This is a genomic window from Pseudomonas sp. DW-iso3, assembly GCF_058725305.1.
Genome location: NZ_JBZXDZ010000010.1, coordinates 114154 through 170735 on the forward strand (window position 1 = coordinate 114154; position 56582 = coordinate 170735).

Here is a 56582-nt window from a genome sequence, read left to right on the forward strand (position 1 = left end):
TGGGCGAGTCGCTGGCCAGTAGTTGCACGATTTCCTTGCCTTCGGCGCCGACGGTATCCATGAGGGTTTTGCCGACTATCTCCGGCTGACCGCTGGAGGCGGCAATCAGACCGGTGCTGGAAAGAATGTCCAGGTGCGCCGCGCCATTGAACAGTTCTTTTTGCGCCGCGTCCGTCACGGCTTGCAGGGTGTTGAGGGCGATGTCGATACCGACCACGCCGATGACGTTGCCGTCCACCATCAGCGGCAGGGAGATGGTGGTCATCAGCATCTGCTTGCCAGCCACTTCATCGGCGTAGGGGTCTAGCAGGCACACTTTGCGCGTGTCCCGTGGGCAGGTGTACCAAATGTTGTAGGGCGTGCCGCTGAGGTTGGGGGTGGTCTTGGTCAGGTCATCTTCGACCATGATGGTGTTCAGGCCTTCGCCGCCGGCGCGGCTCCAGTAGCTGGAGAAACGGCCTTTCTCGTTGGACACGCGAGCCTTGTCGTCGACGAACTCGCTGTCCTTGCCATCCAGTCCGTTGGGTTCGAACGAGAGCCAGATACCCAGCACTTTGCTGTTGCGCTCGAACGTGGTCTTGAGGCTCTGGTTGAGTTCTTCACGCAAGGCGCCGGGTTCCAGCGCGCGCTTGGCCGCGAGGGCGCGCAGGTCCTTGACCTGATCGGCAAGGGCGGTCACTACCAACAGGTTTTCGCCAAAGGTTTTCTGCAACAGTACGGCCTGTTCGCCGGCTTTGGATTGCAGCAGGCTCTGCACACTGCTGGTGAGCATTCGCGAGCTCGAATCGCTGATCAACTGATCGTTCTGATTGGTTTCGTAGAGGTTGATGCTGATGATCAGCGCGATCACCCCCAAGAGGCAAAGGCCCGACAGCAGCACTATTTTCAAGCGGATGGAGAGGGTGTCGAACATAGGTTCACTCGCGAATGGACGGGCTGGAAGGCACGTAGTGCAGGCCAAGTCCATTCAGCGCTATGTCTGAAACATCGGCGTCACACATCAATTCATGAGAAACAGGCGATGAGCGGTAGGATAAACCCTACACGCAGCGTTATACGGGCGCCGCAAGCCGTTCCGGTCGAGACCAGATCCACAGATTGCCCAGGCTCATCCCGGCAATGGCCAGGTAGATCGGCCAGCCGTGGTCGAGCATCACCAGCATCAGAATCGCGCAGAGCAGCATGCTCGCGGTGGCACTGACTTTGGCCCGGCGGGCGATGATCTTGCCGTTGCGCCAGTTGAACAGGATCGGCCCGAACAGCCGGTGGTTTTCCAGCCAGGCGCTGAGGCGCGGTGAGCTTTTGGTGGCGGCCCAGGCGGCGAGCAGAATGAATTCGGTGGTAGGCAAGCCCGGCACGACAATCGCCACCAGCCCGATGCCCAGGCTGACGTAGGCCAGCAAGCCGAAGAGGATCCGGGCGATTTTCGAGGTGGATTGGGTTTTGCCGGTCATGGGAGCATGCAGAGTCGATAAAAAATCAGCTTGGAATGGGGTTTAAATGTGGGAGCGGGCTTGCTCGCGAATGCGGTGCGTCAGTCCAGTATCAGGTGACTGATACTCCGCATTCGCGAGCAAGCCCGCTCCCACAGTGCTACCGCATTCCAATCGTGGGTATCAGGCCAGTTCAGGGGCGCTAGCGTACGCCTGTTCCAGCAATACGGTGAAGCGTACGAAGGCGTCAATCGCACCTTTTTCCACCGCGGCTTCTTCTTCGGCGCTGAATTCCAGCGCGTCCAGGGTGCGGGTGAAGCGCTTCCAACCCTCGGCACGGCCACCGGCTGGCTCACCCAGGTGACGGGCACCGAAGGTTTCGCTCAGGCCCAGGCCTACGGCGCGCTTGATCAGGAACGCGGCGCCCAGCTTGGAGCCTTCGGAAACGAACAGCCAGCCCAGCGCTTCAGCCTTGCTCGGGTTGTTCACCGCGCCGGCAACCGGGGCTGGCACTTCGGTGTCCAGGTCACCCAGGTCCAGCTTGGCCGCTTCGGCGCGGCAGCGTTCGGGCAGGTCCGGCACGATCTTGATCAGCTCGGCATCGTTGTACAGCGCCACCAGTTCCGACTGGAACAGGTACTGCGCCACCACGAAGCGCGCGAAGTTGGCCTGGGTTTCAAACGGCGCGTGGGCTTTGACCAGGGCGTCGAGCTTGGCGTGCGGCGAGTGGGTAATCTGGTTCAGGCGCTGGGAGCGTAGGCTTGGGCGTTCAGCGGTAGGAGAAGCGGTCATGAAAAAGTCCTTGAGAAGAAGAGCGCCTGGGTGCTCTAAAGAGAGCCGTTATCAACTAGACGAACAAGAAGACGCGGCACAGTAAAAAATCCTCACCTCGTCGGTAAAATTTCGACGAGGTGAGTGGGGCCTCGGTTAAAGGTCGTGATCAGATGTCCCAGATCACGTTGATCGCAACGTTGCGACCCGGCTGGGTCAGGCGGTCGAGGTTGGCCGGGGAGGTCACACCGGCTTCGCCGACGCCGTCGTAGCTGCGCACGTCATCCCAGTTCCAGTACTTCTTGTCGGTGAGGTTGTAGAGGCCGCCGTTGACGGTCACGTCGTTGGTGACCTTGTAGAAGGCGGTCAGGTCGAGGACGCCGAAGCCTGGGGTCTTGAAGGGGGCCGTGGTGCTGCCATCAGGCGCGTGGAAGGTGGTGCTGTCGACGCGATCCTGCTTTTTCACCAGGGTCCAGCTCAGCAGGCCACCGTAGTTGTCCTGGTCGTAGCCCAGGCCGAATACGCCCTTGAGCGGGTTGACACTGTTGAGCGGCTCGCCATTGTCGTCGTTGCGACCGTAGGTGTAGCCAACCGAACCCTGGGTGTACAGGCCTTGGGGGGCGCCGAACGCGTCGAGGTTCAGGCGCCCTTTGGCTTCGATCCCCTTGATGGTGGCGTGCTTGATGTTGTTGGCTTCGAATTGCTGTGCGGTACCGCCGGCGACGGAAGCGTCCTCGTCGATGAAGTTGCGGTATTTGTTGTAGAACACGGCGATATCAAACGAACCGGAGTCGAAGTGGCCGCGAATCCCGGTTTCCACGCCCTTGCTGCTTTCCGGCTTGAGGTCCGGGTTGGGTTCGACGGTGTAGCCCTGCTGCAGGTTTTCAAAGCGGCCGTACAAGGCTTTGGCCGATGGTGTGCGGAAGCCTTCGGCGTATTGGCCGAACCAAGTGTACTGGTCGGTCAGCGCATAGGTCAGACCGAATTTCGGCGTGACGCGGTGCCAGGTTTTTTCCTTGTCACTGTGGGCATAGATCCGTGTCGGGTCGACGGTGTTGAGGAACTCTTCAGTCAACTTGGGTTTGAGTTGGGTGTAGTCGTAGCGAACGGCGGGCAGGAAGGTCCACTTGTCCCAGGTGATTTGGTCCTGCGCGAACAGCGAGTAGGTGTTGATGGTCGGGTCCGGGAAATCACTGGCCTTCTTCACGCTGTCGCTGGCTGTCGGGCTGGGTGCGCCGATGGCTGTGCAACCGCCGCCGACCGCCAGGCAGGTGGCGGCGCCTTCGCGGGAGCCGGTGACTTTCTGTTGTTTGAGGGTGGTGCCGTAGGTGACCTGGTGATCGGTGTCGCCCCAGCTGAAAGCCTTGTCCAGCTGTGCGTCGAACACCCACTGCTTTTCTTCGTAGAGGGTTTCGCGGGTGCGCAATACGCGGCGGGACGGCTGGTAGATTTCGGCGGTGGACTGGTCGGTCTTGGCGATCTGATAGTTGAGGCTGGTCTTGATCTGATCGACAATCGGCGAGTCCAGGGCGAAGCGGTTTTCGATAGCGAAACGCTCACGGGTGATGGTGTCGTTGCCCGACCGTGCACGGTAGAAGTTGAAGCCGCGCCCGCCGGTGAACGGTCCGCCCACGGCGTTTTTCAAGTTGACGTCGCGATCATCCTTGTATTTCTCGTAGGTCAGGCCCAGTCGATTGTCATCGCCATAGTTCCAGCCCAGCTTGGCCAGCACGTTGGTGGTGCGTGCATCCTCGGGGTTGGCGCCGGTGCGCGCCAGGCCCGTGGCGTTGTTGCCATCGTAGGACTCCATTTCATGGCCGTTGCGCTGGCTCAGGTGCAACAAGCCGTCGACATCCTGCACACGGCCGGCAACGGTGCCGGAGGTCAGCCAGCTTTCGTCGGCGGAGCTGTAGCCGGTCTTCAGGCGAGCGCCGACGTCCTGGCCGGGCTTGATGATGTCATCCGGGTCGAGGGTGAAGTAGCTCACGGCGCCGCCAATCGCGCTGCTGCCGTACAGGGCCGAGGCCGGGCCGCGCAGGATCTCCACGCGCTTGACGATTTCCGGGTCGACATAGTTGCGGCGGGTCTTGGCGTAGGGACCGTTGAAGAAGTTGTCCGGCACTTCGACGCCATCGACTTGGGTGAGGATGCGGTCGCCGTCGATGCCGCGAATGTTGTAGCCCGAATTGCTTGAGCGGCCACCGGCACCGCCGACCGAGACGTTGGGTTCGTAACGCACCAGTTCACGAATGGTATTCACGTTCTGGCGGTCCAGCGCCTCGCGTTCCTGCACGGTCACGGTGCTCGGTACGCTGCTGATGTTCTGCTCGTTACGCGTGGCGCTGATGGTCACCTGTTGCAGGTTGAGGGCGCCGCCCGGCGCGCGCTTTTCCAGCACGATGTTGTTATTGCCCAGTTTGCGGTAGCTCAGGTTGGTCCCCACCAACAGCCGGTCCAGGGCTTTTTCCGGCGACAACGGGCCGCGTACGCCTGGGGACGACACGCCCTGGCCCAGTTCGGCCGGTAGGCCGACTTGCCAGCCGGTCACGGCGGTAAAGGCGTTGAGTGCCGAGACCAGCGGTTGCTGCTCAATGCTGAAGCTGTAGTTGCCGTGGCTACGCGCAGCAGGTTCGGCGGCGGTGGCGGTCATCACCGGCGCAGCGGCCAGCAGGATGGCCGCGGTCAGCAAGGACAGGGCGGGCGAAGAGGACCGGCGGTTGAAACGAGAGGACATCGAGAGCGCTCCGGAGTACGAATCTTATAGTTGCGAACTGAGACAAATAGGAATCAGTTGCATTGGCTAAGACGAGACGTACCACCCTCAGCTATCGAGTAAAAATAATTCTCATTTAGTTCAAAATCACCAGCGATGGGTATTCCGACAGCTTGGCCGAGGTGATGTGAGCCAGGGAGCGCACCACGTCCAAGGGCTGGTCGAGGCGGTAATTGCCGGTGACGGCGACGCTGGCCAGTTGGTCGTTGGTGTTGACGATCCAGCCCGGGTAATAGCGGCGCAGCTCGGCGAGCACTTCGCTCATCGGGCAGTTTTCGAAGATCAGCCGACCTTGCACCCAGGCCAGGTCCTTGTTGGCATCCAGCTTGGCCGGTTGGCCGAACCCCTTGGGCCCGATGCGGATACTTTCACCGGCACTCAGGCGCACGCGGGCATCGTCGAAGGTGTTGCTCAGGTCGACATCGCCACGCTGCACCTGCACCTGGGCTTCGCCATTGAGGTAACGCACGGCGAAGGCGGTGTCGCGCACGCTGGCGCGTACGGGGCCGGCGTCGATTTCCAAGGGCAAGCCGTGACTGGGCACGATGTCGAAAAACGCCTCGCCCTGATACAGGCGAGCGATGCGCTGGTGGTCCTTGATGCTGCTGGAAAACGCCGAGTTGGTGTTCAGCAATACCTTGGAGCCGTCGTCCAGTTGCAGGCGCTGGCGTTCGCCTACCACGGTGAGGTGGTCGGCCTGCAGGCGTACCGGCAGGTTGCTGAAACTGAACAGGCCGATCAGCAGCACGGCGGCGGTGGCCAGCGGTTTCCAATGTGGCTTGAGCCGGCGCCAGGCGCTCGGCTTGCGCGGCGCGGCCAGTGCGACGGCAGCACTGTGTACCGGCGCGCCGCCCCACGCGGCCTGGGCCTTGGCGAAGGCGTGGACGTGGGCGGGATCGCTGGCCAACCAGGTTTCGAATTCGGCCTGCTGTCCGGCTTGCGGGCACTGCAAGGCGATCAGCCAGTCGAGGGCTTGATCCATAGCCGTGTCTTGCAACACCTCATGAGCCAGCTCATGGGGGCGCAGTTTATTCGGGTCCGTCACGGTGTTCCTCGGGTCTTCGCCACGTTCTATTCAACTTTCCTACAGCTTGGGTCGACGCTTCTGTCGGATGGAGCTTAAGGCCGATCCAATCGTTCGGCCACACCTACGCAGATAGCCATGATCAATTTGAGTTCCTTTTGCACGGTGCTCAAGGACACGCCCAACTGATCGGCGATCTCCTGGTAACTGCAACCATGCAAGCGGCTGAGGATGAAAATCCGCTGTTGGCGGGCGCTCAACTGGCCCAGGCTGACGCTCAGGGCTTCAAGCATTTGCTCGGCCTGGGTGGCATCTTCGGGTGTGCTGATGGGGGCGGCGACGCTTTGCAGGACATCCAGCGGGACGTTTTCCTGCAGTGTGCGGGCCTGGATCCTGCGCGCACGCAGGTGATCCAACGCCAGGTTGCGCGCCGTCTGATAGACGAAAGGTTCAAGGTGATCGATCGGTCGCTCGCTCAGGGCCCGGGTGACGCGCAGGTAGGTTTCCTGCAACAGGTCCTCGGCGGTGCTGTGGTTATTCACCATCCGCTGCAAGGTGCGAAGCAGCATTACCCGTTGGGTGAGAAAGACGTGGTTGAAGCGAGATTGGCTCACAGTGATACCAGACCGATTTGCAGTTAATGATAATGCTTATCATCAACTCAAATGGCAAGGAACACTTTCTGCGGGTTTGCGCAGGCCAAATGTGGGAGCGGGCTTGCTCGCGAACGCATCACCTCGTTATTCAGACGAACCGAGGTGCTTGCATTCGCGAGCAAGCCCGCTCCCACACAAGCCCACTCTATGTGGATTACTCGGCGTTGCAGAGCGCCAGGCAGTTATCCAGCATACGGTTGGAGAAGCCCCACTCGTTGTCATACCAAGCCAAAACTTTCAGCAACTTACCGCTGACCTTGGTGTGATTGGCATCGAAGATCGACGACAGCGGGTTGTGGTTGAAGTCACTGGAAACCAGCGGCAGGGTGTTATAGCCGAGGATCTTCGAGTGCTGGCTGGCTTCCTTGAGGAGTGCGTTGACTTCCTCCGCCGTGGCGTCTTTTTTCAACTGCACGGTGAGGTCCACCAGCGACACGTTGATCACCGGCACACGCACCGCCATGCCGGTCAGCTTGCCCGCCAGTTCCGGCAGCACCAGGCCGACGGCTTCAGCGGCACCGGTCTTGCTCGGGATCATGTTCTGGGTAGCCGAACGCGCGCGGTACGGGTCGGTGTGGTAGACGTCGGTCAGGTTCTGGTCGTTGGTGTAGGCGTGAATCGTGGTCATCAGGCCGCTTTCGATACCCAGTTCGCGATGCAGCACTTGGGCGACCGGCGCCAGGCAGTTGGTGGTGCACGACGCGTTGGAGATGATCTGGTGGGATTGACGCAGAATGTCATGGTTTACACCGTAGACCACGGTAGCGTCCGCCCCTTTGGCCGGTGCCGAGATGATCACCTTGCGCGCGCCGGCGGTAATATGGGCGGCAGCCTTGTCACGGTCGGTGAACAGGCCGGTGCATTCGAACACGACGTCAATCTTGTGCGCGGCCCACGGCAGGTCGGCCGGGTTGCGAATGGCGCTGACGGCAATCCGGTCGCCATTGACGGTCAGGCTTTCCTGATCGTGGGCGACCTCTGCTTCGAAAGTGCCATGTACGGTGTCGTATTTGAGCAGGTGGGCATTGATCGAACTGTCGCCCAGATCGTTGATGGCGACGATCTGCAAATCCTGGCGGTAGCCTTGGGTATACAGTGCGCGCAGGACATTACGGCCGATACGGCCAAAACCATTGATTGCGATACGAAGAGTCATTGGAAAGTGCCTGTCGTCGATTTGTTGTAAGAATTACAAGATTATTCGCATAAAAATAGAAAACAAGCCTTTTTAGTGGCAATATTTTGTTCAATCTACAACGAGTGACCTGAATCAACTGGTCCGATGATCCAAACGACTCCCTGCCATCCCATGAGCTGTGGGCGTTTGATCAGCATAGACACTCAGGTCGCCACATCCGTTAGCCTGGAGTTCTACACATGCATCCCCGCGTTCTTGAGGTCACCGAACGGCTTATCGCCCGCAGCCGCGCCACCCGCGAGGCCTACCTTGCGCTCATTCGCGGTGCAGCCATCGACGGTCCGATGCGCGGCAAGCTGCAATGCGCCAATTTCGCCCACGGCGTGGCCGGTTGCGGCACTGAAGATAAAAATAGTCTGCGCATGATGAATGCCGCCAACGTGGCAATTGTTTCGTCATATAACGACATGCTCTCGGCACACCAGCCGTACGAACATTTCCCTGAACAGATCAAGAAGGCCCTGCGCGAAGTCGGCTCGGTCGGGCAGTTCGCCGGCGGCACCCCTGCGATGTGCGACGGCGTGACCCAGGGCGAGCCGGGCATGGAACTGAGCCTGCTCAGTCGTGAAGTCATTGCCATGTCCACGGCGGTAGCGCTGTCCCACAACATGTTCGATGCCGCGCTGATGTTGGGCATCTGCGACAAAATCGTCCCCGGCCTGATGATGGGCGCGCTGCGCTACGGCCACTTGCCGATGATCTTCGTGCCGGGCGGCCCGATGCCGTCGGGCATCTCCAACAAGCAGAAAGCCGACGTGCGCCAGCGCTACGCCGAAGGCAAGGCCACGCGCGAAGAGCTGCTGGAATCGGAGATGAAGTCCTATCACAGCCCCGGCACCTGCACCTTCTACGGCACCGCCAACACCAACCAGTTGCTGATGGAAGTGATGGGCCTGCACTTGCCGGGCGCCTCGTTCGTCAACCCCTACACCCCGCTGCGCGATGCGTTGACCCGCGAAGCCGCACACCAGGTCACCCGTCTGACCAAGGCCAACGGCAGCTTCATGCCGATCGGCGAGATCGTCGACGAGAAATCCATCGTCAACTCGATCATTGCCCTCAATGCCACCGGCGGGTCCACCAACCACACCCTGCACATGCCCGCCATCGCCATGTCGGCGGGCATCATCCTCACCTGGGACGACATGGCCGACCTCTCCGAGGTGGTGCCGACCCTGTCCCACGTGTATCCAAACGGCAAGGCCGACATCAACCACTTCCAGGCGGCGGGCGGGATGTCGTTCCTGATCCGCGAACTGCTGGAAGCCGGCCTGCTCCACGAAGACGTCAACACCGTGGCCGGCAAGGGCTTGAGCCGCTACACCCAGGAACCCTTCCTGGTCGACGGCGAGCTGATCTGGCGCGAAGGCCCTATCGAAAGCCTCGACGAAACCATCCTGCGCCCCGTGGCCCGCGCGTTCTCGCCGGAAGGCGGCTTGCGCGTGATGGAAGGCAACCTCGGTCGTGGTGTGATGAAAGTGTCTGCCGTAGCACCTGAACATCAGATTGTTGAAGCGCCGGCGGTGGTGTTCCAGGACCAGCAAGACCTGGCCGATGCGTTCAAGGCCGGCCAGCTGGAAAAAGACTTCGTCGCCGTCATGCGTTTCCAGGGCCCGCGCTCCAATGGCATGCCCGAATTGCACAAGATGACGCCGTTCCTCGGTGTGTTGCAGGACCGTGGCTTCAAGGTCGCACTGGTAACAGACGGGCGTATGTCCGGCGCGTCGGGTAAGATCCCCGCCGCGATTCACGTCAACCCCGAAGCCCAGAGCGGCGGGCCACTGGCGCGGGTGCGCGATGGCGATATCATTCGCGTGGATGGCGTGAAGGGCACCCTGGAGCTTAAGGTGGACGCCGAAGAATTTGCAGCGCGCGCGCCTGCCACGGGTCTGTTGGGCAATAACGTGGGGGCCGGTCGTGAGCTGTTTGCATTTATGCGCTTGGCCGCAAGCTCCGCAGAGCAGGGCGCCAGCGCCTTTACCTCTGCCTTGGAGACGCTTAAGTGAAACTTGCGCTGGTCGGTGATATCGGGGGCACCAACGCCCGTTTCGCGTTGTGGCGCGATCAGGAGCTGCATTCGATCCGCGTGCATGCCACGGCGGATCACTCCAGCCCTGAAGACGCGATCAAGGTTTACCTCAAAGAGGAAGGCCTGGAAATCGGTGACATCGGTGCGGTGTGCCTGTCGGTCGCCGGGCCTGTGAGCGGGGATGAATTTAAATTCACCAACAATCACTGGCGCCTGAGCAAGACTGCCTTCTGCAAAACCTTGCAGGTGGATGAACTGTTGCTGGTCAATGATTTTTCGGCCATGGCCCTGGGCATGACCCGGCTCAAGCCCGACGAATTCCGTGTGGTCTGCGAGGGCACGCCGGAGCCGTTGCGCCCGGCGGTCGTGATTGGTCCGGGCACTGGCCTGGGTGTCGGGACGCTGCTGGATCTGGGCGCTGGCCGCTTTGCGGCGTTGCCGGGGGAGGGCGGGCATGTCGACTTGCCCCTGAGCAGCCCGCGTGAAACCCAGCTGTGGCAGCACATTTATACTGAGATCGGCCATGTCAGCGCCGAAACCGCCTTGAGCGGTGGTGGCTTGCCGCGTCTGTACCGTGCCATTTGCGCGGTCGACGGCCACACGCCGGTGCTGGAAACCCCTGAGGCCATCACGGCCGCAGGCCTGGCCGGCGACCCGGTGGCCATGGAAGTATTGGACCAGTTCAGCATCTGGCTGGGCCGGGTAGCAGGCAACAATGTGTTGACCACCGGTGGACGCGGTGGTGTGTACATCGTGGGCGGGGTGATACCGAGGTTTGCCGACTTCTTTATCAACAGTGGTTTTGCCAAGAGCTTCGCTGACAAAGGCTGCATGAGCGACTACTTCAAAGGCATTCCGGTGTGGTTGGTGACCGCCCCGTATTCTGGATTGACCGGGGCTGGCGTGGCTTTGGAGCAGGCGTTTGCGTAGGTCGTGATAGCCTCATCGCAGGCAAGCCAGCTCCCACATTTGCAATGCATTCTCCTGTGGGAGCTGGCGTGCCTGCGATGAGGGCCTCAAGAGCAACAAATGACGTAAGCTTGGCCATAACAACAAGGAGGACCCCGTGAGCGTAATCAGTAAATCGATTCTCCTCGTCGACGATGACCAGGAAATCCGCGAATTGCTGCAGACCTACCTCAGTCGCGCCGGTTTTCAGGTGCGTGGCGTGCCGGATGGCACGGGGTTCCGCCAGGCGATGAACGAGGCGCCGTGCGACCTGGTCATCCTTGATGTGATGTTGCCGGACGAAGACGGTTTCAGCCTTTGCCGCTGGATCCGCCAGCACCCGCGCCAAGCGCAGGTGCCGATCATCATGCTCACCGCCAGCTCCGACGAGGCCGACCGCGTGATCGGCCTGGAGCTGGGCGCCGACGATTACATCGGCAAACCCTTCAGCCCCCGCGAGTTGCAGGCGCGGATCAAAGCCCTGTTGCGTCGCTGCCAGTTTGGCCAGGAACGCAGCAGTGGTGGCGAGGTGTTGGTGTTTGATGAATGGCGCCTGGATATGATCAGCCACCGCCTGTTCCATGTGGACGGCGAAGAAGTGATCCTCTCCGGTGCCGACTTTGCCCTGCTCAAATTGTTTCTCGACCACCCGCAGCAGATCCTCGACCGTGACACCATTGGCAACGCCACCCGTGGCCGCGACCTGATGCCGCTGGACCGTATCGTCGACATGGCCGTCAGCCGTCTGCGCCAACGCCTGCGCGATACCGAAAAACCCCCGAGGCTGATCCGCACGGTGCGCGGCAGCGGTTATCAACTGGCAGCCAGCGTGGTTGCCGGCAATGCCCACTGACCATTTGACCGAGCGCCGTCGCCGCTTCCCGGTGCCACGCTCGTTGCTGGGGCGCATGCTGCTGCTGACACTGCTGGCGGTGCTGTTTGCCCAGGCGCTGTCCAGTGTGATCTGGGTCTCGCAATTACGCGCCACTCAGCTCGAAGGCCTGGTCACCAGCGCCCGCAGCCTGGCGCATTCGATGACCGCCAGCGTGAGTTATTTCCGTTCGTTGCCGGTGGCATATCGACCGTTGGTGCTGGACCAATTGCGCAGCATGGGCGGCACCCGTTTCGTCGTGACCCTCAATGATCGCCCGTTGGACATGGCCATCCTGCCGCAGACACCGCGCAAGCAGGCAGTGCTTGAAGCGGTCAACGAAGTGTTGAAACAAACCCTCGGCGCCGATGTGCATATCTCCGTGGAGTTCGTCAGCGCCGAAGACCTGCGTATCTTCAATGCCGGCCTGAAACTCGACGAACTGCCACGCTCCTGGGCCCATTACGCGTTGACCCTGGAACCGGTGAACCCACCGGTACTGGTTACCCAGATCCAGCTCGCGCCCGGCGAATGGCTGTACATCGCCTCGCTGTTGCCCGAGCCCTACACCAGCCTGGAAGAACAGGGCCTGCCGTCCCAGCAGGTGTGGTTTATCGTGCTGACCAGTGGTTTCCTGCTGCTGTTCATCGGCTTGCTGGTGCACTGGCAGAGCCGGCCCCTCAAGCGCCTGGCGCGGGCGGCGCGGGACATGTCCCTGGGGGCCGACGTAGAGCCGGTGGCCGAAGGCGGCGGCAGTGAAGTGGTGGAAGTGGGCCGTGCGTTCAACGCCATGCGTGAGCGCATCAGCCGTTACCTGACCGAGCGCAGCCAGTTGTTCAGCGCGATTTCCCACGACTTGCGCACCCCGATTACTCGCCTGCGCCTGCGCGTGGAATTGCTTGAAGACGAGAACCTGCAAACCAAGTTCGGCCGCGACCTGGATGAGTTGGAGTTGCTGGTGAAAGGCGCGCTGCAATGCGTGAAAGACACCGATATCCACGAAAACATCGAACCGGTCGACCTGAACCACGTGCTCGACTGCCTGGTGGAACCGTACCTGGCGCCGAACGGCAATGGCCGCGTTACCCAGCATGGCCGGGCGTTGACGACTTATCCGGGCAAACCGCTGGCGCTCAAGCGCTGCATCGGCAACTTGATCGACAACGCGTTGAAGTATGGCCAGAACGCCCACCTGTACATCGAGGACGACGGCGCGGAGTTCGTTCTGCACGTGGATGACGAAGGCCCCGGCGTGCCGGAGCAGCGGTTGGAGCAGGTGTTTGAACCGCACTTCCGCCTGGCTGGGCAGCAACAGGGCTACGGCCTGGGCCTGGGAATTGCGCGCAACATTGCGCACAGCCATGGCGGCGAAGTGAGTCTGCAGAATCTGCGCGAGGGTGGCTTGCGCGTGACCTTGCAACTCCCTCGCGGATTAGACTGAATGTATGCGGCCCCAATGTGGGAGCTGGCTTGCCTGCGATAGCGGTGTATCAGCCAACTCATCTGGCACAGACAGACCGCTATCGCAGGCAAGCCAGCTCCCACATGTTGATCTTCATTAGGTCAGATGCTTTGGCGCAGTCGGGCCAAGTCTCTAAGGGGCGGCGCCCCAAACAACCGGCTGTACTCCCGACTGAACTGCGACGGGCTTTCATACCCCACGCGATACCCCGCTGCCGACGCTTCCAACCCTTCGGCAATCATCAACCGTCGCGCTTCCTGCAAGCGCAACTGCTTCTGATACTGCAACGGGCTCATGGCGGTGATCGCCTTGAAGCGGTGGTGCAGGGTCGAGACGCTGAGGTTCACTGCCTTGGCCAGGTCATCGATGCGCAGCGGTTGCTCGTAGTTGCCGTTCAACCAGGTGATCGCCTGGCTGACCCGATGGCTCTGACTGTTGGCCACGGCGATTTCATACAGCCGATAACCCTGCGGCCCCCGCAACAGACGGTAGAGGATTTCCCGGTTGATCAATGGCGCAAGCATGGCGATGTCTTTGGGTGTATCCAGCAACCGCGCCAGGCGCAGCACTGCGTCGAGTAACTGGTTGTCGATGCGGTCGACGTACATGCCGCGGGACGTCGGGCGCGACGGCACGCCCATCGGGCCTGCTTCTGCGATCAAGGCCGTCAGTTGCGCCGGGTCGATATTGATGCGCACCGACAGGTTCGGGTCTTCCGGGGTGGCATCGATGATCCGTCCGGCCACCGGCATCGCCACCGAGAACACCAGGTAGTTGAGCGGGTCGTAGGCAAAGATCTCGTCGGCCAGGCGCACTTCCTTGCTGCCGCTGGCCAGGATGCACAGGGCAGGCTCCACCAGCACCGGCATGAAGTCGCGCGGCGTGTTGTGGCGGTTCAGGAACAAGGTTGTGATGGCTGTACCGTAGGAGCCGTCCTCCCAGGTATGCCGGTGCACGATGCTGGCCAGCTCGGCGCGCTGCTTTTCCATCTCGGCATCGAGGGGGATGGCTGTATGTTCGGGCGACGACATGGAGCGTCCTCTACTGGCTACTTCGATGGGCTCAGCTTAGCGGCGGCTTTCTAAAAAGTGTTACGTCGATTCTGCACAATCCTTGCCTGATCCTGCGACGCATCGTGAATCAGGCAATCGTGGGGGCTGTCATCTCCCTGAAACAAGGCGGTTGCCCTTGGAATAATTGCCGGCGCCAAACGTCCTATCTGCGCTTCTCGCAGGATTGTGCAATAAGCCAGCAGGAATCGACTAACCGCGCCCGCACCCGCGCCATTATCTTTGATCCTGTGGCAACACGCCCTCACAGTGCTTGCCGAGCATCACTTCTCAACGGGAGAGTCGAACATGTCCACCCCCATTCCCGCGAGCCATATGGCCTTTATCCGCGCCCGCACCGGGTGCAGCACCGAACTCGGTGCACGCTTGAGCAGTTTGATCGAACCGGGTCGTCAGGCTCAGGGTTGCCTGCAATTCTCGTTGCAGCATTCCCAAGTCGATCCCGATGTCTGGTTGATCTCCGGTTTCTGGAGCAGCGAGCAGGCGATGAGCGCCTACTTCAACTCTCCGGCCCTGATGATCTTCACCGAACTGTTGAACGACATGGTCGTGCGCAGCATGGACTTCCAAACCTTTACCGATGCATCCGCTGCACACGCCTACGGCGAGTACCTGCAACTCGCCGGCTGATCAGGTTTAGAATGGCCAACTTTTCCATTGGCCAGGACCTGCAACATGGCACGTAAACAATTTGCCCACCACGAAGCCGTTTCCGCCGTAGTACCGGGGGAGGGTGGCTACAGCGCCGCCGTCGCCGTCAAGGCACTGGATGGCATGGGCGCACCGCAGTTTCACAAGATCCTTGATGGACAGACGTTCAAGACGGCTTCTGATGCGGATGATGCCGCCACTGTGCAGCTTGAGCGGTTGATCGGAGTGGATGAAGAAGGTCAACTGGCCTGGGCCAGCGCCGCCAACTGAGCAACGCCGACAATCCAATGTGGGAGGGGGCTTGCCCCCGATAGCCGTGCGTCAGTCAACAAAGATGTTGAATGTGCCATTGCTATCGGGGGCAAGCCCCCTCCCACTTTTTATTGTATTTCAGTCAGGGTTTGGTGGTGCCTGGCCGGTACATCTTGAACAGCGCCTCCGGCCCCAACTGGAAGTAATCCGCCGGGCCACCACCGCGCAAGATCGGCTCGGCGGCGGCGGTGTCGTAGACCCCGTCCTTGAGCAGCCACTTGGCAATGTGCACCGCGACCACCTCGCCCAGCACCAGCCAGCTCGGCACCAACGCCTTGTCCGCACGTTGCAGCTGGATGATTTGCGTCACCTTGCATTCGAACGACACCGGGCTCTCGCCCACCCGTGGTACGCCAACAATCTTCGACGCCACCGGCGTCAGGCCGGACAACTCGAACTCGTTGACCTCGGGGGAAACGGCGGCGCAACTCTGGTTCATCTGCTCGGCCAGCGGGCGGGTCGCCAGGTTCCAGACAAACTCGCCGGTTTGTTCGATGTTGTTCAGGCTGTCTTTGCGCCCGACACTGGAAAACCCAATGATCGGCGGAATGTAGTTGAACGCATTGAAGAAGCTATAGGGCGCCAGGTTCAGGCGACCTTCACGGTCGTGTGACGAAATCCAGCCGATCGGCCGTGGACCAACGATGGCATTGAACGGGTCATGGGGCAGGCCGTGGCCGTTGGCGGGTTCGTAGAAATGGATAGCGTCGGACATGGCCTGTTCCCTACTCGGTTCTGGGGCATGCATCATACCCAATGTGGGAGCAAGTCGAATCGTCGCTTCGCCGCTCCCACATGTTTTACCGAGACAGACCTTTAGTCCGTGGTAATGCGCGAGTGTTTACGGGTGTCCTTCATGGTCACGTAGACCACCAGCGACACCGCGATGCACGCGGTCACGTACCAGTAGTAGCCGGTCTCCATGCCGATGCTCTTGAACCACAGCGCGATGTATTCAGCGGTGCCGCCGAAGATCGATACGGTCAGGGCGTACGGCAGGCCCACGCCGAGGGCGCGGATTTCGGTGGGGAACAGCTCGGCCTTCACTACCGCGTTGATCGAGGTGTAGCCACTGACGATGATCAGCGCCGCCATGATCAGGAAGAACGCGCCCCACCAGCTTTGGATGGTGTGCAGGGTGGTGAGGATCGGCACGGTGAACAGGGTGCCGAGGATGCCGAAGGCAATCAGGATTGGCCGACGGCCGACTTTATCCGACAGCCCGCCGACGATGGGTTGCAGGCACATGAACAGGAACAGCGTCGCCGCCGAAATGGTGGTGGAGTCGGAAATGCTCATGCCGACCGTGTTCACCAGGTATTTCTGCATGTAGGTGGTGTAGGTGTAGAAAGCCAGCGTGCCGCCCATGGTCAGGCCGACCACGGTCAGCAGTTCCTTGGGGTGACGCATCAAGGTGCGCATCGCGCTTTCCTTGGCTTTTTCTTTCTTGGTGAACGACTCGGTTTCTTCCATGCCGCGACGCAGGTACAGCGCGACGACTGCGCACAGCGCGCCGATGGCGAACGGGATACGCCAGCCCCACGCATACAGCTGCTCGGTGGTCAGCACTTGTTGCAGCACGATCAGTACGGCCAGGGCGATGAGCTGGCCCGAGATCAGGGTCACATACTGGAAGCTGGAGTAGAAACCACGACGTTCCTTGGTCGCCATCTCGCTGAGATAAGTGGCGGAGGTACCATATTCGCCGCCGACCGACAGTCCCTGCAGCAAACGGGCGAACACCAGCAGGATCGGTGCACCGATACCGATTATTTCATAGCCTGGGCTCAGGGCAATCAGCAGCGAGCCGAAGCACATCAGGTAGACCGAGGCCATCAGGGCTTTTTTACGCCCGACTTTGTCGGCGTACAGGCCCATCAACCAGCCACCGATCGGGCGCATCAGGAAACCCACAGCGAAGATCGCGGCGGTGTTGAGCAGTTGGGCGGTGGTGTCGCCTTTCGGGAAAAAGGCTTTGGCGAAGTACAGCGAGAAGGCGGCGTAGACGTACCAGTCGTACCACTCGACCATGTTGCCGACCGATCCGCTGAAGATCGATTTGATCCGGCTGGAAGTGGTGCGTGCTTTTGCCGGCGCAGCCGCCGACCCCAGAGGCAGGGAGTTGGAGTTATCCATTGAAGGATCCTTCATCTAATTGTTTTTGTGGAGCGTGCTTGAGCACTGCCTGGTTTGGGCTATAGCAGGAGCTGTGCCAGGTAGATGAAGGCCCGGAATAGAAGGGTCAGAGGATTTTTTTGAGCGGAAAGTCGCTGATGATTTTCAGGTAATAAGCGGAAATCCGCTTATGGCCACCGGCCTCTTCGCAGGCAAGCCAGCTCCCACATTGGAAATGTATTCACAGTTCAAAATGTGGGCGCTGGCTTGCCTGCGATGGCGGTCTGAAGGTCGCTAGAGAAACATCTCCCGCACCAATCCATGCCGCTGCATCTTTTCATTCAAGGTTCGCCGAGGCAGTTGCAGCTCGGCCAGCACCGCCTTGATATCGCCCTTGTGCCGCGTCAGTGCAGCTTTCAGGCAATGCGCTTCAAACGCCTCCTGCTGCGCCGCCAACGATTGCCCGGCCTCGACGCCTTCCGGCTCCGGTTCGCCAAGGCCCAATACCTGGCGTTCGGCGACGTTGGCCAATTCGCGCACGTTACCTGGCCAGTCATGGCTGAGCAGACGCCCCAGTTGCGCACCGCTCAGCGGCTCGACGCTACGGCCCAGGCGCTCGGCGGCGCTCTGTGCAAAGTGGTCGAACAGCAGCGGAATATCTTCGCGGCGTTCACGCAAAGGCGGCAGGCGCAATTGCGCGACGTTCAAACGATAAGCCAGGTCTTCGCGAAAGCGTCCGGCGCGGGCCTCTTCCAACAGGTCTGGTTTGGTGGCGGCGATGATGCGCAGGTCCACGTGGATACTTTGGTTGGAGCCCAGGCGTTCCAGTTTCTGTTCCTGCAACACGCGCAGCAGTTTCACTTGTTGGGCCAGCGGCATGCTTTCGATTTCGTCGAGGAACAGCGTGCCGCCGTGGGCATATTCCAGTTTGCCGATGCGCTTGCCCTGGGCGCCGGTAAACGCGCCGCTTTCGTGGCCGAACAGCTCGGCCTCGAACAACTGCTCGGGGATCGCCGCGCAGTTGAGGGCCACAAAGGGTTTTTTCGCCCGTGGGCCGAAGTCATGCAGGCAACGGGCAACCAGTTCCTTGCCACTGCCGGTCTCGCCACGGATCAGCACATTGACCGGCAGGCTTGCCAAATCCAGCACCTGGCGGCGTAGGGTCTGCAAACCTCGAGACACGCCTAAAAGGGTCGACTCCAACTGTGCGCGATGATCGGCCTGTTGATGCAGGCGACGGTTTTCCAGGATCAATCCACGCTTGTCCAAGGCGCGGCGCAGGCTGTTGAGCAGGGCGTCGGGGCTGAAGGGTTTTTCCAGGAAGTCGTAGGCGCCGTCGCGCATGGCTTCAACGGCCATTGGCACATCGCCGTGGCCCGTCAGCAATATCACCGGCAAATCCCCATCACGGCGCTGCACTTCGGCCAACAGTTCCAGGCCGCTGAGACCTGGCATGCGCACGTCGCTCAGGATCACTCCGGGAAAGTCCTTGGGCAATTGCGCCAGGCATTCTTCGGCGCGGCTGAATAGCTGAACCTCAAAGCCCGACAGGCTCAACCACTGCTCGACGGCCGTGCGGATGCTGGCTTCGTCGTCGACCACAATCACCGCGTTCAACATAGGTCGGGCGTCTCCAGCGCGATAGGCAGGGTCAGGGTGAAAACCGCGCCGTCGCCACGGTTGCTGGCGATCAGGCGGCCACCCAATTCGTGCACGATAGCGTAGGACACCGCCAGCCCCAAGCCGAGGCCATCACCCACAGGTTTGGTGGTGAAGAACGGGTCGAACACGCTGTTCAGGTGTTCTTCGGCAATCCCGCCGCCGCTGTCGCTGACGGTGAGTTGCCACAACTGCTCATCGGCATGCAGGCGGATTTCCAGGCGTTTGCGTGGCTTGTCGGCCATGGCGTCAAGGGCGTTGCGCAGCAGGTTGATCAATACCTGTTCCAGGCGGATCGCATCGCCACGCACCCAGGCGGGGCGGGTCAGGTCCAGCACCACGCCGATGGATTCGTCGCGCAGGCGCGCATCGAGCAAGTGCAGGGACTGGTCGACCACGGTGGCCAAGTCCAGGCGTTCACGCAGGCCACTGGGGCTTTTGCGCGCGAAGGTCTTGAGATGGCCGGTGAGCGCGGCCATGCGCGTGAGCATGTCGTCCAGTGGGGTGAGCGCCTGGTAGGCGTCGTCGACACGGCCATGGTCCAGCAGCAGGCGCAAGGTGGCCAATTGCATGCGTTGGGCGGTCAGCGGCTGATTGATTTCATGGGCGAGGGCGGCGGACATCTGCCCCAATGCCGCCAGTTTGGCCGACTGCACCAGGCCATCCTGGGCGGTGCGCAGCGCCTGGGTGCGTTCTTCCACCAGTTGCTCAAGTTCCTCGCGGCTGCGCTGGCGCAAGCGGGCCAGGCGCCAGCGTTGGGTCAGGAACAGCACCAGGAACACCAGCGCCAGCCAGGAGCCGGCGGCGGCCAACCCGGCGTTGCGCTGATCTTCAAACGCGAATTGCGGCTTGCGCAGCAAGTGCAGGGTCCAGCCTTCGGCCTTCAGCGGCAGCGATTCCCAAATGTAATTGGCACTGCCATCCGGACCGTTGACGCGCATCAGATGGCTGTTTTCGTCGAAGTGTTGCAGGGTGCTGGTTTCCAGCGCCTGCAGGTGTTTCTTGTCGTATTGGCGAGTGGCCTTGAGTTCGGCAAGGTCGCTGGCCGTTAACGGCCGCAGGTTGCGATAGCGCCAGCCGGGCTGGTTGGCGATGAACACGATGCCACGGGCGTCGCTGACCAGCAGCAGGTCATTGCCTTGGGCCCATTCGCGTTCAAGTTCGGGGAACTCCAGCTTGACCACCATGGCGCCGAGGAACTGTTCGTGTTCATCGACCACCGCGCTGGAGAGGAAGTAACCGGGAATGCCAGTGGTCACGCCCACCGCGTAAAAACGGCCGGTGCCCTGGCTCAGGGTTTGGCTGAAATAGGGGCGGAACGCGTAGTTGTGTCCCACATAACTGCTGGGCAGGTTCCAGTTACTGGCGGCCACGGCCAGGCCAGTGCGGTCCATCAATTCCAGGGTGGACGACTGCGCCGCGCCGTTGATGCGTTCCAGTTTGCGGTTGAGCAGGTCCTGGGTGGCGGTATCCAGCGGGCCCTTCAAGGCATTGATCATCTCCGAGTCCAGCGCCAGCACGGCGGGCAGGGCTCGGTAGCGTTCAATCAGGGTGTGCAACGAATTGGCATACAGCGCAAGTTGCTGATTGGCACGAGCGGCATCGTCTACCAGGGCTTGGCGTTCGGCATGGCGTGTCGCCAAGGCCGCGGCCAGCAGCGCACCGGCGATGATCAGCAGGGAGTAGAAAGTCAGGCGCAGGGGGCGAGGGATTACGATCATACGGTGATGGGCAGGCACGGTAAGGGAGTGCACCATACCATGAGGGGCAAGCAGTTGTGGTGAGGGGGCTGGCCCCTCACCACAGAAGCACTTACTGCACTTCTACCGCCAGGCTTTCACTGATCTTTTTCTGCCAGATGGCAGGACCGGTGATGTGCACGGATTCGCCCTTGCTGTCGACAGCAACGGTCACCGGCATGTCTTTCACGTCGAACTCGTAGATCGCTTCCATACCCAGTTCGGCGAACGCGACAACGCGCGACTTCTTGATGGCTTGCGCCACCAGGTAAGCGGCGCCGCCCACGGCCATCAGGTACACGGCCTTGTGGTCCTTGATCGCTTCGATGGCGGTCGGGCCGCGCTCGGATTTGCCGATCATACCCAACAGGCCCGTTTGTTCGAGGATCTGACGGGTGAACTTGTCCATCCGCGTCGCGGTGGTCGGGCCCGCCGGGCCAACCACTTCTTCGCGCACCGGATCAACCGGACCGACGTAGTAGATGAAGCGACCCTTGAGATCCACCGGCAGGGTTTCGCCCTTGTTCAGCATCTCGACCATGCGCTTGTGCGCGGCGTCGCGGCCGGTGAGCATCTTGCCGTTGAGCAACACGGTTTCTCCCGGCTTCCAGCTCTGCACTTCTTCCGGGGTCAGGGTGTCGAGGTTGACGCGGCGGGCCGACGGGCCGGCTTCCCAGACGATTTCCGGGTAGGCGTCCAGCGGTGGCGCTTCCAGCGACGCTGGGCCCGAACCGTCGAGCACGAAATGGGCGTGACGGGTGGCGGCGCAGTTGGGGATCATGCACACCGGCAGCGACGCGGCGTGGGTCGGGTAGTCCATGATCTTCACGTCGAGCACGGTGGTCAGGCCACCCAGGCCCTGGGCGCCGATGCCCAGTTGGTTGACCTTCTCGAACAGCTCCAGGCGCATCTCTTCGATACGGTTTTGCGGGCCGCGTTTTTTCAGCTCGTGGATGTCGATGGATTCCATCAACACTTCCTTGGCCATCACCGCGGCTTTCTCGGCGGTGCCGCCGATGCCGATGCCGAGCATGCCCGGTGGGCACCAGCCGGCGCCCATGGTCGGAACGGTCTTCAGCACCCAGTCGACGATCGAGTCGGACGGGTTGAGCATGGCCATTTTCGATTTGTTCTCGGAACCGCCGCCCTTGGCCGCCACGTCCACTTCCACGGTGTTGCCCGGGACGATGGAGTAGTGGATGACCGCAGGGGTGTTGTCCTTGGTGTTCTTACGCGCACCGGCCGGGTCGGCCAGGATAGAGGCACGCAGGACGTTTTCCGGCAGGTTGTAGGCGCGACGCACGCCTTCGTTGATCATGTCGTCCAGGCCCATGGTGGCGCCATCCCAACGTACGTCCATGCCCACGCGCACGAACACGGTGACGATACCGGTGTCCTGGCAGATCGGGCGATGGCCGGTGGCGCACATGCGCGAGTTGATCAGGATCTGGGCAATGGAGTCACGGGCCGCTGGCGATTCTTCGCGCAGGTAGGCTTCGTGCATGGCCTGGATGAAATCAACGGGGTGGTAGTAGGAAATGAATTGCAGGGCGTCGGCAACGCTCTGAATCAGGTCGTCTTGCTTGATCACGGTCATGAGTCGCGCTCCTCTATAAGGGAACATTCAATAAGGTGGCTTCAGTGGGGTGCATCGGTCGGCTGAAACCACCTTTCCAAGGCACGCCACTGGTGCAGGCGCGACGCTAAAAAGGCGCGGCAGTATAACCCGGCTCGGTGGCCGATACACCCGACTATGGTCAAACTGTCGCAGGCATGATTCCCTGTGCGCGCTCCCTTGTGATTGAGTCCTTATATGCCTGAACTCTACGTCGGCGAACGCCATTGGTCGGTCTCTTCCGGCAGCAACTTGCTGGATGCCTTGAACCAGGCCGGTGCGGCCGTGCCTTACAGTTGCCGCGCCGGCAGTTGCCATGCGTGCCTGGTGCGATGCGAGGGGGAGGTCGAGGACAAGCAACCCGAGGCTTTGAGCCCGGCGCAACGCCAGGACGGCTGGCGCTTGGCATGTCAGTGCCAGGTTCGCGGGGATTTGCGCGTCGAAACCTTTGATCCGACACGTGACGGGTTGCCGGCCCAGGTGGTGGGTGTGGATTGGTTGAGCCCGAACGTGCTGCGCCTACGCCTGCAACCCGAGCGTGGCCTGCGCTACCGGGCCGGGCAGCATCTGGTGCTATGGGCAGGTCAGGTGGCGCGGCCCTACTCCTTGGCGAGCTTGCCCCAGGAGGATGCGTTCCTGGAGTTTCATCTCGATTGCCGTCTGCCCGGCGAATTCAGTGATCTTGCCCGTCAATTGCAGGTGGGCGACCGTCTGCGCCTGGGCGAGCTGCGCGGCGGCGCGCTGCAGTACGACCCCGACTGGCAACGTCGACCGCTGTGGCTGCTGGCGTCCGGCACGGGCCTGGGGCCGCTCTGGGGGGTGTTGCGTGAGGCTTTGCGCCAGGATCATCAGGGCGACATCCGCGTGATTCACCTGGCCCATGATGCTGACGGGCATTACTTGGCCGAACCCCTGGCGCAGCTCGCTGCACAGCATCCCAATGTGACGGTGGAGCTGTGGACAGCGGCGCAGGCGACCCAGGCATTGGCGCAACTGCGGCTTGTTTCGCGGCAAACTCTGGCTTTACTCTGCGGGCACCCGGCCAGTGTCGAGGCGTTTTCCAAGCGTCTGTTCCTGGCGGGATTGCCGCGCAATCAACTGCTGGCCGATGTGTTCCTGCCCCGTGGTTGAGCGCTGAACTCTACAGCCGCGAGATCTGCCATGACTGACGCCATCCTGCAGCACCGTGAACGCGGGCTGCTGATCCTGCAGCTCAATCGTCCCGAGAAGAAAAATGCGCTGACTCGGGCCATGTATACCCAATTGGCCGAGGCGCTCGAGCAGGCCGATGCGGATGTGGATATCCGCTGCGTGCTGATCCAGGGCAGCAGTGACTGCTTTACCGCCGGCAACGACATTGGCGATTTTCTCGAACAACCGCCCAGCACGCTCGACAGCCCACCGTTTTATTTCATGAAAAGCCTGCTCAACTGTCGCAAACCGGTGATTGCCGCCGTGGCCGGCGTTGCGGTGGGTATTGGTACAACGCTGTTGCTGCACTGCGATCTGGTGTACATCAGTCGGGATGCGCGGCTGCGCATGCCGTTCGTCAACCTGGGGCTGTGTCCGGAGTTTGGTTCGAGCCTGATCCTGCCGAGGCTGTTGGGGCACGCCAAGGCGGCTGAGTTATTGCTGCTGGGCGAGGGCTTCAGCGGCGAACAGGCGGCGGCGTGGGGGATTGCTACCGAGGCGTTGGGCAGCGGCGAGGCGGCACTGGCCATGGCGCGGGAAATGGCCGAGCGCTTTGAGACCCTGGCGCCGGGCGCGGTGCAAGTGACTAAGCAACTTATGAAGAGTGTGGACCGCGAGCAATTGCGCCAGGTGATCGAGGAAGAGGGCGCTTTATTTACCCAGCGGTTGAGGTCGCCGGAGGCGATTGCGGCGTTGTCGGGGTTTATCAACCGGTCCTGAGAAAGCAAAAAGCCCCGCCATTTAAAGGGCGGGGCTTTGATTTTTCAGCCTGTCACTCAGACCTGCGGGTCGCCCACGTGCAGGATCTTCATGCCATTGGTGCCACCGGTGGTGTGGTAGCTGTCGCCCTTGGTCAGGATGACCCAGTCGCCTTTCTCTACGACGCCACGTTTGACCAGCTCGTCGATAGCTTTCTGGCTGACTTCGTTCGGTGCCAGCGAAGCCGGATCGAACGGAACGGTGTACACGCCACGGAACAGCGCGGTGCGCGCCTGGGCTTCACGGTGCGGGGTGAACGCGTAGATCGGCACCGAGGAACGGATGCGCGACATGATCAACGGCGTGTAGCCACTCTCGGTCAGCGCGATGATCGCCTTCACACCGGGGAAGTGGTTCGCAGTGTACATGGCCGCCAGGGCGATGCTCTGGTCGCAGCTTTCGAACTCTTTGCCGATGCGGTGACTGGAGGTCTTGCTGGTCGGGTGCTTTTCAGCGCCGAGGCAGATACGCGCCATGGCTTGCACGGCTTCCAGCGGGTACGGGCCGGCGGCACTTTCAGCCGAGAGCATCACGGCATCGGTGTAGTCGAGCACGGCGTTGGCCACGTCGGACACTTCGGCACGAGTCGGCATCGGGTTCTGGATCATCGACTCCATCATCTGGGTCGCCACGATCACCGCTTTGTTGTGACGGCGTGCGTGCAGGATGATCTTCTTCTGAATACCGATCAGCTCGGCGTCACCGATTTCCACGCCCAGGTCGCCACGGGCAACCATCACGGCGTCGGAAGCCTTGATCAGGCCGTCGAGGGTTTCGTCATCGGCCACGGCTTCGGCGCGTTCGATCTTCGCCACCAGCCAGGCGGTACCGCCGGCTTCGTCGCGCAGTTTACGGGCATATTCCATGTCGGCGGCGTCGCGTGGGAAGGACACGGCGAGGTAGTCCACTTCCATTTCGGCGGCGAGCTTGATGTCGGCCTTGTCTTTTTCCGTCAGGGCCGGTGCGGTCAAGCCTCCACCACGACGGTTGATGCCTTTGTGGTCGGACAGCGGACCACCGATCAGTACGACGCAATGCAGTTCAGTCGGGGTCGCGGTTTCGACGCGCATCACCACGCGACCGTCATCCAGCAACAGTTCGTCACCGACGCCGCAGTCCTTGACCAGGTCCGGGTAGTCGATACCCACGACTTGCTGGTTGCCTTCGGTCAACGGGTGGCTGGTGGAGAAGGTGAATTGGTCACCGATCTTCAGCTCGATCCGCTTGTTGGCGAATTTGGCGATACGGATCTTCGGGCCTTGCAGGTCACCCAGCAGTGCGACGAAGCGGCCGTGCTTGGCGGCCAGATCACGCACCAACTTGGCGCGAGCCTTGTGCTCGTCCGGGGTGCCGTGGGAGAAGTTCAGACGGGCAACGTCCAAACCAGCCAGAATCAGCTGTTCGAGGACTTCCGGCGAGTTGCTGGCCGGGCCAAGGGTGGCGACGATTTTGGTACGACGGACGGACATGCACAGACTCCTGAGTTCAAGCGCTGAGGAAGGCTACTATGCTCTTTCGTTGTAGTCATTGTTCGTTTGCACTACTTATCGATGATTGACTTGTTTTCGTTGCGGCTGAATACGAACATCCTTGAAGATTTTCGACGAGGGGTCGATACACTGCACAAGACAGGAGAACCCTCATGCGAATTTTGCTCATTGCTGCCCTGGCCGTCAGTGTTGTCGGCTGCACTCGTTGGTCGATGGACCACCATCTGAACAATGCCTACCGCGCCTACAAGGTCGGTGACTGCGAGCGCGTTACCCTGGAGTTGTCCCAGGTCGACCGTGAAAGTCGCAGCCGACGTTATGTGCAGCCGGAAGTCTCGATGTTGCGCGGGCAGTGCCTGGAACGGCAGAAACTCTTCGTCGACGCGGTACAGACCTATCAATTCATCATCAATCAGTATCCGTCGAGCGAGTACGCCTACCGCGCCCGCGCGAGGCTCGACACCCTGCAACAACTGGGGCATTACCCAGGTGCAAGCATCGCGCAACCGCGCCCGGCTTCATTGTGATGGTATTCGTCATTTAATAACTGGCCTATCGCCAGTCATGGGCTATCCTTTGAGTGTTCGTTTGTACAACTTTCTGTGCAAACGCATGCGGGGCCCGGATTTGGTGGTTGTCCAGCAGCAAGCGATTGCCTGTTGTCGCACCGAGTTTCAGGGAGAGCGGGTGATCTTGCCCGTTCCGAATCACTGGCACGGCCGCACTCATGGCCATTGGATGGCGATCTCACCATGTTTACTGACCGGCGGATCGAGCGGCATCAGTTACCTTATTTTCTGCAAGTGTTTAATCGTCTTACCGACAAGCCCATCGGGTTTTTGGGCAATGTCTCGGAAGATGGGCTGATGTTAATCAGCCAACTGCCCATGATGGTCGACGTGGACTTTGAGCTGCGTTTGAAGATTCCGGCGGCTGACGGCACCTTCCATCCCATTGATCTCACGGCGAGCTGCCTATGGAGTCATGAGGATATCAACCCGCAACAGTATGACTCCGGGTTCAGGGTGCTCCAGGCACCCGAGGAATATGGGCAGTTGATCAACGTCTTGTTGCATTACTTCAGCTTTGATCCCTTGCAGGCTTCAGCTTAGGTAATGCGCGTTGGCAGGCATTTTCAGAGCACCCCGGCTTTCTTCCATCCCAGGTAGCGGGTGACCAACGCCGGTCCGAGCTCAGACGGCAAGCTGTCCAATAGGGACAGGCCTTGGGCGCTGAGGCGGTCATGCAGTTCGTTGCGGGCATTCAGGTAGTCGATGGTGCCGCTGTAGGCCAAGGCTTCGGGCAAGGTTTGTACGGGGGCTTGGCGCAGTCGGTCGAGGGCTTCCTCGCGCAGGCTGACCACGAGCACCCTGTGTTGACGACTGATACGCTTGACGGCAGCCAGCAGTGTTTCATCATCCTCATCTCGCAGGTTGGTTACCACGATCACCAATGCGCGCCGTTTCTGCCGGGCCAGCAGTTGGCTAGCCGCAGCCTGATAATCGGCAGTCCGTCGGGTGGTATCGAGGTCATATACCGCGTTGAGCAACAGGTTCAGCTGGCTACTGCCTTTGACGGGCGCCAGATAGCGTGGAAGGTCAGCGGCAAAGGTGCACAGCCCAACCGCATCACCCTGGCGCAAAGCGACATAGCTGAGCAACAGGCAGGCATTCAGGGCATGGTCAAAGTGGGACAGCTCATCGTCCTGGCTGCGCATGCGGCGGCCGCAATCGAGCATGAACACGATCTGCTGGTCACGCTCATCCTGATATTCACGAGCGATGGGTGTGCGTTGTCGGGCGGTGGCCTTCCAGTCGATCTGTCGCAGGCTGTCTCCCTCGCGAAACTCTCGCAACTGATGAAATTCCAGTCCCAAGCCGCGCCGCTGGTGTTGGCGCACACCCAGTTGGTTCAGCCAATTGTCCACCCCCAGTAGTTGGGCGCCGTATAGGCGGGCGAAATCCGGGTAGACGCGGGTGGTATCGCTCACCTCGATCAGTCGTCGTGCTGACCATAGGCCCATGGGGCTGGGCAGGTGAAGTTCGCAGCGGCTGAAACTGAAATGCCCACGCCGCATGGGGCGAAGGCGATAACCCAGTTCACTGCGTTCACCGGGCCGCAGCGCTATGGATTGGGGCATGTGTTCTACGGACAACCCGTCAGGGACATGATCGAATACCTGTACGCTCAGCGGCTGTCGGAAATCATGTTCGATAGCCAGGCGTATGTCTCCCCAGCGGCCCAGTGCCAGGCTCCCAGGCATCTGCCGTTGCACGCGGGGGGAAGGGCGGCTACGCAGGCGCATCGCATCCAGCAAGGCGAGCAGTAACAGTGCCAGTAGCAGCCCCCACGCGATTGAGTGCAAGGTGTCGGGCACCTTGAACTGCAACGCTGACGCAGTACCCAGCAGGATGCCCACACCCAGCAATACGCCAAGCCAGTTCAACAACAGACGGGTCGGTTTCATGGGTAACTCATTGCCGAGGTGCCGGGATCTGATCGAGCAATTGCTTGAGCACCTGGTCGACCTCCAGCCCATCGATATCCAACTCTGGCGCGATACGTACCCGATGGCGCAGTACTGCCAGGGCGCAACCCTTGATGTCGTCCGGGGTGACGAACTCACCCCCGCGCAACAAGGCGCGGGCACGCGCCCCGCGTACCAGGTCAATGGACGCCCGTGGGCCGGCGCCGATGGCTAATCCCGGCCAACTGCGCGTAGCGCGTGCCAGGCGTACGGCATAGTCGAGCACGTGTTCGTCGAGTGCCAGTTCACTGGCGATCTGTTGAAGCTGCAGCACACCTTCGGCTGGCAGCACCGTGTGTAAGGGATGTACATCCAGCATGTCGGCCCGAGACGAGCGCGTGACTTCACGCACCATGTCCACTTCCTGCTGCGCATCGGGGTAATCCATACGCACCTTGAGCATGAAGCGATCCAACTCCGCTTCCGGCAGGGGGTAAGTACCTTCCTGTTCGATAGGGTTCTGGGTCGCCAGCACCATGAACGGTTGGCCGATGGGCAGCGCCTCGCCTTCGAGGGTGACTTGCCGTTCCTGCATGGCTTCGAGCAACGCGGCCTGGGTCTTGGCCGGAGCACGGTTGATTTCGTCGGCCAGCAACAAGTGGGTGAATACAGGCCCCTTGCGCAGCTTGAACTGTTCGGTGTGCCGATCGTATACGGCGTGGCCGGTGACATCGCTGGGCATCAGGTCCGGGGTGAACTGGATGCGCGCGAAGTCGCCCTCGAAGCAGCGTGCCAGCGCACGCACCAGCAAGGTCTTGCCCAGCCCCGGCACACCTTCGAGCAACACATGCCCACCGGCGATCAGGGCGGTCAGGACATCGTCGATCACCGCATCCTGGCCAATCACCGCTTTGCGCAATTCCGTGCGCAGGGCTTGGGCCTGTTCGCTGGCACGTTGCAAGGTATCGCGGTTCAAGGCAGTGGCGCTTGGAAGTTCACTCATAGGGCATTCCTGAGGGTTTGCAGGCATGCCACCTGCCGGCTGAAATCGGCGCTGGAAAGCCGTTTTGCCGGGAGTGGGCCAAGGGCCTGGCTGATGACGTGAGAGGGTTGGCGCGTCAGGTGTTCGAGCACCCGCCACTGTTCTGCGTTGTCGAGGTGCTCAAAGCCGGGGTGACGATGCCGGACCGCGCGCAGGATGTCGCGCTGCAAGGCATGCAGCAGCGTGCCCTGGCCACTGCGGCGGAGCAGGAAATCGGCGCTGGCCTTCAGGTGTTCCTGCAATTGGCGGCGAGCGTTGGAGGCTGGAGGTCGGGTTGGGCCTTGACGCATGCCTGCCCGCCACAATGCCAGGGCGATCAGCGAAATGAGTGCGACCAGGGCCTGGGGGAAGTACCGCATCAGCAAGCTGAGCAGGTCGTCGAAGTCACTGTTGAACAACAAGGTTACGGCCGTGCCCTGGTTCAGGTACCACAGCAGCCAGGCATTGTCGTGCTTGCCGATGTTCGGCGTTTTCCACAGGTCGCTGTCGGTGATCACCGTGACGTGGCCTTTCCCGAGGTCGAGTTGCATCAGGTGGCTCGACCTTGAGCTGTTGGCAGAAAATTGGGCGAGGTGCTTCGGGTCGGTAAGATTGAAGTCTGTGTCGAAACTGAAGTAAGCCGATGGGTTTTCATCGTCGACGTAGAGTTTGGTGAGGTCGGGCGCCTTCTTTTCCAGAGACTTTTTGCTGGAAGGCGCAGGCTCCTCAGGCTCGTCGCTCAATGCCTGGTGGATCTGCAAGCGATCGAGCAGCAGGTCGCCACTTCTGCCGGTCTCTTCATCCCATAACGCCTCGGCCACCAGCAACAGATGGCCGCCGGATTGGGTCCAGTCCAGCAGTTGCTCTACCTGGCGTGGTGACATGTTGCTGCGTTCGCCGAGCAGCAGCAGGCTGTTGCCCTTGCCCGGCAAGGTCGTCAGCCGCTCCAGGCTATTGGCCTGCTCCACGGCCAGGCCTTGTTCGCGTAGAAAGTGTTCCGCCGCCAAGTACGGGTTGGCCAGGGCTTCTGGAGACGGACCACGATCCACTACCTCGTCGTAGGGAATTGCCTTGCTCCATGCATAGTAACCAGCGGCTCCAAGCAGGCACGCCAGCAATAATCCCACCCACAGTAAAGGCCGGTTCATGGGTTGCTCCCCACGTTGAACAGGGTGCGCCAATCACTGCACAGTTGTTGCTGTGCTGAAGGGGGAGGCAGGCAATGGCCGTAGGCGAGGTTCTGCCAGTGGTGGGTCAATTCGTTGCTGAACGCCAGCAGTCGTGGTTGTTGCAACTGGTTGACCCGTTCCAGGATCTGCCCTTCGGTGTCAGCACTTTTCAGCGGCACATTGAAGTCATGCAACAGCCGGCTGAGCAGACCGCGATACAACAGGCCAAGGGCTTCCCTTGGCTGGGTGGGCCACAGGCGCTCGGCGGCGCTGGCAATATCGTCGGGCAAAGTCTCGGAACCCAGTTCAAGGCCGAACAATTGCGTGGGTGCCGGTTTGACGTTTTGGGGCTTGCGTGGCCCGCGTCGGCTGACAAAGGTGCGCAACCACTCACGATAACGCCACACCAGCATGATCAATGCACCGACCATAAGTCCCCACAACAGCACCTCCAGCCCTTGTGCGATGTGTTTGAAGGTATTGCTGTTGAGGTTGTCCAGCAACGCCTTCAGCCAGTCCGGAAGCTTACCGTCACGGTGAGTCTTGTTTTTAACCGACGGCTTGTCTTCGCCAAAGCGATAGCGCGTGACGGTTTCCGGATTTTTGAAGGGCGGCTTTTCCAGCAGCGACTTGATGGATTGGCTCGCGCCCTGGGTGGTGAGTGGTTTTTTGGGGGGGGATGACGCTGCCATGACGGGCGGGCTGAAGGGGAGCAGCGTCAGCCCGATCATCAGCACTAGCAACGGCGCCACGTTGCTCAGGCGCTGACGAAGACGGCGAAAGACCAACTCCAGGTCCCAGGCCTCTAATACAGTGCGGCGATTCAGGTAGAGGCTGAAACCGCAGGCCACATAGATAGGTTCCCAAAACACCAGGATCAAGGCGTAGAAGACGTTGCTCAAGTGCTCCAGCCACAAGCCTTCCGAACTTGTCGCCAGTATCAGGCGCTGCCAATCCCAATCCAACTCGATGTTCTGGGGAATAAATAGATAGAAAAGAGTCATGCAGCCGAACCACAAACCGATCTCCAGATGCACCCCGATGGTGGTCAACCAGCGTGCGGCGCCAGCACTACGTTGCTGCAGCACACCCAGGCGTTTTTGACGGGTGGGGCCATCCAGGCCTTCGAGTTGGCTCACCGGCATCACAAAGCTGCGGCTCAGGCTGAGTCGCCGCCAGGTCAGGCTGGCCAACAGTTGGCCTTTTAGCAGCCGTGGCCACTGGCGAACGGCCTGCTTGATGCTGGGCGTTTCACCAAACAACGCCTTGGACAGGATATACAGTGGCAAGCGATCAAAGGCTGGTTTGAGCCACCAGAACACGAGTATCGCGGTGGTCGGGTACTTCCACAGCAGTGCCGTGAGCACGGCGAACACTGGCAGAGTCACCAACGCCCAACTGCCCATCAAGAGCAGGCAATGCTCACGGGCCATCAACACGCCAAGATCCATCGCTTCCCAGGCAGTACGCGGGCGGATTACCACGCTGGCATCACTCAGGCGCATGGCGAGTCCTTCCGGCAAGGCCCAGGTAAGCAGTTACCAGCATCCACAGCGCCGCGCCAACCAGGTATTTGACCCAGGGCGCTATCAGGGTGGTGGATGACCAATACGCCTCGATGAAGGCCGCGATCAACAGGAATATCATCACACCACACAACATCTGCACGCTCTTGCGTGCCGCCAGCCGCAATGATTCGCCTCGGGTCAACTGCCCGGGAGCGATCAGCGCCCAGCCCAGTTGCAAGCCGGCGGCGCCAGCGAGGGCGATTGCGGTCAGTTCGAACGCGCCATGCCCGATGACGAATGACCAGAAGGTCTGGCCGTAGCCGATTTCGGTCAGGTGGCCGGAGACCGCACCGATGACCAGGCCGTTGAATATCAGAAAGAACACGCTGCCCAGGCCGAACAGCAAACCGGCGGCAAACGTCTGGAACGCGATACCGATGTTGTGCATCACGTAGTAGCCGAACATCATCCAGTTTTCGCTCGATGCACGCTCGGCGGTGCGGCCCAGGCGGCTGGCATCCGGGTCATACATGCCTTGCATCTCGGCAACCTGCTGGGGACTGACGATGCTGTAGATCAGGTCGGGAAACAGGTACACCAACAACGCGATACCCACCAGGCTGCCAAAGAACAGCAGGCTGGCGATCAGTACGAAACGCCACTGTTCCCGTACCAACCGAGGGAAATCGGCAAGTACGAACCCCAGCACATTTGCCGTCAGTTGGCTGCGATGACGGTAGAGCTGTTGATGACCGCGCAGGGCCAGTTGTTGCAACGGGTCTACCAAATAGCTGCTGTAGCCGCGTTCCTGGGCCAGGGCCAGGTGCTGGCACAGACGTCGATACTGCTGGGGGAAGTCGGCCAACTCACTGGCCGTCGCCTTGCCTTGCTCCAACTGTTGCAGGTGGTTGGCGAAGGCTTGCCATTGAAGCTGGTGACGGCTTTCGAAAAGACTCTGCTTCATGTCGGCCCCAACAGGCCACGGGCCACGCCGTTGAGTTGTTCCACGGCGCGAGCCGGGGATACTTGCAAGGGGGTGGCGAGTATCGAGGCCAACTCGTGAACGCGTTCGGCGGACAGCTCACCTTGGCGCTCTGCGAAGCCGAGGATGGCCCGTTGCTCGTTCAGGTTCAGGGCGAAGGGCAGGCGCAAGGCCGCAGCTTGAGGAATACGGGGGCGCACCAGCGGCTGTTCCCGGTAGATCACCAGAGTGCCGGCGGCCAGGTCGCCCAGGCGCTTGAAATGAGGATGGTGCAGGCAGCTGATTGCGCCGAGGAAGTAACCGAATGGCAGCATGTCGACAAACCGCAGTAAATTGCGGATCAGTGACGCGGACCAGCCAATCGGCGTGCCGTCATCGTGTATCACCCGCAGCCCCATGACCTGTTTGCCAGGCGAGCACCCCTGGTTGAGTACCTCGAACAGCACCATGTACCACCAACTGATCAGGAACAGCAGCAGTGAGCCCAGGCCGATGCCAACGTTGCCAAGCAAGGCCAATGGCACCAGCAGAATGCCCATGACCACCGCGCGCAACCCCAGGTCGAAGGCAAAGGCCAGCACGCGCGGTACCAGGCCGGCGGGGCGCAGCGGCAGGTCAATGCCCTCCGGGGTCTCGATCTGGTAGCGGGTGTCCAACGGGGCTGACGGCATCGCGATCCTTGGCAGTGCAGAGTGGCTGGAAGACACGGATGCTAGCAGTGTCGGCGGTGGAAGCAACCATTCAAGGTTTTACTGGATGTTTGTACAGTTGATTTGGTGCTGGCCGTGGACGCCGTCCAGCGCCTAGACTTTGTCGCTCTTCAGTACAGGAATAGCCCGTGACCTCCATTTTCTGGTACGACTATGAAACCACCGGCATTAATCCGCGCAGCGATCGCCCGCTCCAGGTAGCTGGAATTCGGACGGACTTAGAGCTCAATGAGATCGGCGAGCCGGTCAATCTTTATTGTCAGCCCAGCGACGATATCCTGCCCCATCCCGTTGCGTGCGCGATTACCGGTATCACTCCCGCAATCCTCGCGGAAAAAGGCCTGGCCGAGGCCGACTTCATGACCCGGGTGCATGCTCAACTGGCTGCTCCGGGTACGTGTGGCGCAGGTTACAACACCTTGCGATTTGACGATGAGATGACGCGCTACAGCCTGTATCGCAATTTTTTCGACCCTTACGCGCGTGAGTGGCAGGGTGGTAACAGTCGTTGGGATCTGATCGACGTGATTCGCACCGCCTACGCGCTGCGCCCGGAAGGCATTGAGTGGCCGCAACAGGATGGGCGCGTCACGCTCAAGTTGGAGCGCCTGACCGAAGCCAACGGTATCGACCATGGCCAGGCACACGATGCGTTGTCCGATGTGCGTGCCACGATTGCCCTGGCGCGACGGGTACGTGAGAAACAGCCCAAGCTGTACGAATGGCTGTTTCAGCTACGCAGCAAGCAGCGGGTGATGGACCAGGTGCGTTTACTGCAACCCATGGTGCATATCTCTGGGCGTTTTTCCGCCGAGCGTCATTACCTGGGGATTGTGCTACCGCTGGCGTGGCACCCCCGCAATCGCAATGCGCTGATCGTCTGCGATCTCGGGCTCGATCCCCAAGGGTTGCTGGACCTGGATGCAGATACCTTGCGCCAGCGCCTCTACACCCGTCGTGAAGATCTTGCCGAGGGCGAGTTGCCGGTCCCGCTCAAGCTGGTGTACATCAATCGTTGCCCTGTGGTTGCTCCCTTGAACGTGCTTCGGACCGAAGATCGTGAGCGTCTGCACTTGGACATGAATATTTATCAGGAGCGCGCCCTGCGGCTAACTGACGCACAGGAAGTTTGGCGCGACAAGTTGGCGGCCGTTTATGCCGAAGAAGGTTTCGCGTCGAGTTCAGACCCGGAGCAACAGCTTTACGATGGCTTTATCGGCGATCGTGATCGACGTTTATGTGAACAAGTCCGGACGGCCGAGCCAGCGCAATTAGCTCGCCAGCAATGGCCTTTTGATGATCATCGCTTGCCTGAATTATTGTTTCGTTATCGCGCGCGCAACTTCCCCGATACCTTGAACAGTGAGGAGCAACAACGCTGGCAGCTTTTCTGTCAGCAACGTTTGTCGGACCCGGAGTGGGGCGCGCCGAATACCCTTGCGGCATTTAAGCAGGCTAAACAAGAATTTGCAGTTAGTGCGACACCTTTTCAGACCGAGGTGCTTGAGCGGTGGCAGGAATATGCAGACTCGCTGGCCCATAAGGTAAATCTGTAGTCGGTCTTCACTCAACAGACAGGCAATAAAAAACGCCAGCAGGCTGGCGTTTTTAATGTGTCGCGTATCAGGCGCAAGCCCGGCGAGGCTTAGCCCAGCAGGGTAGCCCAGCCTTCAACCACGTCACCGCCCCACTTGGCTTTCCACTCTTTCAGGGTTTTGTGGTTGCCACCTTTGGTTTCAATCACTTCGCCGTTGTGTGGGTTTTTGTACTGTTTGACTTTGCGGGCACGCTTGGTGCCGGTAGTTTTCACAGCGCCACGCGGTGCTTTAATTTTCGACTCTGGATCCAGCAGCGCGATGATGTCACGCAGGGATTTGGAGTATTCACCCATCAGGGCGCGCAGTTTGCCTTCGAATTCCAGCTCGGTTTGCAGTTTGTCGTCTTGAGACAGATTCTTCAAACGGGCTTGCAGCTCTTTGATAGCTTCTTCGGTGGCACGGTATTCGTTGATCAGAGACATGTGGACTACCTTATGTAGAGCGCTGATTGACAGGGCGAGTGGCCCAATAATAGTCAGGCAGTTTGCCCAAGTAAACATTTAAGCTCGTATTTATGTGAATTACTTTGAATGTTTGTAGCCTTGCTATGCATTTGAGTTAATTACTAGGGCGTAGGCCTTAAAGTAATCTCCTTGAAATACGCGGAACAGCCGTAGGGTCACGTACTAGACTCATATAAAGGTGGTAAAACCATAGGCTATTAAGGGGCAAGGCGTCGGCAGGCGATCAGAATAAGCGTCAACGAATACTGCAGTTTTCCTGCGCAATCGCTAGAATGGCGGCCTTTGCGAAGTTCTGGAGTTTCCCCCTAATGCGCACTTTTCGGCTGGTGATTGCTTGCCCGGACCGGGTCGGCATCGTTGCCAAAGTCAGTAACTTTCTGGCCTCCCACAACGGTTGGATCACCGAGGCGAGTCATCACTCGGACAATCTCAGCGGTTGGTTCTTCATGCGTCACGAGATTCGTGCCGATTCGCTGCCCTTTGGTCTTGATGCCTTCCGCGACGCGTTTGCGCCGATCGCCGAAGAGTTTTCGATGACCTGGCATATCACCGACACCGAGCAGAAAAAGCGCGTGGTGTTGATGGCCAGCCGTGAATCCCACTGCCTGGCCGATTTGCTGCATCGCTGGCACAGCGATGAATTGGACTGCGAGATCGCCTGCGTGATTTCCAACCATGATGACCTGCGCAGCATGGTCGAGTGGCATGGCATTCCGTATTACCACGTGCCGGTCAACCCGCAGGACAAGGAGCCCGCGTTTGCCGAGGTCTCGCGCCTGGTCAAGCAGCACGAAGCCGACGTGGTCGTGCTGGCGCGCTACATGCAGATCCTGCCGCCGGAACTGTGCCGCGAATATGCCGGCAAGGTGATCAATATCCACCACAGCTTCCTGCCTTCGTTCGTTGGTGCCAAGCCGTATCACCAGGCGTCCCTGCGTGGCGTGAAGTTGATCGGTGCGACTTGCCACTACGTCACCGAGGAACTGGACGCCGGCCCGATCATCGAGCAGGACGTGGTGCGTGTCAGCCACAGCGACAGCATTGAAGACATGGTGCGTTTCGGCCGTGACGTCGAGAAGATGGTGCTGGCCCGTGGCCTGCGTTACCACCTGGAAGACCGCGTGCTGGTGCATGGCAACAAGACCGTAGTGTTCTGATCGATCTGTTGTGATTGAAGAATGAAGGGCCTGGGCGTTAAATCGTTCCAGGCCCTTTTTTGTGTACGCTGCCGAGGATTGAGTAATGAGTGATCCGCTGGACAAAGCCACGTCAAAAGCCCCCGCCACATTGGGGGAGGGGTGTTTGAGTCGATATGACCCGGATGACCTGAGCAGTGAGGACGGCACCGAATTTCCCGGTGCCGCCGAGTTGTGGAAGCAGGAACAAAACACGTCCGACCCCAAGGACGATTAGTCAGATCCGGAAACTGCCCACCAATTGCTTCAATCGAGCGGCTTGTTGCTCAAGGTCGGCACACGCTCGCAGCGTGGATTGCAGGTTTTCCACACCTTCCTGATTGAGGGTGTTGATCTCGGTAATATCCATGTTGATCGACTCCACCACCGAGGTCTGTTCTTCAGTGGCGGTGGCGACTGACTGGTTCATGCCATCAATTTCGCCGATGCGCTGGGTCACACTGTTCAGGCGTTCGCCAGCGAGGTTGGCGATGTCGACACTTTCAAGGCTATGGCGCTGGCTTTCACCCATGGTGCTGACCGATTCCCGGGCGCCGACTTGCAGTTCTTCGATCATCTTCTGCACCTGTTGCGCAGACTCCTGAGTGCGATGCGCCAGGTTGCGCACTTCGTCCGCGACCACCGCAAACCCACGCCCGGCTTCCCCGGCACGGGCCGCTTCGATGGCAGCGTTCAATGCCAATAGGTTGGTTTGCTGGGAAATGCTGGTGATCACTTCGAGGATCTGCCCGATATTCACCGTCTTGCTATTGAGCGCTTCGATGTTGCTGCTGGAAGCGCTGATCATCGACGACAACTGATTCATCGCCTTGATGTTGCGCTCCACCACCTGTTGGCCATCCTCAGCCAAATGCCGTGCATCGCTGGCCTGGTGTGAGGCTTGCGCCGCATTGCGTGCAATTTCCTGGGCGGCAGCGCCCAACTGATTGATGGCAGCGGCGACGCTGTTGGTGCGGTTGGCTTGCTCATCGGAGTTGACCATCGATGAGTTGGAGGCGCTGACGACCCGAAGTGCCACCTCATTGACGTGCTCGGTGGCCGAGGACACTTCGCGAATCGACGTATGAATGCGTTCCACGAAGCGGTTGAAGGCGTTACCCAGCATGCCGAACTCATCGTGATTCTGGATGGTAAGGCGTCGAGTCAGATCTCCCTCGCCATCGGCGATGTCCTGCATGGCGCGCGTCATCAGATGCAGCGGTTGCAACAGGATACGGATCAGCATGCCGAGCAGGGCGATGATAATCACCACGGCAATGAACGTGGCGATGACTGCCGAGGTGCGAAATTCGCTGAGCATGGCGAAGGATTTGTCTTTATCGACTGAAATACCGAGGTACCAGTTCACCGAGGGCAGGCCCTTGATCGGTATAAAGGTCACGATATTGTCTTTGCCGTTGGCCTCGACTTCGCTGAAGTCCGCACTGATCTTCGGCGTATTTTTCGGATATACGTCGGCCAAGGTCTTCATCACCAGGTTTTTGTCCGGGTGTACCAGTACTTTGCCGTCGGCGCTGACCAGAAACGCGTAGCCCATGCCGCCGAAGTTCAGCGCGCCGATGTTGTCCACCAGGGTTTGCAGGCTCAGGTCGCCACCGACTACACCGATGCTCTGGGTGCCTTGAGTGCTGGGCGTGGCAACGGAAATGATCAGCTTGCCAGTGGCCGCATCGATATAAGGCTCGGTCAGGGTTGAGCCGTTACTGCTCTGGGCGCCCTTGTACCACGGGCGGACACGTGGGTCGAAACCGTCCGGCATCTTGGTGTCGGGGCGGATGGTGAAGGCGCCCTTGCTGTCACCGACGTAGGTCGCCATGAATGCGGACGTCAGGGTTTTCTGTTCCAGCAGGCTGGCAACCGCGGACGGCTCGGGGTTGATGGCGATGTTTTGCGCGGCGTTTTCCACCAGGGCTATACGCCCGCCAAGCCAGGTTTGAATGTTGCTGGCGGTGACATCGCCCATTTCATGCAGGTAATTGTTGAGATCATCGCGAATCGCGTTGCGTTGCAGGTAGTCGTTGTAGAGGGTAAACAGCGCGAATGCGGCTATGACGATAAGGGAGGCTGCAAGCAGGATTTTGTGGCTGAAGCGCAGATTTTTATTCATGGCTTGTAGGGTCCGCTAAGGTCTTAATATCCGAAGCGCGTCCTCGTGGGAGGCGCAAAATGGCAGTGTCAAAAAAGGTGTGATACTTCTTGTGATGGTTCCGGTGGTCCCTGTGGGAACTATCTGTCCTATTTTTAGACTTTGTGGGTCTCACACTGATCTGTATCGACCTGGCGACACTAAAGATTAACCATGGGTGACGAAATGCCTGACTCCACGCAACTCCTAATCGGCGCCGGCCTCGACGGTCAGCCTATCGCCCAGGCCATGCGCCTGGCCAACCGTCACGGGTTGATCGCCGGTGCTACCGGCACGGGCAAAACCGTCACGCTGCAACGCCTGGCCGAAGCCTTCAGTGATGCCGGCGTGGCGGTGTTTGCCGCGGATATCAAGGGTGACCTGTGCGGCCTGGGCGCCGCGGCGAACCCGCAGGGCAAGGTCGCCGAGCGCATCGCCGGCATGCCGTTCCTCAATTACGCGGCCAAGGCTTATCCGGTCACGCTGTGGGATATCCACGGGCTGTCCGGTCATCCATTGCGTACCACCATCAGCGAAATGGGTCCCTTGCTGCTCGGTAGCCTGTTGGAACTCACCGACAGCCAGCAGTCGGCGCTTTACGCCGCGTTCAAGGTTGCGGACCGCGAAGGCCTGTTGTTGCTGGACCTCAAGGATCTCAAGGCGCTGCTTAACCACCTGCGCTATCACCCCGAACTCCAGGGCGAAGACGCGGCGCTGATGACCACCGGTTCCAGCCAGGCACTGTTGCGACGTCTGGCGGTGCTGGAGCAGCAGGGCGCCGAAGCCTTGTTTGGCGAGCCGGCCCTGCAGTTGGAAGATATCCTGCAACCCACCAGCGACGGTCGTGGGCGCATCCACCTGCTGGATGCCAGCCGGTTGGTGCACGAGGCGCCAAAGGTGTACGCGACCTTCCTGCTGTGGCTGTTGGCGGAGTTGTTCGAGCAACTGCCCGAGCGCGGTGACGCCGACAAACCGCTGCTCGCACTGTTTTTCGATGAGGCGCATTTACTGTTCGCCGACACGCCGAAGGCGTTGCAGGAACGTCTGGAGCAGGTGGTGCGGTTGATCCGCTCCAAAGGGGTGGGCGTGTATTTCGTCACCCAATCCCCGGGCGACTTGCCGGACAGCGTGCTGGCCCAGCTCGGCCTGCGCATTCAGCACGGCCTGCGTGCGTTTACTACCAAGGAACAGAAGTCCTTGCGCGCCGTCGCCGACGGTTTTCGGCCGAACCCGGACTTTGATGCGCTTTCGGTATTGACCGAGCTGGGCACGGGTGAGGCTTTGGTGGGGACACTGCAGGAAAAGGGTACGCCGGAAGTCGTCCAGCGCGTTCTGGTCGCACCGCCGCAGTCACGGATCGGGCCGCTCAGCGAAGCCGAGCGTGCCGCAATGGTCGCCAGTTCGCCGTTGCTAGGCCGGTATGACAAGCCGATTGATCGGGAATCGGCTTATGAAGTGTTGATGGCACGCAAAGAGCTTGGGCCAAACGAGGAGGCCAAGCCGGCTGCCGAGGAACCTAGCTTCACCGATAAGGCCGGGGCGTTTCTCGGCACAACCGCAGGCAAGGCGCTGAAGTCCGCGATGCAGCAAGCTGCCAATCAGATGGGGCGGCAACTGGTGCGTGGCTTGTTGGGGTCGTTGTTGGGCGGCAGCAAGCGCAAGTAGCGATTCAGGGCTTGCGCTTGGCGTGGGCCGCCAGCCGCTCAAGCGCCGCGCGCAAGCCTGGGTTGCTGATCCCTTCTGCCGTTGCCTGGATGGTTTCGGCGGCATTGGGCGACAGATCATGAATATGCTCCACCACGCCAGGTTGGGTGGTGGGGGGTTGCACCTTGAACTGGATGCGCGTCAGGCCAGCGAATTCCTCAAAGGCCATCAATTGACGCTGCAGGCGTTTTTGCTGATAGCGCAAACGGGTCGCCCAGTGGCCATCTGTGACAATAAGCAGCAGGTTGCCTTCACGCCAGGACGCCACGCGGCAATGTTCGCGTGCGGCCGGTTGCAGCTGGGTTTCGAGCAGGCGTTGCAGACGGCCCAAGCGTTGGGCATGGCCAAAGATGGCTTTCAGCGGCTTGGCATCGCGAAGCAACACGGCGGGAGCACGGGCTGATAAGGGGCGAAATGCCATTATTGGACACCTTAAGTAACAGAGCCGCCATCTTAGCAGAACCCGCCTGTGTGCCCCCAGGCAATGCATCTCCGAGGTTTTATTCATGAAATCAATTGGTAACTTATGCGCTCCATGGGTTGAAGTTCCAGCAAAAGCCCTTATTTTAAACAAGCCCTCTCACAGCACCATGCCAGCCTCGGGGAACAACGCCACTTTCCTCACCCACGAATCCGGGTAGAATGCGCGTTCGCATGCGGCCGTGAGGGCTGCTCGGGCCACTCACGGTGCGCCCTCCATCCCTATGTGTGGAAGAACCTGCCGATATGTTTGCGCCTTTGTTAAAGAAACTTTTTGGAAGCAAGAATGAGCGCGAAGTCAAACGCATGCTCAAGACGGTGCAGCTGGTCAATGCCTTCGAAGAGCAGATGGTTGCCCTTTCGGACGAGCAATTGCGCGCCAAGACCCAAGAGTTCAAGGCCCGCATAGCCAAAGGTGAAACCCTCGACAAGCTGCTTCCCGAAGCCTTTGCGGTCGCCCGTGAAGCCGGTAAGCGTGTCATGGGCATGCGCCACTTCGACGTCCAGTTGATCGGCGGCATGACCTTGCATGAAGGCATGATTGCCGAAATGCGTACCGGTGAAGGCAAGACCCTGGTAGCAACCCTGGGCGTTTACCTCAACGCGCTGTCCGGCAAGGGCGTGCACGTTGTGACGGTGAACGACTACCTGGCGCGCCGGGACGCCAACTGGATGCGCCCGCTGTATGAATTCCTCGGCCTGACCGTCGGCGTGGTAACGCCGTTCCAGCCGCCGGAAGAGAAGCGTGCCGCCTACGCTGCCGACATCACCTACGGCACCAACAACGAATTCGGTTTCGACTACCTGCGCGACAACATGGCGTTCAGCATGGAAGAAAAATTCCAGCGCGAACTCAATTTTGCCGTCATCGACGAAGTCGACTCCATCCTCATCGACGAAGCCCGTACCCCTCTGATCATCTCCGGCCAGGCCGAAGACAGCTCGCGCCTGTACACCGAAATCAACAAGTTGATTCCGCGTCTGGAGCAGCACATCGAGGAAGTGGAAGGCGTGGTGACCAAAGAAGGTCACTTCAGCATCGACGAGAAGACCCGCCAGGTCGAACTCAACGAAGCCGGTCACCAGTTCGTCGAAGAGATGCTGACCCAGATCGGAGAGCTGGCCGAGGGTGAAAGCCTGTACTCGGCACATAACCTGGGCCTGCTGACCCACGTGTATGCCGGCCTGCGCGCCCACAAGCTGTTCCATCGCAACGTCGAATACATCGTGCAGGACGGCCAGGTCGTGCTGGTTGACGAACATACCGGCCGCACCATGCCGGGTCGCCGTCTGTCCGAAGGCCTGCACCAGGCCATCGAAGCCAAGGAAAACCTCAACATCCAGGCTGAAAGCCAGACGTTGGCGTCCACCACTTTCCAGAACTACTTCCGTCTGTACAACAAGCTGTCCGGCATGACCGGTACCGCAGACACCGAAGCGTTCGAATTCCACCAGATCTACAACCTGGCCGTGATGGTCATTCCGCCGAACAAACCGTTGGCGCGTAAAGACTTCAACGACCTGGTGTTCCTGACTGCCGAAGAGAAATACGCGGCAATCATCAACGACATCAAGGACGGCATGGCCCAGGGTCGCCCGATCCTGGTGGGTACCGCCACCATCGAGACTTCCGAGCACGTATCGAACCTGCTCAATAAGGAAGGCATCGAGCACAAGGTCCTGAACGCCAAGTTCCACGAAAAAGAAGCCGAGATCATCGCCCAGGCCGGTCGCCCAGGCGCACTGACCATCGCGACCAACATGGCCGGTCGCGGTACCGACATCCTGTTGGGCGGTAACTGGGAAGTGGAAGTTGCGGCGCTCGAAAACCCGAGTCCCGAGCAGATCGCCCAGATCAAGGCCGACTGGCAGAAACGCCACCAGGCTGTTCTGGAGTCGGGTGGCTTGCAGGTGATCGCGTCCGAGCGTCATGAATCGCGCCGTATCGACAACCAGCTGCGTGGTCGTGCCGGTCGCCAAGGTGACGCCGGTTCCAGCCGTTTCTACCTGTCCTTGGAAGACAGTCTGATGCGCATCTTCGCCTCGGACCGCGTGAAGAACTTCATGAAGGCCCTGGGTATGCAGTCCGGCGAAGCGATTGAGCACCGCATGGTGACCAATGCCATCGAGAAGGCCCAGCGCAAGGTCGAAGGTCGCAACTTCGATATTCGTAAGCAACTGCTTGAGTTCGATGACGTCAACAACGAACAACGTAAAGTGATTTATCACATGCGTAACACGTTGCTGGCCGCCGACAATATTGGTGAGACCATCGCTGACTTCCGTCAGGACGTGCTCAACGCCACCGTCAGCGCCCACATCCCGCCACAGTCCCTGCCGGAGCAGTGGGATGTTGCCGGTCTGGAAGCCGCGTTGAAGAGCGATTTCGGTGTCGACCTGCCGGTTCAGCAGTGGCTGGATGAAGACGATCACCTGTACGAAGAAACCCTGCGTGAAAAATTGATGGCCGAGCTGTTGGCCGCGTACAACGAGAAAGAAGAGCAGGCGAGTGCCGAAGCACTGCGCACCTTCGAGAAACAAATCGTACTGCGCGTGCTGGACGATCTGTGGAAAGACCACCTGTCGACCATGGACCACCTGCGTCACGGCATCCACCTGCGTGGTTACGCCCAGAAGAACCCGAAGCAGGAGTACAAGCGCGAGTCGTTCACGCTGTTCTCCGAACTGCTGGATTCGATCAAGCGCGATTCGATTCGTGTGCTCTCCCACGTTCAGGTGCGTCGTGAAGACCCGATCGAGGAAGAAGCGCGCCTGCGTCAGGAAGCCGAGGCGCTGGCTGCGCGCATGCAGTTCCAGCATGACGAAGCACCGGGCCTGGAAGCGCCTGAGGTATTGGGCGAAGAGGTCGACGTGGCCCTGGCTCAAACCCCGGTTCGCAATGACCAGAAGCTGGGCCGCAACGAGCTGTGCTACTGCGGTTCGGGCAAGAAGTTCAAACACTGCCACGGCCAGATCGAATAAGCTTTCTGCCTGACGCTGCTACATCCTGCGCCGCGACCGGCCTCTGCCGTCGCGGCGTTTTGCCATTAATTTTGCCGTTGCTCACGACGGTACAGACATCATCTGATTTTTAAGGAGCGCATTCATGGCTGTTGGTCTTGGTCCTTTGCCCACATTGCACCCGGTTGCCGGTTTTGAACTCGGTATCGCTTCGGCCGGCATCAAGCGCCCGGGGCGCAAGGATGTGGTGGTGATGCGCTGTGCCGAAGGCTCGACCGTCGCCGGTGTGTTCACCCTCAACGCGTTCTGCGCCGCGCCGGTGATCCTGGCCAAGCAACGCGTTGCCGGCACGATCCGTTACCTGCTGACCAACACCGGCAACGCCAACGCCGGCACCGGCGAGCCAGGCCTGGTGGCAGCTGCGCGCACCTGCGCCAAGCTGGCCCAGTTGACCGGCGTGGACGCCAGCCAAGTGCTGCCTTACTCCACTGGTGTGATCGGTGAACCGCTGCCTGTCGAGAAAATCGAAGGTGCATTGCAAGCCGCGCTGGACGACCTGTCTGTGGATAACTGGGCCGCCGCCGCGACCGGCATCATGACCACCGACACCCTGCCGAAGGGCGCGAGCCGCCAGTTCGTGCACGACGGCGTGACCGTCACCGTGACCGGCATCAGCAAGGGCGCGGGCATGATCCGCCCGAACATGGCCACCATGCTCGGCTACATCGCCACCGACGCCAAGGTCTCCCGCGACGTGTTGCACAGGCTGATCCTCGATGGCGCCAACAAGTCATTCAACCGCATCACCATCGATGGCGACACCTCGACCAACGACTGCTGCATGCTGATCGCCACCGGCCAGGCCAACCTGCCGGAAATCACCGAGGCCAGCGGCCCGTTGTTCGCGGCGTTGAAGCAGGCTGTGTTCGAAGTGTGCATGGAGGTGGCACAGGCCATCGTGCGTGACGGCGAGGGTGCGACCAAGTTCGTCACCGTTGAAGTGAATGGCGGCGGCAATCACCAGGAATGCCTGGATGTAGGCTACACCGTCGCGCATTCGCCGCTGATCAAGACGGCGCTGTTCGCCTCTGACCCGAACTGGGGCCGTATCCTGGCGGCTGTGGGCCGTGCCGGCGTGCCGGACCTGGACGTGAGCAAGATCGACGTGTTCCTCGGCGACGTGTGCATCGCCAGCCGTGGCGCCCGTGCCGAAACCTACACCGAGGCCCAGGGCTCGGCGGTGATGCAGCAGGAAGAAATCACCATCCGCATCGAACTGGGTCGCGGCGAGTGCAGCGAAACCATCTGGACCACCGACCTGTCCCACGAGTACGTGAAGATCAACGCGGAATACCGGACCTAAGAGGATAAGCGCGGTGAAACGAGTGCATGTAGCAGCAGCGGTGATCCGCGGTGTCGACGGCAAAATCCTGCTGGCGCGCCGCGCCGATACCCAGCACCAGGGCGGCCTCTGGGAATTCCCCGGCGGCAAGGTGGAAGCCGATGAATCGGTCGCCAACGCGCTGTCCCGCGAATTGCAGGAAGAGCTGGGCATTCAGGTCACTACCGCGCGCCCGCTGATCAAGGTGCAGCACGACTACCCGGACAAGCAGGTGTTGCTGGATGTCTGGGAAGTCTCGGCCTTTACCGGCGAGCCTCATGGTGTTGAAGGGCAGCCGCTGGAGTGGGTGGCCCCCCGAGACCTGCTCAACTATGCGTTTCCGGCCGCCAATGCGCCGATCGTTGCGGCGGCGCGCTTGCCTGCCGAGTACCTGATCACCCCAGGCGAACTGGAAACCCCGACGTTACTGCGGGGTATCCAGAAAGCCATTGCGGGCGGTATCAAACTGGTGCAACTGCGTGCGCCCAACGGCTACGACCCAAAATACCGCGACCTTGCGGTGGATGCGGTGGGCTTGTGCGCGGGTAAGGCTCAACTGATGCTCAAGGGGCCGTTTGAATGGTTGGGCGATTTTCCTGCAGCCGGCTGGCACATGACGGCGGCGCAACTGCGTAAATACGCCAGCAAGGGTCGCCCGCTGCCGAAGGATCGCTGGCTGGCGGCGTCGTGCCACAACGCAGAAGAGCTGGCATTGGCGGAAATGATGGACGTGGATTTTGTCACGCTGTCGCCGGTGCAGCCGACCCAGACGCATCCTGATGCGCAGCCGTTGGGTTGGGAGCAGGCGGTGGCGTTGATCCGAGGGTTCAGCAAGCCGGTGTTTCTGTTGGGTGGGGTTGGGCCTGCCGAGCGGGAAAAAGCTTGGGAGGCTGGGGCTCAGGGTGTGGCTGGGATTAGGGCGTTTTGGCCGGAAGTTTGATGCTGTTTTGACAGGCCTCTTCGCGAGCAGGCCCGCTCCCACATTTGACGGAGTTCCACCTTTGGAATGCAGTCAAATATGGGAGCGGGCTTGCTCGCGAAGGCGTCAGGCCAGACGCCTCATCATTAACGTGGCTTGGCCGCCGCCTGCCACAACATCTCGGCCACACCCTGGCGCTTGGCGATGACCCTGGCCGCCACGAACAGCAAATCCGACAACCGATTGATGTACGCCAACCCCACGCCTTCCAACGGCTCAACCGCATTCAACTGCTGACACCGCCGCTCCGCACTGCGCGCCAGGCTGCGGCATACATGGGCCTGGGCGATCAGCGCCGAGCCACCTGGCAGGATGAAGTTCTCCAGCGGTCCCACGTCCTCATTCCAGCGGTCAATCGCTGCTTCCAGTCGGTCGACCTCCGCAGCGTTCAAGGCTTTGTACACCGGCATTGCCAATTCACCCCCCAGGTCGAACAAACGATGCTGGCATGGCGTAAGCACCTCGATCACATCCTTAAGTTCCGGATGTTTGCCACTCTGTTCCTCCAGGCTGGCCAGCAATAAACCCAGCTGGCTGTTCAGCGTATCAACTTCACCAATCGCTTCCACCCGTGGGTGGTCCTTGGGCACACGGCGGCCATCGCCCAGGCCGGTTTCGCCCTTGTCGCCGGTGCGTGTATAGATCTTCGACAGGCGAAAGCCCATGGTCATTGCTCCAGTTGGGTGAGTTCGTGAGGTGGCAGTTGGCTGCCAGCCAAGGGCAGACGTAGCGTGAAGCACGTACCTTGGCCGAGGGCTGAATGCACTTCCATCTGGCCCTTATGGTTGTTGGTGATGATGAAATACGACACCGATAGCCCAAGCCCGGTGCCCTGGCCGATTTCCTTGGTGGTGAAGAACGGCTCGAAGGTGCGCTTGCGCACGTTTTCACTCATGCCGATGCCGTTGTCTTCCACCTGGATTTCCGCCCAGGGCGGGTTGAGGCGCGTGCGTAGGATGATGCGCCCCGGTTCGCTGTCGTCTTCCCGCAGATGGATGGCCTGGGCCGCGTTTTTAAGCAGGTTGAGCAGCACCTGTTCCAACTCGTTGGCAGTGCCGGGCACCGGGCCGAGTTGAGGGTCGAACTGGCGAATGATCGCCTGGCCCTTGAAGTCGAAGCCGATGGCCAGGTCGAAATCGTTGCCGGCGATTTCCACAGCCTGGTCGATCAGCGCCGGTAGGTCGCAGGGCGCCATTTGTCGATTGCTGCGACGGCTGAAACTGAGCATGTGGGTGACGATCTTCGCCGCCCGCGCCCCAGCCTGCTGGATGCCATCAAGCAATTGCGGCACTTCGCGGCTTTGCAGGTAGCGGTTGACCGTTTCCAGCTCGATGCCCGCCTGCTGCGCATGCTCCAGGTTCTTGGGCAGGTCGGGGGACAGGCGGCGGCGGATGTTCTGCACGTTGTGCAGGATTGCTCCCAGCGGGTTGTTGATCTCATGGGCCATGCCGGCAGCCAGGCCACCCACGGAGAGCATTTTCTCCGACTGCACCATCATTTCTTCCAGAGACAGACGCTGAGTGATGTCATCGATACGGATCACCACGCCGCGCCCGGCCCCACCCATCAGCGGGTAGAAGGTCAGGGCGTAATGCTTGGCTTCGTCGTCCTTGAACCAGGTGACGCGTTCGATGCGTTCCACGGTGTGCTGTTCTACCGCTGCACGAATCTGCGGCAGGTACGGCTTGAGCGGTTGGAACGCCAGGTAGATCGGCTGGTTCAAGGCTTCGTCCAGGCGTGTGCCGGAGAGGGCGCTGGCTTCCTGGTTCCATTGGGTGACGTAAAGCTGTTCATCCAGGGCGATCAGCGCCGAGGGCATCGAGTCGATGATGCTGTTCAGGTAATTCTGGAAACCGGTGAGTTTCTTCTCGATCTTGCTGCGAACCTGCACTTCCAGTTCCAGCTTGCGGTTGGTGTGGCGCGTTTCTTCCGCCAAGCCTTGCGCCTGGTCATACGCCGCCTGGGAGTCGTCCCGCGCGCGTTTGAGCTGCTGCTCACGGGCTTCGATGCGCGACAGCATGGTGTTGAAGGCTTCGGCCAGGCTGCCGATCTCATCGTGATTGCCACGGCCGGCGCGCAGGGCGTAGTTCTCTTCGCGGGTGACCTGACGCGAGAGTTCTTCCAACTCGTGGATTGGCCGGGTGATCAGGCGTTTGATCTGACGGGCGATAACCAGCCACAGCAGCACGCTGAAAATCAGGATGCCCAGGCTGGCCGTCAACGTGCCGGTATAAAACGCCACCGGCAGCTCGCTACTGGCGACCAGCAGTAGATGCCCGGACGGCTGACCGGCCCGGGGCAGGGTGATGATCTGGTTACTGCGAAACTCGGTCACGCGCCAGGCTTCGATATGCCGATAGTTGTCTGGCAGGTGCAGGCGGTCGCCGTGTTGCATCTGAGCCAGGCGGTTGCCGTCGCCGTCGTACAGGGCCGCGGCGCGCAACGGCGAATAACTGGTCAGCTCGTTGAGCAGCGCGTCAGCCTTGGCAGGCGATTCGAGGGCTTTGGCGGCGAGCGCCGGGTTGGACACCAGGCGACCAATGGCCTGCAAGGCCTGGGGCGCCATGCTTTCCTGGGAGATCCAGTAGGCGGCGCTGATAAAGGTCAGGTTGGCCACCAGCAATACCGTGGTCAACAGCACCAGCAAGGCGGCCAGCAGTTTCTGCCCGACCGGTAGGTTTTCAAGACGCTGGCGCAGCGGCATCAGGGTTTTCCCAGGAGATAGACAGGCGGGCAGGGTAGCGCGTGGCTCAGTCGCGGGGCAATCCGCGTGCAAGCAACTGCTCGACCAGGCGCACTTGCAACTGTTGAAGGTGCGGCAGGTTCAGTTGGTGACGGGCGGCCGCCTGGCAAGCATAGCCCAATAGGTAGCTGATTTCGGTGCGACGGCCGGCGGCCACGTCCTGGTACATGGAGGAGTAATTCGCAGCGGTGGCCTGGATCACCCGTTCCACTTCGTGTTGCAGATCCAGCGCGGCAGCGGGTTGGCCACAGCATTCCAGCAGTTCGACGAGTTCAGCGCACAAGGTGGCGACTTCGCATTGATGGGCCTGCAGTTCTCCATTGCGGCACTGATACAGCACGGTCAGCGGATTGATGGCGCAATTGAGCCCCAGCTTGCGCCATAGCCGGGTGAGGATATCGGTGCTCCAGTCGTGGGGGATACCGGCGGCGTGCAAGTCGTCCAGCCACACGGGCGGGGTAGGGTGGCTCGCGTCGCCCAGCCAGGTGTATCCATGGCCGGCAAACACCACGCGCCAGTCGCCATCGCGAAAGGCGCCTTCGGTACTGGAGGCAAAGATGCAACGCGCCTGGGGCAACTGCGCGGCGACAGCATCCTGGCTGCCCAGGCCGTTTTGCAGCAGGATCAGTTCGGCGTCGGGCGCCAGTCGATGGTGCAGCTGGGCGACTGCGCTTTGGGCGTCATAGGCTTTGCATGCCACCAGCAGGCGATGAATCGGCCCAGGGCTGTCGGGTGTTTCGCCTATCACTGGGTAGCTGTGTTCTACGCCATGTTCCACCAAGGTCAGCCCCTGGGCTGCCTGATAGCTGGCCAGGCGCGCCTCATCACGCAGGATCAACCTGACGGGCACGCCCGCGCGCGCCAGACGTGTGGCCCAGAGTGTACCCAGGCTGCCGGCGCCGAGAATATGCCAGGTGGTCGACATCAGTTTTTGCTCCGTAGGGTCGCCCGCAGCGAACGGGACGAAAGAACCGCTATAATGCCTCGGCATTTTAGCTTGGGCGCGCTCCATCTCTACTGAGCCCGCCCCTTATATTGGAGAAATGACATGCCTTCGTTCGACGTGGTATCCGAACTGGACAAACACGAAGTCACCAACGCCGTCGAGAACGCCGTCAAGGAGCTGGACCGTCGCTATGACTTGAAAGGCAAGGGCAGCTTCGAATTCAAGGAAAAAGAGCTGACCGTCAACCTGACCGCTGAAGCCGATTTCCAGCTGGAAGCGATGATCGAGATCCTCAAGCTGTCCCTGGTCAAGCGCAAGATCGACGCGCAATGCCTTGAAATCAAGGACGCCTACGCCTCCGGCAAGCTGATGAAGCAAGAAGCCATCCTCAAGGAAGGCATCGACAAGGAGCTGGCAAAGAAGATCGTTGCTCACATCAAGGACGCCAAGCTGAAAGTCCAGGCTGCCATCCAGGGTGAGCAGGTTCGCGTGACCGGCAAGAAGCGTGACGACCTGCAAGAGGCCATCGCGGCCCTGCGCGCCAAGACCTTCGACATGCCGCTGCAGTTCAATAACTTCCGCGACTGATGGCACATTGGGGAACCTGTGGGCGTTTTTGACGTCCCACGCCCCAGAACCAGCGCCGACTATTGAGCCCTACGGGGCTCAATTGCATTTATGGCCATTCAATACGCCGAGCATCCGGTAAACAGGAGAATGTAGATGGATTTGAACGCTGAAGTGGATCACCTGATCAAGACCTCAGAATCGTGGTTGCCGATGATCATGGAATACGGCAGCCGGTTTTTGCTGGCAGTGGTCACCCTGGCCATCGGTTGGTGGCTGATCAACGTATTGACCCACCGAGTGGGACGTTTGCTGGCCCTGCGTAACGCCGACCTGGCGCTGCAACACTTCATTACCAGCCTGGCGAACATTGCGCTCAAGGTCATGCTGGTGGTCAACGTGGCCTCCATGATCGGCGTAGCCACCACCTCGTTCGTGGCCGCGATCGGTGCCGCCACCCTGGCCATCGGCTTGGCACTGCAAGGCAGCCTGGCGAACTTCGCCGGCGGCGTGCTGATTCTGTTGTTCCGCCCGTTCCGTATTGGTGACTGGATCGAAGCCCAGGGCACATCCGGCACCGTCGACAGCATCCAGATCTTCCACACCGTGCTGCGCACCGGTGACAACAAGACCGTGATCATCCCTAATGGCAGCCTGTCCAACGGGCTCATCACCAACACCAATCGTCAGCCGACCCGCAAGGTGGTGTTTGATGTGGGTGTCGACTATGAAGCCGACCTGCAGAAAGCCCGTGAAGTGCTGTTGGAGCTGGCCAAAGACCCACGTGTGTTGGCAGACCCGGCCGCAGTGGCGGTGGTTTCGACCTTGGGTGACAGTTCGATCACTGTTTCCCTGCGTTGCTGGACAAAGACCGCGGATTATTGGGATGTAGTGTTCATGCTGAACGAACTGGCACGTGACCGTTTGAAAGCGGCGGGGATTGATATTCCGTTTCCGCAGCGGGTTATTCGTGTGATGCAGGAAACAGTTGCCAAGTAATGTGAAGTATTGGTCGTGAACTTGGCCGTTAGGTCAGGTTCAGGACGCAAGCGTTAATCTCGTTAGTTAGCTTGCTAGTTATTTCCTGCTGAAACATTACAGCCATTAAAAAGCCGCTCCGTTGTTAAACAAGGGAGCGGCTTTTTGTTTAAGGCCGTAGCCTTAAGTCATCGCTGTAATAAAACTGTCAATTACAGGATGTTCAGCGGGTAGTTCGCGATCAGACGCAGTTCGTCGATCGAAGGCGAACCGTAGTACACGCCATCGCCGGAGCGATAAGTGGCTTGACGCAGACGCAAGCTCAGGTCTTTAGCCGGTCCGCTCTGGATCACGTACTTGGCTTCGATGTCGCGTTCCCACTCTTTACCGTTCGAGGTGGTGGCGGTGTTGGCGCCGCTACCGGTCACGTAACGAGTCATGAAGCTCAGACCAGGAATGCCGAAGGTAGCCATGTTGATGTCATAACGCGCCTGGTAAGACTTCTCGCCTTCGGCGTTGAAGTCGGAACGGGCGATGGAGTTGGCCAGGAACACTGTGCCGCCGCCGTCTACGCCGTAGCCGTAGTCGCCGTCACCGGTAACTTTCTGGGCTGCCAGGGTGAAGGTGTGAGCGCCGATGGTGTAGGCACCCTGCAAGCTGAACGCACGGTTGTCGAGCTTGGTGCGTTCTGCGAACGGCAGACCGTTGTCTTTGTAAGCACGTTGCAGGCCTTCGCCGTCGCTCTTGGTGTCGTAGATGTTGAAGTCCAAGGCAAACGACTGGTCGTCACTCAGCGCGTGGGTCCAGTTCAGGTTGCTGTAGTACTTACGGAAATAATCTTCAGTTTTTGCGTAGTACAGGCTACCGGTGAACTCGGGGGTGAAGGAGTAGACACCGCCGACGAAGTCGGTTTTGGTCAGGCCCAGGCTGTCATGGTAGGTCTGGTTCTGCGCGACGCTGGAAGTGAAGTGACCGCCTTCGAGCTTCAGGCCCTTGATCTCGTTGCTGGTGATCGAGATACCCTGCGGCAGCTCTGGCAGCAAACGGCTGTCGTCGGAGGCGAATACTGGGGCTGTGGTGTATTGGTCACCCACTTTCAGCACAGTATCGGAGATACGGAATTTAACCGCGCCGCCGCCTTTGGAGTAGTCATCTTGCGAACGACCGTCGGAACCGGTTGGGAACAGACCGGTACCGGCACGACCCTTGCCACTGTCGAGCTTGACGCCCAGCAGGCCGATCACGTCAACACCGACACCGATGGTGCCTTGGGTGAAGCCCGATTGGTAGAGGGCGTTGAAGCCCAGGCCGGTTTCTTCGGCACGGCTCTGGGAGCCTGGGCCCGACGGGTTGTTACGGAAGTCGCGGCTGAAGTACAGAGCGCGAGTATTAATGCTGAAAGTGCTGTCTTCAACAAAGCCTTTGGAATCGCTTTGGGCGGACGCCATTGCGAACTGCGTAGTGCCTGCTGAAACAGCCAGGGCGATCATGCTCCACTTCATCACGCGCATCGTGATTTGCTCCTTTGGTTTTAGGAAGAGTACTGCCGTCCCACCTATATTTTTGTCTGGGCGGCTCTTTCTTTTTGTGTCGGCGCAAAGTTATATCACGCTGACAATATTGGCGATACTTGCCCAACTTTCCTTTCAGCTTCTTTACGAGCTTGTCGTAGATTGCTAGATCCATGTCGCAAATTCACAGCCTCACTGTAACGAGGCTGACAACTTCAATACTGTTTCCAAGCCGTTAAAAGAACGCAAAAAACGTTACTTTCCAGGATTTATTCCAGGGTTTGGAATCTTCCTTGGTGCGCATTGAACCGCTGCTGTTTTCATCGCGAAACACCTGCTTCCGTTCCGGTGCCGTTGCCGACGATAGGCGGATGAATGCAGCAAGCGTGCCCAAACCGTAAATCGAATGTCATTTTTTCGTGAAAAACGTTACCGCTTCGTGAAAACCGCATAAACACGGGGTTTTTACGCCGAATGGTTTGGCCTTGACGCGCGTGCTCTGCCTTGCTCAAGGGGAGCCTAAATTCCGTATCTGCGAAAAACGTTACCCGTTCACCCCAATCAGTGGGTAGTCGGCGGATCTCTTTGAGGCGTGGTTGGGTCATTTTGGTGCATGCCCTCTGATGCCTCAGGCGATGGATGATGGCTCAATGCTTTGTTTTGTGAGACCTCTGCATCGGGGGCTCTCGTCGCAATGCGGTGATCAACGGTGGGTCAATCGCCGCGGGATTGGTGATTGAGCGTAGTCGAAAAATTCGTTTGGCTCGAAATGGTGCGCTTTTTTTCTCCACGCCTTGCCTGGGGGCGCATTGGTCGGCGTGAAGCGATAGCGATTCGCGGGTATGCTGGGGACCTTGAACCTGACCTGCCGAACGGAGTGCCTGCAGTGTTCGCTTTAGATCAACGCCTTCAACAAGACACACTGGTCATCGGGGATTTCCCCCTGTGCCGCCTGCTGCTGTCCAATGACTCGAACTACCCCTGGTTCATTCTGGTGCCGCGAATCAACGGTATCAGTGAAGTGTTTCAACTGGATGTCGCGGACCAGCAGCGCTTGTGGCAAGAAACCACTACCTTGGCCCAGATGCTGAATGAAGGCTTTTGCGCCGACAAAATGAACATCGGTGCCCTGGGCAATGTAGTCAGCCAGTTGCACGTGCACGTGATCGTGCGCAAACGTGATGATGCCGCCTGGCCGGCGCCGGTATGGGGCAAACATCCGGCGCTGCCGTATACCGATGAGCAAGTGGCAACTGTCCTTGCTCGCCTGCGCGCGCTGTTGCCCGCCGACTTCGTCTTTACCCAGGGTTGAATCATGGATCTGCTAGACCGCGTCAACGATCTGGAAAGCCGCCTGGCTTTCCAGGACGACACCATCGAGACCCTCAATGACATCCTTGTCACCCAGCAGCGGGCCGTCGAGCGCCTGCAACTGCAGATGACCGCGCTGCTCAAGCGCCAGGAAGAAATGGGCGGTCAGTTCGAAACGTCCGAAGAAGAAGCGCCGCCGCCTCACTATTAATAGGCATGCATAAAAAAACCGCGACCCAGCTGAGCTGGATCGCGGTTTTTTTTGCTGCGAAGGCGGGTATCAGCGACGCGGCAGTGCAGCGATCACGTCTTCAGCCTGCAGGCCTTTGTCGCGATTCATGACGGAGAACTCCACGCGCTGGCCTTCCACCAGGACACGATGGCCTTCGCCGCGAATAGCCCGGAAGTGGACGAAGATATCGTCGCCCGAATCGCGGGAAATAAAGCCGAAGCCTTTGGACGTGTTGAACCACTTGACGGTACCGGTATCCCGATTGGTCATGTCGTAGGTTTGCGACGAGGCCGCAGGGGCCGAACGGTAGAAGCTGATGGCCAGGTGAAGAACAATGGCGACCACAGCAATCACCAGGCTGAGCAGGATGGCCGGGTGGCCACCGACTTCAGGCATAGGTGCCAGGAGGGTGAGGGTTTGTACGACAACAGTCAGCACCAGCAGCGCGCTGACCAGGTTTTGCAGTTGATGACGCGTGCCTTTGTTCCAGTAAGGGATCACCGGTGCCAGCGTCAGGTTAAGAAGGCCGAACAAGGCCAGGTACAGAGCGTCGTTTTGTTCCAGATACGGCAGGCTTTCAGGCTGCAGGCTCGGGATAAAGGACAGCAGCAAAGCTGCAACGCCCGTTAGCAGGTGGACGATTTTCAACATTTTGATTAACTCACGTTAAGACGGATCACAAGGAAGAGCTGACTGGCACGGTTCGCTTCTGAACAATGGGAGGCGTTGGGCACGTGCGCGGGGTATCAGCCTATGTCGCTGCCGCAGAAAGTAACGGCGACGACACGCAGCCTATTTAACAGCAAAGGCTGTGCCTACTCAAATCAAGCATTTCGGGCTGTTGCAAGGACGACGGCATTTCTGCGTCAAACGCTTGTCCTAGACACGTGGGGGCTTTTCAAACGGCCTGTTCGGACATTTTCCGCGTGGACCGAAGGCTTGGATTGTGTCGTGTTGGCAGGCCAAGGCGGGGCGAATTGCCGCGCCGGGCTGCGGATCCACGGCACACTTGCTAGAGTGGTCCTGCACCTGATCAATGAATGCTTGTCAATTGAAGGGGATAAACATGGCAATCGATATCGGTATCAGTGAAGAAGATCGTAAATCCATCGTCGATGGGCTTTCGCGACTGCTTTCCGATACCTATGTACTGTACCTGAAGACCCATAACTTCCATTGGAACGTCACGGGGCCGATGTTCCGCACGCTGCACTTGATGTTCGAAGAGCAGTACAACGAGCTGGCGTTGGCTGTGGACTCCATTGCCGAGCGTATCCGTGCGTTGGGTTTCCCGGCACCAGGTGCCTACTCCATCTACGCCCGTCTTTCTTCCATCAAGGAAGAAGAAGGCGTGCCGAGTGCTGAAGACATGATCAAGCAACTGGTAGAAGGCCAGGAGGCGGTCACTCGGACTGCGCGCGGCATCTTCCCGCTGCTCGACAAGGTCAGCGATGAGCCGACGGCCGACCTGTTGACCCAGCGCATGCAGGTTCACGAGAAAACGGCGTGGATGCTGCGTTCCCTCCTCGAAAGTCAGTAAACCACTGCCCTGGGCGGCGCCTTCCCGGCGCCGCTCGCTTGTTTCCACGCATTTCCTGGCGTTGTCCTACGCCTATCAACGTCGCGTCTTCTGGCTGCTGCACTCTGCCTGCTGTTTGATAAGGCCATTGCCCAATGGGACAACCCATGGGCGGCTGTTTGGCAATGGAGTGTCAGGTGTATGTCACGCGGAGTGGGTAATGGAGTCATGGAAAACGGTGGTTTTCATAAGGTAAAGGTCGAC

Annotated in this window: 50 protein-coding genes and 2 pseudogenes (2 of these 52 only partly in view); 23 read left to right on the plus strand and 29 right to left on the minus strand. The window is 60.0% G+C overall.

The genetic code is table 11. From position 1 onward, the window contains the following. From AC4PS7_RS26240 to gap, 7 genes and pseudogenes are all read right to left on the minus strand, one after another. A pseudogene (locus AC4PS7_RS26240) lies at positions 1–967 on the minus strand (methyl-accepting chemotaxis protein); its annotated part reaches 368 nt to the left of the window's first position; the annotation flags it as partial. A gap of 85 nt (positions 968–1052) precedes the next feature. Next, positions 1053–1454 (minus strand): YbaN family protein, encoded by a 402-nt coding sequence (locus tag AC4PS7_RS26245; protein WP_010208028.1) that lies wholly within the window; start codon positions 1452–1454, stop codon positions 1053–1055. Between the two features lie 162 nt (positions 1455–1616). Then, on the minus strand, positions 1617–2225 hold the full coding sequence (locus AC4PS7_RS26250; RefSeq protein WP_010208029.1) for a biliverdin-producing heme oxygenase: 609 nt from the start codon (positions 2223–2225) through the stop codon (positions 1617–1619). A 148-nt stretch (positions 2226–2373) separates the two neighbouring features. Then, positions 2374–4938, minus strand: coding sequence for a TonB-dependent receptor (locus AC4PS7_RS26255; protein WP_492179823.1), 2565 nt, complete (start codon positions 4936–4938; stop codon positions 2374–2376). 115 nt (positions 4939–5053) lie between these two features. Beyond that, positions 5054–6022, minus strand: coding sequence for a FecR family protein (locus AC4PS7_RS26260; protein WP_021491212.1), 969 nt, complete (start codon positions 6020–6022; stop codon positions 5054–5056). Positions 6023–6096: 74 nt separating this feature from the next. Continuing rightward, positions 6097–6615 carry an RNA polymerase sigma factor gene (locus AC4PS7_RS26265; protein ID WP_021491213.1) on the minus strand — a complete coding sequence of 173 codons (519 nt, stop codon included), beginning with the start codon at positions 6613–6615 and terminating at the stop codon, positions 6097–6099. Positions 6616–6811: 196 nt separating this feature from the next. Beyond that, the gene (gene gap, locus AC4PS7_RS26270) at positions 6812–7813 is read right to left on the minus strand and encodes a type I glyceraldehyde-3-phosphate dehydrogenase (protein WP_010208035.1); all 1002 of its coding nucleotides are present in this window, start codon (positions 7811–7813) and stop codon (positions 6812–6814) included. A gap of 221 nt (positions 7814–8034) precedes the next feature. Between gap and edd the strand changes: the two genes are divergently transcribed. The 4 genes from edd to AC4PS7_RS26290 all read left to right on the plus strand — a co-directional run bounded on the left by edd (position 8035) and on the right by AC4PS7_RS26290 (position 13144). After that, a complete protein-coding gene (edd, locus tag AC4PS7_RS26275) occupies positions 8035–9861 on the plus strand; it encodes a phosphogluconate dehydratase (protein ID WP_010208036.1) in 1827 nt (608 codons plus the stop codon). Continuing rightward, a complete protein-coding gene (locus tag AC4PS7_RS26280; RefSeq protein ID WP_010208037.1) occupies positions 9858–10814 on the plus strand; it encodes a glucokinase in 957 nt (318 codons plus the stop codon). The genes edd and AC4PS7_RS26280 overlap by 4 nt, the downstream gene beginning before the upstream one ends. A 136-nt stretch (positions 10815–10950) precedes the next feature. Continuing rightward, positions 10951–11685 (plus strand): response regulator, encoded by a 735-nt coding sequence (locus tag AC4PS7_RS26285; RefSeq protein ID WP_010208039.1) that lies wholly within the window; start codon positions 10951–10953, stop codon positions 11683–11685. A 31-nt stretch (positions 11686–11716) separates the two neighbouring features. Further along, positions 11717–13144 (plus strand): ATP-binding protein, encoded by a 1428-nt coding sequence (locus AC4PS7_RS26290; protein ID WP_010208040.1) that lies wholly within the window; start codon positions 11717–11719, stop codon positions 13142–13144. A gap of 122 nt (positions 13145–13266) precedes the next feature. On the opposite strand, the gene AC4PS7_RS26295 is transcribed toward AC4PS7_RS26290, so the two are convergent. Continuing rightward, positions 13267–14196 (minus strand): AraC family transcriptional regulator, encoded by a 930-nt coding sequence (locus tag AC4PS7_RS26295; RefSeq protein WP_010208041.1) that lies wholly within the window; start codon positions 14194–14196, stop codon positions 13267–13269. Between the two features lie 327 nt (positions 14197–14523). On the opposite strand from AC4PS7_RS26295, the gene AC4PS7_RS26300 reads away from it, so the two are divergent. Both AC4PS7_RS26300 and AC4PS7_RS26305 read left to right on the plus strand, forming a co-directional pair. Next, positions 14524–14865 carry an antibiotic biosynthesis monooxygenase family protein gene (locus AC4PS7_RS26300; RefSeq protein WP_010208042.1) on the plus strand — a complete coding sequence of 114 codons (342 nt, stop codon included), beginning with the start codon at positions 14524–14526 and terminating at the stop codon, positions 14863–14865. A gap of 45 nt (positions 14866–14910) precedes the next feature. Then, complete coding sequence (locus AC4PS7_RS26305) at positions 14911–15156, plus strand: hypothetical protein (RefSeq protein ID WP_010208043.1); 246 nt, start codon at positions 14911–14913, stop codon at positions 15154–15156. A 124-nt stretch (positions 15157–15280) separates the two neighbouring features. On the opposite strand, the gene AC4PS7_RS26310 is transcribed toward AC4PS7_RS26305, so the two are convergent. From AC4PS7_RS26310 to AC4PS7_RS26330, 5 genes are all read right to left on the minus strand, one after another. Further along, positions 15281–15913 (minus strand): flavin reductase family protein, encoded by a 633-nt coding sequence (locus tag AC4PS7_RS26310; protein WP_021491216.1) that lies wholly within the window; start codon positions 15911–15913, stop codon positions 15281–15283. Between the two features lie 101 nt (positions 15914–16014). Continuing rightward, positions 16015–17334 carry an MFS transporter gene (locus AC4PS7_RS26315; protein ID WP_021491217.1) on the minus strand — a complete coding sequence of 440 codons (1320 nt, stop codon included), beginning with the start codon at positions 17332–17334 and terminating at the stop codon, positions 16015–16017. Between the two features lie 273 nt (positions 17335–17607). Next, positions 17608–18933, minus strand: coding sequence for a sigma-54-dependent transcriptional regulator (locus AC4PS7_RS26320; RefSeq protein WP_042571227.1), 1326 nt, complete (start codon positions 18931–18933; stop codon positions 17608–17610). Next, positions 18927–20693, minus strand: coding sequence for an ATP-binding protein (locus AC4PS7_RS26325; protein ID WP_492179824.1), 1767 nt, complete (start codon positions 20691–20693; stop codon positions 18927–18929). The genes AC4PS7_RS26320 and AC4PS7_RS26325 overlap by 7 nt, the downstream gene beginning before the upstream one ends. Before the next feature lie 91 nt (positions 20694–20784). After that, the gene (locus tag AC4PS7_RS26330) at positions 20785–22308 is read right to left on the minus strand and encodes a fumarate hydratase (protein ID WP_010208051.1); all 1524 of its coding nucleotides are present in this window, start codon (positions 22306–22308) and stop codon (positions 20785–20787) included. Between the two features lie 216 nt (positions 22309–22524). Here AC4PS7_RS26330 and AC4PS7_RS26335 point away from each other — a divergent pair, with 216 nt between their 5' ends. Both AC4PS7_RS26335 and AC4PS7_RS26340 read left to right on the plus strand, forming a co-directional pair. Then, positions 22525–23457, plus strand: a complete 933-nt coding sequence (locus AC4PS7_RS26335) for an iron-sulfur-binding ferredoxin reductase (protein WP_021491219.1) — start codon at positions 22525–22527, stop codon at positions 23455–23457. A gap of 30 nt (positions 23458–23487) precedes the next feature. Beyond that, positions 23488–24237 carry an enoyl-CoA hydratase-related protein gene (locus AC4PS7_RS26340; protein ID WP_010208054.1) on the plus strand — a complete coding sequence of 250 codons (750 nt, stop codon included), beginning with the start codon at positions 23488–23490 and terminating at the stop codon, positions 24235–24237. Between the two features lie 56 nt (positions 24238–24293). Here the strand turns inward: AC4PS7_RS26340 and pyk are convergent, their stop codons facing one another. Next, positions 24294–25745 carry a pyruvate kinase gene (pyk, locus tag AC4PS7_RS26345; protein ID WP_010208055.1) on the minus strand — a complete coding sequence of 484 codons (1452 nt, stop codon included), beginning with the start codon at positions 25743–25745 and terminating at the stop codon, positions 24294–24296. A gap of 173 nt (positions 25746–25918) precedes the next feature. Between pyk and AC4PS7_RS26350 the strand changes: the two genes are divergently transcribed. Continuing rightward, positions 25919–26293: a tol-pal system YbgF family protein gene (locus tag AC4PS7_RS26350; protein ID WP_010208056.1), complete on the plus strand. Its 375-nt coding sequence runs from the start codon at positions 25919–25921 to the stop codon at positions 26291–26293. A gap of 225 nt (positions 26294–26518) precedes the next feature. Beyond that, on the plus strand, positions 26519–26878 hold the full coding sequence (locus AC4PS7_RS26355; protein ID WP_010208057.1) for a PilZ domain-containing protein: 360 nt from the start codon (positions 26519–26521) through the stop codon (positions 26876–26878). A 23-nt stretch (positions 26879–26901) separates the two neighbouring features. On the opposite strand, the gene AC4PS7_RS26360 is transcribed toward AC4PS7_RS26355, so the two are convergent. The 6 genes from AC4PS7_RS26360 to AC4PS7_RS26385 are packed head-to-tail and all read right to left on the minus strand — an operon-like array spanning position 26902 to position 33584. Next, entirely contained in the window at positions 26902–28233 is a 1332-nt protein-coding gene (locus tag AC4PS7_RS26360) for a DUF58 domain-containing protein (RefSeq protein ID WP_021491220.1), read from the minus strand. 7 nt (positions 28234–28240) lie between these two features. Further along, positions 28241–29236, minus strand: a complete 996-nt coding sequence (locus tag AC4PS7_RS26365) for an AAA family ATPase (protein WP_042571229.1) — start codon at positions 29234–29236, stop codon at positions 28241–28243. Then, positions 29233–30402, minus strand: a complete 1170-nt coding sequence (locus AC4PS7_RS26370) for a DUF4350 domain-containing protein (protein ID WP_492179825.1) — start codon at positions 30400–30402, stop codon at positions 29233–29235. Before AC4PS7_RS26370 ends, AC4PS7_RS26365 begins: the two co-directional genes overlap by 4 nt. After that, a complete protein-coding gene (locus AC4PS7_RS26375; RefSeq protein ID WP_021491221.1) occupies positions 30399–31928 on the minus strand; it encodes a DUF4129 domain-containing protein in 1530 nt (509 codons plus the stop codon). Before AC4PS7_RS26375 ends, AC4PS7_RS26370 begins: the two co-directional genes overlap by 4 nt. Then, a complete protein-coding gene (locus AC4PS7_RS26380) occupies positions 31915–32895 on the minus strand; it encodes a stage II sporulation protein M (protein WP_047542981.1) in 981 nt (326 codons plus the stop codon). The genes AC4PS7_RS26375 and AC4PS7_RS26380 overlap by 14 nt, the downstream gene beginning before the upstream one ends. Further along, complete coding sequence (locus AC4PS7_RS26385; RefSeq protein ID WP_010208062.1) at positions 32892–33584, minus strand: RDD family protein; 693 nt, start codon at positions 33582–33584, stop codon at positions 32892–32894. The genes AC4PS7_RS26380 and AC4PS7_RS26385 overlap by 4 nt, the downstream gene beginning before the upstream one ends. Positions 33585–33751: 167 nt before the next feature. Here AC4PS7_RS26385 and sbcB point away from each other — a divergent pair, with 167 nt between their 5' ends. After that, positions 33752–35179 (plus strand): exodeoxyribonuclease I, encoded by a 1428-nt coding sequence (gene sbcB, locus AC4PS7_RS26390; protein WP_492179826.1) that lies wholly within the window; start codon positions 33752–33754, stop codon positions 35177–35179. An 89-nt stretch (positions 35180–35268) separates the two neighbouring features. Here the strand turns inward: sbcB and mvaT are convergent, their stop codons facing one another. Continuing rightward, positions 35269–35643 carry a histone-like nucleoid-structuring protein MvaT gene (gene mvaT / locus AC4PS7_RS26395; RefSeq protein ID WP_010208066.1) on the minus strand — a complete coding sequence of 125 codons (375 nt, stop codon included), beginning with the start codon at positions 35641–35643 and terminating at the stop codon, positions 35269–35271. Between the two features lie 350 nt (positions 35644–35993). Between mvaT and purU the strand changes: the two genes are divergently transcribed. Both purU and AC4PS7_RS26405 read left to right on the plus strand, forming a co-directional pair. Then, the gene (gene purU / locus AC4PS7_RS26400) at positions 35994–36842 is read left to right on the plus strand and encodes a formyltetrahydrofolate deformylase (RefSeq protein ID WP_010208067.1); all 849 of its coding nucleotides are present in this window, start codon (positions 35994–35996) and stop codon (positions 36840–36842) included. Positions 36843–36927: 85 nt separating this feature from the next. Next, positions 36928–37098, plus strand: coding sequence for a hypothetical protein (locus AC4PS7_RS26405; RefSeq protein ID WP_010208068.1), 171 nt, complete (start codon positions 36928–36930; stop codon positions 37096–37098). Here AC4PS7_RS26405 and AC4PS7_RS26410 read toward each other — a convergent pair whose 3' ends face one another. Further along, positions 37099–37863: a methyl-accepting chemotaxis protein gene (locus AC4PS7_RS26410; protein WP_370737428.1), complete on the minus strand. Its 765-nt coding sequence runs from the start codon at positions 37861–37863 to the stop codon at positions 37099–37101. It lies immediately after the preceding gene. A 93-nt stretch (positions 37864–37956) separates the two neighbouring features. After that, a pseudogene (locus AC4PS7_RS26415) lies at positions 37957–38988 on the minus strand (HAMP domain-containing protein); the annotation flags it as partial. Positions 38989–39192: 204 nt separating this feature from the next. Here AC4PS7_RS26415 and AC4PS7_RS26420 point away from each other — a divergent pair. After that, positions 39193–40671, plus strand: coding sequence for a helicase HerA-like domain-containing protein (locus AC4PS7_RS26420; protein ID WP_492179838.1), 1479 nt, complete (start codon positions 39193–39195; stop codon positions 40669–40671). 4 nt (positions 40672–40675) lie between these two features. Here the strand turns inward: AC4PS7_RS26420 and AC4PS7_RS26425 are convergent, their stop codons facing one another. Beyond that, a complete protein-coding gene (locus AC4PS7_RS26425; RefSeq protein WP_010208073.1) occupies positions 40676–41131 on the minus strand; it encodes a DUF721 domain-containing protein in 456 nt (151 codons plus the stop codon). Positions 41132–41436: 305 nt separating this feature from the next. Here AC4PS7_RS26425 and secA point away from each other — a divergent pair, with 305 nt between their 5' ends. From secA to AC4PS7_RS26440, 3 genes are all read left to right on the plus strand, one after another. After that, positions 41437–44172 carry a preprotein translocase subunit SecA gene (gene secA / locus AC4PS7_RS26430; protein WP_021491226.1) on the plus strand — a complete coding sequence of 912 codons (2736 nt, stop codon included), beginning with the start codon at positions 41437–41439 and terminating at the stop codon, positions 44170–44172. A 124-nt stretch (positions 44173–44296) separates the two neighbouring features. Continuing rightward, the gene (gene argJ / locus AC4PS7_RS26435) at positions 44297–45514 is read left to right on the plus strand and encodes a bifunctional glutamate N-acetyltransferase/amino-acid acetyltransferase ArgJ (RefSeq protein ID WP_010208078.1); all 1218 of its coding nucleotides are present in this window, start codon (positions 44297–44299) and stop codon (positions 45512–45514) included. A gap of 13 nt (positions 45515–45527) precedes the next feature. After that, positions 45528–46472, plus strand: coding sequence for a Nudix family hydrolase (locus tag AC4PS7_RS26440; protein WP_069672751.1), 945 nt, complete (start codon positions 45528–45530; stop codon positions 46470–46472). A gap of 125 nt (positions 46473–46597) precedes the next feature. Here the strand turns inward: AC4PS7_RS26440 and AC4PS7_RS26445 are convergent, their stop codons facing one another. The 3 genes from AC4PS7_RS26445 to AC4PS7_RS26455 are packed head-to-tail and all read right to left on the minus strand — an operon-like array spanning position 46598 to position 50179. Next, positions 46598–47176 (minus strand): cob(I)yrinic acid a,c-diamide adenosyltransferase, encoded by a 579-nt coding sequence (locus tag AC4PS7_RS26445; protein WP_492179827.1) that lies wholly within the window; start codon positions 47174–47176, stop codon positions 46598–46600. Positions 47177–47178: 2 nt separating this feature from the next. Next, complete coding sequence (locus AC4PS7_RS26450; protein ID WP_492179828.1) at positions 47179–49215, minus strand: sensor histidine kinase; 2037 nt, start codon at positions 49213–49215, stop codon at positions 47179–47181. 46 nt (positions 49216–49261) lie between these two features. Further along, on the minus strand, positions 49262–50179 hold the full coding sequence (locus AC4PS7_RS26455) for a putative 2-dehydropantoate 2-reductase (RefSeq protein ID WP_021491231.1): 918 nt from the start codon (positions 50177–50179) through the stop codon (positions 49262–49264). Between the two features lie 123 nt (positions 50180–50302). On the opposite strand from AC4PS7_RS26455, the gene AC4PS7_RS26460 reads away from it, so the two are divergent. Together AC4PS7_RS26460 and AC4PS7_RS26465 are read left to right on the plus strand one after the other, a co-directional pair. Then, complete coding sequence (locus AC4PS7_RS26460; protein ID WP_010208088.1) at positions 50303–50788, plus strand: YajQ family cyclic di-GMP-binding protein; 486 nt, start codon at positions 50303–50305, stop codon at positions 50786–50788. Between the two features lie 135 nt (positions 50789–50923). Further along, positions 50924–51766 carry a mechanosensitive ion channel family protein gene (locus AC4PS7_RS26465; RefSeq protein ID WP_010208089.1) on the plus strand — a complete coding sequence of 281 codons (843 nt, stop codon included), beginning with the start codon at positions 50924–50926 and terminating at the stop codon, positions 51764–51766. Positions 51767–51957: 191 nt separating this feature from the next. Here the strand turns inward: AC4PS7_RS26465 and AC4PS7_RS26470 are convergent, their stop codons facing one another. After that, entirely contained in the window at positions 51958–53256 is a 1299-nt protein-coding gene (locus AC4PS7_RS26470) for an OprD family porin (RefSeq protein WP_021491232.1), read from the minus strand. A gap of 886 nt (positions 53257–54142) precedes the next feature. Here AC4PS7_RS26470 and AC4PS7_RS26475 point away from each other — a divergent pair. After that, on the plus strand, positions 54143–54568 hold the full coding sequence (locus AC4PS7_RS26475) for an HIT domain-containing protein (protein ID WP_045791683.1): 426 nt from the start codon (positions 54143–54145) through the stop codon (positions 54566–54568). 3 nt (positions 54569–54571) lie between these two features. Further along, positions 54572–54778 carry a SlyX family protein gene (locus AC4PS7_RS26480; protein ID WP_042571238.1) on the plus strand — a complete coding sequence of 69 codons (207 nt, stop codon included), beginning with the start codon at positions 54572–54574 and terminating at the stop codon, positions 54776–54778. Between the two features lie 69 nt (positions 54779–54847). On the opposite strand, the gene AC4PS7_RS26485 is transcribed toward AC4PS7_RS26480, so the two are convergent. Then, positions 54848–55450: a cold-shock protein gene (locus AC4PS7_RS26485; protein ID WP_154846687.1), complete on the minus strand. Its 603-nt coding sequence runs from the start codon at positions 55448–55450 to the stop codon at positions 54848–54850. Positions 55451–55865: 415 nt separating this feature from the next. On the opposite strand from AC4PS7_RS26485, the gene AC4PS7_RS26490 reads away from it, so the two are divergent. Together AC4PS7_RS26490 and AC4PS7_RS26495 are read left to right on the plus strand one after the other, a co-directional pair. After that, entirely contained in the window at positions 55866–56339 is a 474-nt protein-coding gene (locus AC4PS7_RS26490) for a Dps family protein (protein ID WP_010208097.1), read from the plus strand. Between the two features lie 180 nt (positions 56340–56519). Next, positions 56520–56582, plus strand: partial view of a ribbon-helix-helix domain-containing protein gene (locus tag AC4PS7_RS26495; protein WP_010208100.1) — the beginning only. Its footprint extends 270 nt past the window's final position; 63 of the gene's 333 nt are visible here — the first part of the coding sequence; its start codon is at positions 56520–56522; its stop codon lies off the right edge, out of view.

Excerpts from the sequence above, each read along its gene's own strand:
- AC4PS7_RS26325 (WP_492179824.1), bottom strand. The coding sequence starts at position 20,693 with ATGATCGTAATCCCTCGCCCCCTGCGCCTGACTTTCTACTCCCTGCTG.
- AC4PS7_RS26410 (WP_370737428.1), bottom strand. The coding sequence starts at position 37,863 with ATGGTCAACTCCGATGAGCAAGCCAACCGCACCAACAGCGTCGCCGCT.
- AC4PS7_RS26445 (WP_492179827.1), bottom strand. The coding sequence starts at position 47,176 with ATGGGCTTTCGCCTGTCGAAGATCTATACACGCACCGGCGACAAGGGC.
- purU (WP_010208067.1), top strand. The coding sequence starts at position 35,994 with ATGCGCACTTTTCGGCTGGTGATTGCTTGCCCGGACCGGGTCGGCATC.
- AC4PS7_RS26380 (WP_047542981.1), bottom strand. The coding sequence starts at position 32,895 with ATGAAGCAGAGTCTTTTCGAAAGCCGTCACCAGCTTCAATGGCAAGCC.
- AC4PS7_RS26425 (WP_010208073.1), bottom strand. The coding sequence starts at position 41,131 with ATGGCATTTCGCCCCTTATCAGCCCGTGCTCCCGCCGTGTTGCTTCGC.
- AC4PS7_RS26375 (WP_021491221.1), bottom strand. The coding sequence starts at position 31,928 with ATGCGCCTGAGTGATGCCAGCGTGGTAATCCGCCCGCGTACTGCCTGG.
- AC4PS7_RS26355 (WP_010208057.1), top strand. The coding sequence starts at position 26,519 with ATGTTTACTGACCGGCGGATCGAGCGGCATCAGTTACCTTATTTTCTG.
- edd (WP_010208036.1), top strand. The coding sequence starts at position 8,035 with ATGCATCCCCGCGTTCTTGAGGTCACCGAACGGCTTATCGCCCGCAGC.
- AC4PS7_RS26370 (WP_492179825.1), bottom strand. The coding sequence starts at position 30,402 with ATGAACCGGCCTTTACTGTGGGTGGGATTATTGCTGGCGTGCCTGCTT.
- AC4PS7_RS26385 (WP_010208062.1), bottom strand. The coding sequence starts at position 33,584 with ATGCCGTCAGCCCCGTTGGACACCCGCTACCAGATCGAGACCCCGGAG.
- AC4PS7_RS26470 (WP_021491232.1), bottom strand. The coding sequence starts at position 53,256 with ATGCGCGTGATGAAGTGGAGCATGATCGCCCTGGCTGTTTCAGCAGGC.
- AC4PS7_RS26340 (WP_010208054.1), top strand. The coding sequence starts at position 23,488 with ATGACTGACGCCATCCTGCAGCACCGTGAACGCGGGCTGCTGATCCTG.
- gap (WP_010208035.1), bottom strand. The coding sequence starts at position 7,813 with ATGACTCTTCGTATCGCAATCAATGGTTTTGGCCGTATCGGCCGTAAT.
- AC4PS7_RS26490 (WP_010208097.1), top strand. The coding sequence starts at position 55,866 with ATGGCAATCGATATCGGTATCAGTGAAGAAGATCGTAAATCCATCGTC.
- AC4PS7_RS26485 (WP_154846687.1), bottom strand. The coding sequence starts at position 55,450 with ATGTTGAAAATCGTCCACCTGCTAACGGGCGTTGCAGCTTTGCTGCTG.
- mvaT (WP_010208066.1), bottom strand. The coding sequence starts at position 35,643 with ATGTCTCTGATCAACGAATACCGTGCCACCGAAGAAGCTATCAAAGAG.
- secA (WP_021491226.1), top strand. The coding sequence starts at position 41,437 with ATGTTTGCGCCTTTGTTAAAGAAACTTTTTGGAAGCAAGAATGAGCGC.
- AC4PS7_RS26450 (WP_492179828.1), bottom strand. The coding sequence starts at position 49,215 with ATGCCGCTGCGCCAGCGTCTTGAAAACCTACCGGTCGGGCAGAAACTG.
- AC4PS7_RS26455 (WP_021491231.1), bottom strand. The coding sequence starts at position 50,179 with ATGTCGACCACCTGGCATATTCTCGGCGCCGGCAGCCTGGGTACACTC.
- AC4PS7_RS26320 (WP_042571227.1), bottom strand. The coding sequence starts at position 18,933 with ATGTTGAACGCGGTGATTGTGGTCGACGACGAAGCCAGCATCCGCACG.
- AC4PS7_RS26365 (WP_042571229.1), bottom strand. The coding sequence starts at position 29,236 with ATGAGTGAACTTCCAAGCGCCACTGCCTTGAACCGCGATACCTTGCAA.
- AC4PS7_RS26245 (WP_010208028.1), bottom strand. The coding sequence starts at position 1,454 with ATGACCGGCAAAACCCAATCCACCTCGAAAATCGCCCGGATCCTCTTC.
- AC4PS7_RS26310 (WP_021491216.1), bottom strand. The coding sequence starts at position 15,913 with ATGTCCGACGCTATCCATTTCTACGAACCCGCCAACGGCCACGGCCTG.
- AC4PS7_RS26250 (WP_010208029.1), bottom strand. The coding sequence starts at position 2,225 with ATGACCGCTTCTCCTACCGCTGAACGCCCAAGCCTACGCTCCCAGCGC.
- AC4PS7_RS26335 (WP_021491219.1), top strand. The coding sequence starts at position 22,525 with ATGCCTGAACTCTACGTCGGCGAACGCCATTGGTCGGTCTCTTCCGGC.
- AC4PS7_RS26295 (WP_010208041.1), bottom strand. The coding sequence starts at position 14,196 with ATGTCGTCGCCCGAACATACAGCCATCCCCCTCGATGCCGAGATGGAA.
- AC4PS7_RS26480 (WP_042571238.1), top strand. The coding sequence starts at position 54,572 with ATGGATCTGCTAGACCGCGTCAACGATCTGGAAAGCCGCCTGGCTTTC.
- AC4PS7_RS26300 (WP_010208042.1), top strand. The coding sequence starts at position 14,524 with ATGTCCACCCCCATTCCCGCGAGCCATATGGCCTTTATCCGCGCCCGC.
- AC4PS7_RS26420 (WP_492179838.1), top strand. The coding sequence starts at position 39,193 with ATGCCTGACTCCACGCAACTCCTAATCGGCGCCGGCCTCGACGGTCAG.
- pyk (WP_010208055.1), bottom strand. The coding sequence starts at position 25,745 with ATGTCCGTCCGTCGTACCAAAATCGTCGCCACCCTTGGCCCGGCCAGC.
- AC4PS7_RS26255 (WP_492179823.1), bottom strand. The coding sequence starts at position 4,938 with ATGTCCTCTCGTTTCAACCGCCGGTCCTCTTCGCCCGCCCTGTCCTTG.
- AC4PS7_RS26360 (WP_021491220.1), bottom strand. The coding sequence starts at position 28,233 with ATGAAACCGACCCGTCTGTTGTTGAACTGGCTTGGCGTATTGCTGGGT.
- AC4PS7_RS26315 (WP_021491217.1), bottom strand. The coding sequence starts at position 17,334 with ATGGATAACTCCAACTCCCTGCCTCTGGGGTCGGCGGCTGCGCCGGCA.
- AC4PS7_RS26465 (WP_010208089.1), top strand. The coding sequence starts at position 50,924 with ATGGATTTGAACGCTGAAGTGGATCACCTGATCAAGACCTCAGAATCG.
- AC4PS7_RS26330 (WP_010208051.1), bottom strand. The coding sequence starts at position 22,308 with ATGACCGTGATCAAGCAAGACGACCTGATTCAGAGCGTTGCCGACGCC.
- AC4PS7_RS26350 (WP_010208056.1), top strand. The coding sequence starts at position 25,919 with ATGCGAATTTTGCTCATTGCTGCCCTGGCCGTCAGTGTTGTCGGCTGC.
- AC4PS7_RS26405 (WP_010208068.1), top strand. The coding sequence starts at position 36,928 with ATGAGTGATCCGCTGGACAAAGCCACGTCAAAAGCCCCCGCCACATTG.
- argJ (WP_010208078.1), top strand. The coding sequence starts at position 44,297 with ATGGCTGTTGGTCTTGGTCCTTTGCCCACATTGCACCCGGTTGCCGGT.
- AC4PS7_RS26305 (WP_010208043.1), top strand. The coding sequence starts at position 14,911 with ATGGCACGTAAACAATTTGCCCACCACGAAGCCGTTTCCGCCGTAGTA.
- AC4PS7_RS26460 (WP_010208088.1), top strand. The coding sequence starts at position 50,303 with ATGCCTTCGTTCGACGTGGTATCCGAACTGGACAAACACGAAGTCACC.